73 protein-coding genes (2 of these 73 cut by a window edge) are annotated in these 55358 nt (G+C 35.5%); 39 read left to right on the top strand and 34 right to left on the bottom strand.

Going from position 1 to position 55358, the window contains the following annotated elements:
* The 6 genes from EPI11_RS08455 to EPI11_RS08430 all read left to right on the top strand — a co-directional run.
* Positions 1–385: the 3' portion of an ABC transporter substrate-binding protein gene (locus EPI11_RS08455; RefSeq protein WP_128389521.1), read on the top strand. 752 nt of this gene lie to the left of the window's left edge; only the last 385 of its 1137 coding nucleotides appear in the window; the start codon falls outside the window, past its left edge; its stop codon occupies positions 383–385.
* A gap of 66 nt (positions 386–451) precedes the next feature.
* Positions 452–1426 carry an iron ABC transporter permease gene (locus EPI11_RS08450; protein WP_128389546.1) on the top strand — a complete coding sequence of 325 codons (975 nt, stop codon included), beginning with the start codon at positions 452–454 and terminating at the stop codon, positions 1424–1426.
* 4 nt (positions 1427–1430) lie between these two features.
* Positions 1431–2216: an ABC transporter ATP-binding protein gene (locus EPI11_RS08445; protein WP_128389520.1), complete on the top strand. Its 786-nt coding sequence runs from the start codon at positions 1431–1433 to the stop codon at positions 2214–2216.
* A 77-nt stretch (positions 2217–2293) separates the two neighbouring features.
* The gene (locus EPI11_RS08440) at positions 2294–2554 is read left to right on the top strand and encodes a lipocalin/fatty acid-binding family protein (RefSeq protein ID WP_128389519.1); all 261 of its coding nucleotides are present in this window, start codon (positions 2294–2296) and stop codon (positions 2552–2554) included.
* Positions 2555–2556: 2 nt separating this feature from the next.
* A complete protein-coding gene (locus tag EPI11_RS08435) occupies positions 2557–3066 on the top strand; it encodes a hypothetical protein (RefSeq protein WP_128389518.1) in 510 nt (169 codons plus the stop codon).
* A gap of 63 nt (positions 3067–3129) precedes the next feature.
* On the top strand, positions 3130–3540 hold the full coding sequence (locus EPI11_RS08430; RefSeq protein ID WP_128389517.1) for a hypothetical protein: 411 nt from the start codon (positions 3130–3132) through the stop codon (positions 3538–3540).
* Between the two features lie 49 nt (positions 3541–3589).
* On the opposite strand, the gene EPI11_RS08425 is transcribed toward EPI11_RS08430, so the two are convergent.
* A complete protein-coding gene (locus EPI11_RS08425) occupies positions 3590–4135 on the bottom strand; it encodes a YceI family protein (RefSeq protein WP_128389516.1) in 546 nt (181 codons plus the stop codon).
* A gap of 321 nt (positions 4136–4456) precedes the next feature.
* On the opposite strand from EPI11_RS08425, the gene EPI11_RS18950 reads away from it, so the two are divergent.
* Complete coding sequence (locus EPI11_RS18950; protein ID WP_164879132.1) at positions 4457–4633, top strand: hypothetical protein; 177 nt, start codon at positions 4457–4459, stop codon at positions 4631–4633.
* Between the two features lie 36 nt (positions 4634–4669).
* Entirely contained in the window at positions 4670–5023 is a 354-nt protein-coding gene (locus tag EPI11_RS08420; RefSeq protein ID WP_128389515.1) for a hypothetical protein, read from the top strand.
* 65 nt (positions 5024–5088) lie between these two features.
* Here the strand turns inward: EPI11_RS08420 and EPI11_RS08415 are convergent, their stop codons facing one another.
* The 11 genes from EPI11_RS08415 to EPI11_RS08365 form a co-directional block, all read right to left on the bottom strand.
* On the bottom strand, positions 5089–5526 hold the full coding sequence (locus tag EPI11_RS08415; protein ID WP_128389514.1) for a DUF6526 family protein: 438 nt from the start codon (positions 5524–5526) through the stop codon (positions 5089–5091).
* A gap of 90 nt (positions 5527–5616) precedes the next feature.
* A complete protein-coding gene (locus EPI11_RS08410; protein WP_128389513.1) occupies positions 5617–6960 on the bottom strand; it encodes an ankyrin repeat domain-containing protein in 1344 nt (447 codons plus the stop codon).
* Positions 6961–6969: 9 nt separating this feature from the next.
* Positions 6970–8151, bottom strand: a complete 1182-nt coding sequence (locus EPI11_RS08405) for an ankyrin repeat domain-containing protein (protein ID WP_128389512.1) — start codon at positions 8149–8151, stop codon at positions 6970–6972.
* A gap of 314 nt (positions 8152–8465) precedes the next feature.
* On the bottom strand, positions 8466–9122 hold the full coding sequence (locus tag EPI11_RS08400; RefSeq protein WP_128389511.1) for a chloramphenicol acetyltransferase: 657 nt from the start codon (positions 9120–9122) through the stop codon (positions 8466–8468).
* Positions 9119–9808 carry an HAD family hydrolase gene (locus EPI11_RS08395; protein WP_128389510.1) on the bottom strand — a complete coding sequence of 230 codons (690 nt, stop codon included), beginning with the start codon at positions 9806–9808 and terminating at the stop codon, positions 9119–9121. Before EPI11_RS08395 ends, EPI11_RS08400 begins: the two co-directional genes overlap by 4 nt.
* A 44-nt stretch (positions 9809–9852) precedes the next feature.
* Positions 9853–10299 (bottom strand): GNAT family N-acetyltransferase, encoded by a 447-nt coding sequence (locus EPI11_RS08390; protein ID WP_128389509.1) that lies wholly within the window; start codon positions 10297–10299, stop codon positions 9853–9855.
* Positions 10300–10322: 23 nt separating this feature from the next.
* Positions 10323–11378: a winged helix DNA-binding domain-containing protein gene (locus EPI11_RS08385; RefSeq protein WP_128389508.1), complete on the bottom strand. Its 1056-nt coding sequence runs from the start codon at positions 11376–11378 to the stop codon at positions 10323–10325.
* A gap of 3 nt (positions 11379–11381) precedes the next feature.
* Complete coding sequence (locus tag EPI11_RS08380) at positions 11382–11750, bottom strand: nuclear transport factor 2 family protein (RefSeq protein WP_128389507.1); 369 nt, start codon at positions 11748–11750, stop codon at positions 11382–11384.
* Positions 11751–11757: 7 nt separating this feature from the next.
* Positions 11758–12318, bottom strand: a complete 561-nt coding sequence (locus tag EPI11_RS08375) for a putative glycolipid-binding domain-containing protein (RefSeq protein WP_128389506.1) — start codon at positions 12316–12318, stop codon at positions 11758–11760.
* A 134-nt stretch (positions 12319–12452) separates the two neighbouring features.
* The gene (locus EPI11_RS08370; protein WP_128389505.1) at positions 12453–13106 is read right to left on the bottom strand and encodes a hypothetical protein; all 654 of its coding nucleotides are present in this window, start codon (positions 13104–13106) and stop codon (positions 12453–12455) included.
* Positions 13107–13113: 7 nt separating this feature from the next.
* Positions 13114–13692 (bottom strand): hypothetical protein, encoded by a 579-nt coding sequence (locus EPI11_RS08365; protein ID WP_128389504.1) that lies wholly within the window; start codon positions 13690–13692, stop codon positions 13114–13116.
* A gap of 287 nt (positions 13693–13979) precedes the next feature.
* Between EPI11_RS08365 and rmuC the strand changes: the two genes are divergently transcribed.
* Together rmuC and EPI11_RS08355 are read left to right on the top strand one after the other, a co-directional pair.
* A complete protein-coding gene (gene rmuC, locus EPI11_RS08360) occupies positions 13980–15389 on the top strand; it encodes a DNA recombination protein RmuC (protein ID WP_128389503.1) in 1410 nt (469 codons plus the stop codon).
* A 3-nt stretch (positions 15390–15392) separates the two neighbouring features.
* Positions 15393–15938 (top strand): acyl-CoA thioesterase, encoded by a 546-nt coding sequence (locus EPI11_RS08355; RefSeq protein WP_128389502.1) that lies wholly within the window; start codon positions 15393–15395, stop codon positions 15936–15938.
* 370 nt (positions 15939–16308) lie between these two features.
* Here EPI11_RS08355 and EPI11_RS08350 read toward each other — a convergent pair whose 3' ends face one another.
* The 5 genes from EPI11_RS08350 to EPI11_RS08330 form a co-directional block, all read right to left on the bottom strand.
* A complete protein-coding gene (locus tag EPI11_RS08350) occupies positions 16309–16884 on the bottom strand; it encodes a T9SS type A sorting domain-containing protein (RefSeq protein WP_128389501.1) in 576 nt (191 codons plus the stop codon).
* 168 nt (positions 16885–17052) lie between these two features.
* A complete protein-coding gene (locus EPI11_RS08345; protein WP_128389500.1) occupies positions 17053–19113 on the bottom strand; it encodes a CotH kinase family protein in 2061 nt (686 codons plus the stop codon).
* 99 nt (positions 19114–19212) lie between these two features.
* Positions 19213–20448, bottom strand: a complete 1236-nt coding sequence (locus EPI11_RS08340; protein WP_128389499.1) for an MFS transporter — start codon at positions 20446–20448, stop codon at positions 19213–19215.
* Positions 20449–20484: 36 nt separating this feature from the next.
* Entirely contained in the window at positions 20485–20709 is a 225-nt protein-coding gene (locus EPI11_RS08335) for a hypothetical protein (RefSeq protein WP_128389498.1), read from the bottom strand.
* Positions 20710–20719: 10 nt separating this feature from the next.
* Entirely contained in the window at positions 20720–21313 is a 594-nt protein-coding gene (locus tag EPI11_RS08330; RefSeq protein ID WP_128389497.1) for a TetR/AcrR family transcriptional regulator, read from the bottom strand.
* A 264-nt stretch (positions 21314–21577) separates the two neighbouring features.
* Between EPI11_RS08330 and EPI11_RS08325 the strand changes: the two genes are divergently transcribed.
* The 5 genes from EPI11_RS08325 to EPI11_RS08305 all read left to right on the top strand — a co-directional run bounded on the left by EPI11_RS08325 (position 21578) and on the right by EPI11_RS08305 (position 24683).
* Positions 21578–22984: a hypothetical protein gene (locus EPI11_RS08325; protein WP_128389496.1), complete on the top strand. Its 1407-nt coding sequence runs from the start codon at positions 21578–21580 to the stop codon at positions 22982–22984.
* Complete coding sequence (locus EPI11_RS08320; RefSeq protein ID WP_394343634.1) at positions 22981–23265, top strand: DUF6973 domain-containing protein; 285 nt, start codon at positions 22981–22983, stop codon at positions 23263–23265. The genes EPI11_RS08325 and EPI11_RS08320 overlap by 4 nt, the downstream gene beginning before the upstream one ends.
* Before the next feature lie 2 nt (positions 23266–23267).
* Complete coding sequence (locus EPI11_RS08315) at positions 23268–23696, top strand: hypothetical protein (protein WP_128389494.1); 429 nt, start codon at positions 23268–23270, stop codon at positions 23694–23696.
* A gap of 136 nt (positions 23697–23832) precedes the next feature.
* Positions 23833–24084 (top strand): hypothetical protein, encoded by a 252-nt coding sequence (locus tag EPI11_RS08310; RefSeq protein ID WP_128389493.1) that lies wholly within the window; start codon positions 23833–23835, stop codon positions 24082–24084.
* Positions 24085–24278: 194 nt separating this feature from the next.
* Entirely contained in the window at positions 24279–24683 is a 405-nt protein-coding gene (locus EPI11_RS08305) for a hypothetical protein (RefSeq protein ID WP_128389492.1), read from the top strand.
* A gap of 94 nt (positions 24684–24777) precedes the next feature.
* Here EPI11_RS08305 and carB read toward each other — a convergent pair whose 3' ends face one another.
* Together carB and rpmH are read right to left on the bottom strand one after the other, a co-directional pair.
* The gene (gene carB, locus EPI11_RS08300) at positions 24778–27630 is read right to left on the bottom strand and encodes a carbamoyl-phosphate synthase large subunit (RefSeq protein ID WP_128389491.1); all 2853 of its coding nucleotides are present in this window, start codon (positions 27628–27630) and stop codon (positions 24778–24780) included.
* Between the two features lie 178 nt (positions 27631–27808).
* On the bottom strand, positions 27809–27970 hold the full coding sequence (gene rpmH / locus EPI11_RS08295) for a 50S ribosomal protein L34 (protein ID WP_008464848.1): 162 nt from the start codon (positions 27968–27970) through the stop codon (positions 27809–27811).
* A gap of 327 nt (positions 27971–28297) precedes the next feature.
* Here rpmH and EPI11_RS08290 point away from each other — a divergent pair, with 327 nt between their 5' ends.
* The 4 genes from EPI11_RS08290 to EPI11_RS08275 all read left to right on the top strand — a co-directional run bounded on the left by EPI11_RS08290 (position 28298) and on the right by EPI11_RS08275 (position 30802).
* Positions 28298–28837 (top strand): DUF2892 domain-containing protein, encoded by a 540-nt coding sequence (locus EPI11_RS08290; RefSeq protein WP_128389490.1) that lies wholly within the window; start codon positions 28298–28300, stop codon positions 28835–28837.
* 79 nt (positions 28838–28916) lie between these two features.
* Positions 28917–29459: a Crp/Fnr family transcriptional regulator gene (locus tag EPI11_RS08285; protein ID WP_206619104.1), complete on the top strand. Its 543-nt coding sequence runs from the start codon at positions 28917–28919 to the stop codon at positions 29457–29459.
* A gap of 65 nt (positions 29460–29524) precedes the next feature.
* The gene (locus EPI11_RS08280; protein WP_128389489.1) at positions 29525–30481 is read left to right on the top strand and encodes a quinone oxidoreductase family protein; all 957 of its coding nucleotides are present in this window, start codon (positions 29525–29527) and stop codon (positions 30479–30481) included.
* Between the two features lie 3 nt (positions 30482–30484).
* Positions 30485–30802 carry a DUF7709 family protein gene (locus EPI11_RS08275; protein WP_128389488.1) on the top strand — a complete coding sequence of 106 codons (318 nt, stop codon included), beginning with the start codon at positions 30485–30487 and terminating at the stop codon, positions 30800–30802.
* Between the two features lie 49 nt (positions 30803–30851).
* On the opposite strand, the gene EPI11_RS08270 is transcribed toward EPI11_RS08275, so the two are convergent.
* From EPI11_RS08270 to EPI11_RS08255, 4 genes are read right to left on the bottom strand one after another with little or no spacing between them, the layout of a single operon-like run.
* Positions 30852–31622, bottom strand: coding sequence for a metallophosphoesterase family protein (locus EPI11_RS08270; RefSeq protein WP_128389487.1), 771 nt, complete (start codon positions 31620–31622; stop codon positions 30852–30854).
* 4 nt (positions 31623–31626) lie between these two features.
* Positions 31627–32724, bottom strand: coding sequence for an ACR3 family arsenite efflux transporter (gene arsB / locus EPI11_RS08265; RefSeq protein WP_128389486.1), 1098 nt, complete (start codon positions 32722–32724; stop codon positions 31627–31629).
* A gap of 27 nt (positions 32725–32751) precedes the next feature.
* Positions 32752–33219, bottom strand: coding sequence for a DUF6428 family protein (locus tag EPI11_RS08260; protein WP_128389485.1), 468 nt, complete (start codon positions 33217–33219; stop codon positions 32752–32754).
* 16 nt (positions 33220–33235) lie between these two features.
* On the bottom strand, positions 33236–33568 hold the full coding sequence (locus tag EPI11_RS08255) for an ArsR/SmtB family transcription factor (RefSeq protein WP_128389484.1): 333 nt from the start codon (positions 33566–33568) through the stop codon (positions 33236–33238).
* Between the two features lie 151 nt (positions 33569–33719).
* Here EPI11_RS08255 and EPI11_RS08250 point away from each other — a divergent pair, with 151 nt between their 5' ends.
* Positions 33720–34139, top strand: coding sequence for a hypothetical protein (locus EPI11_RS08250; RefSeq protein WP_128389483.1), 420 nt, complete (start codon positions 33720–33722; stop codon positions 34137–34139).
* A gap of 136 nt (positions 34140–34275) precedes the next feature.
* A complete protein-coding gene (locus EPI11_RS08245) occupies positions 34276–34980 on the top strand; it encodes a TlpA family protein disulfide reductase (RefSeq protein ID WP_128389482.1) in 705 nt (234 codons plus the stop codon).
* 95 nt (positions 34981–35075) lie between these two features.
* On the opposite strand, the gene EPI11_RS08240 is transcribed toward EPI11_RS08245, so the two are convergent.
* The gene (locus EPI11_RS08240; RefSeq protein ID WP_128389481.1) at positions 35076–35966 is read right to left on the bottom strand and encodes a lytic transglycosylase domain-containing protein; all 891 of its coding nucleotides are present in this window, start codon (positions 35964–35966) and stop codon (positions 35076–35078) included.
* 58 nt (positions 35967–36024) lie between these two features.
* Entirely contained in the window at positions 36025–36687 is a 663-nt protein-coding gene (locus tag EPI11_RS08235; protein ID WP_128389480.1) for an alpha/beta fold hydrolase, read from the bottom strand.
* Positions 36688–36804: 117 nt separating this feature from the next.
* On the opposite strand from EPI11_RS08235, the gene EPI11_RS08230 reads away from it, so the two are divergent.
* The 5 genes from EPI11_RS08230 (at position 36805) to EPI11_RS08210 (ending at position 41904) form a co-directional block, all read left to right on the top strand.
* The gene (locus EPI11_RS08230; RefSeq protein ID WP_128389479.1) at positions 36805–37542 is read left to right on the top strand and encodes a pirin family protein; all 738 of its coding nucleotides are present in this window, start codon (positions 36805–36807) and stop codon (positions 37540–37542) included.
* Positions 37532–37816 carry a GNAT family N-acetyltransferase gene (locus tag EPI11_RS08225; RefSeq protein ID WP_128389478.1) on the top strand — a complete coding sequence of 95 codons (285 nt, stop codon included), beginning with the start codon at positions 37532–37534 and terminating at the stop codon, positions 37814–37816. The genes EPI11_RS08230 and EPI11_RS08225 overlap by 11 nt, the downstream gene beginning before the upstream one ends.
* Before the next feature lie 24 nt (positions 37817–37840).
* Entirely contained in the window at positions 37841–38557 is a 717-nt protein-coding gene (locus EPI11_RS08220; protein WP_128389477.1) for a 3-ketoacyl-ACP reductase, read from the top strand.
* A gap of 302 nt (positions 38558–38859) precedes the next feature.
* The gene (locus tag EPI11_RS08215; RefSeq protein ID WP_128389476.1) at positions 38860–39651 is read left to right on the top strand and encodes a hypothetical protein; all 792 of its coding nucleotides are present in this window, start codon (positions 38860–38862) and stop codon (positions 39649–39651) included.
* A gap of 27 nt (positions 39652–39678) precedes the next feature.
* Positions 39679–41904 carry a 3-coathanger stack domain-containing protein gene (locus EPI11_RS08210; protein WP_128389475.1) on the top strand — a complete coding sequence of 742 codons (2226 nt, stop codon included), beginning with the start codon at positions 39679–39681 and terminating at the stop codon, positions 41902–41904.
* A 16-nt stretch (positions 41905–41920) separates the two neighbouring features.
* Here the strand turns inward: EPI11_RS08210 and EPI11_RS08205 are convergent, their stop codons facing one another.
* On the bottom strand, positions 41921–42166 hold the full coding sequence (locus EPI11_RS08205; protein ID WP_128389474.1) for a hypothetical protein: 246 nt from the start codon (positions 42164–42166) through the stop codon (positions 41921–41923).
* A 5-nt stretch (positions 42167–42171) separates the two neighbouring features.
* Between EPI11_RS08205 and EPI11_RS08200 the strand changes: the two genes are divergently transcribed.
* Entirely contained in the window at positions 42172–42420 is a 249-nt protein-coding gene (locus EPI11_RS08200; RefSeq protein ID WP_128389473.1) for a hypothetical protein, read from the top strand.
* Positions 42421–42474: 54 nt separating this feature from the next.
* Here EPI11_RS08200 and EPI11_RS08195 read toward each other — a convergent pair whose 3' ends face one another.
* The 3 genes from EPI11_RS08195 to EPI11_RS08185 form a co-directional block, all read right to left on the bottom strand.
* Positions 42475–42771: a hypothetical protein gene (locus tag EPI11_RS08195; protein WP_128389472.1), complete on the bottom strand. Its 297-nt coding sequence runs from the start codon at positions 42769–42771 to the stop codon at positions 42475–42477.
* Between the two features lie 67 nt (positions 42772–42838).
* Positions 42839–43096 (bottom strand): hypothetical protein, encoded by a 258-nt coding sequence (locus tag EPI11_RS08190; RefSeq protein WP_128389471.1) that lies wholly within the window; start codon positions 43094–43096, stop codon positions 42839–42841.
* Entirely contained in the window at positions 43089–44021 is a 933-nt protein-coding gene (locus EPI11_RS08185; RefSeq protein WP_128389544.1) for an IS1595 family transposase, read from the bottom strand. Before EPI11_RS08185 ends, EPI11_RS08190 begins: the two co-directional genes overlap by 8 nt.
* A 402-nt stretch (positions 44022–44423) precedes the next feature.
* Here EPI11_RS08185 and EPI11_RS08180 point away from each other — a divergent pair, with 402 nt between their 5' ends.
* From EPI11_RS08180 to EPI11_RS08165, 5 genes are read left to right on the top strand one after another with little or no spacing between them, the layout of a single operon-like run.
* Positions 44424–44804 carry a hypothetical protein gene (locus tag EPI11_RS08180; protein WP_128389470.1) on the top strand — a complete coding sequence of 127 codons (381 nt, stop codon included), beginning with the start codon at positions 44424–44426 and terminating at the stop codon, positions 44802–44804.
* Between the two features lie 2 nt (positions 44805–44806).
* Entirely contained in the window at positions 44807–44983 is a 177-nt protein-coding gene (locus EPI11_RS18945; protein ID WP_164879130.1) for a hypothetical protein, read from the top strand.
* Positions 44984–44987: 4 nt separating this feature from the next.
* Positions 44988–45278 carry a hypothetical protein gene (locus tag EPI11_RS08175; RefSeq protein ID WP_128389469.1) on the top strand — a complete coding sequence of 97 codons (291 nt, stop codon included), beginning with the start codon at positions 44988–44990 and terminating at the stop codon, positions 45276–45278.
* An 11-nt stretch (positions 45279–45289) separates the two neighbouring features.
* Positions 45290–45523, top strand: a complete 234-nt coding sequence (locus tag EPI11_RS08170) for a hypothetical protein (RefSeq protein ID WP_128389362.1) — start codon at positions 45290–45292, stop codon at positions 45521–45523.
* 21 nt (positions 45524–45544) lie between these two features.
* Entirely contained in the window at positions 45545–45901 is a 357-nt protein-coding gene (locus tag EPI11_RS08165) for a hypothetical protein (RefSeq protein ID WP_128389468.1), read from the top strand.
* Positions 45902–46080: 179 nt separating this feature from the next.
* Here the strand turns inward: EPI11_RS08165 and EPI11_RS08160 are convergent, their stop codons facing one another.
* Entirely contained in the window at positions 46081–46320 is a 240-nt protein-coding gene (locus tag EPI11_RS08160) for a hypothetical protein (RefSeq protein ID WP_128389467.1), read from the bottom strand.
* A gap of 13 nt (positions 46321–46333) precedes the next feature.
* Between EPI11_RS08160 and EPI11_RS08155 the strand changes: the two genes are divergently transcribed.
* Entirely contained in the window at positions 46334–46603 is a 270-nt protein-coding gene (locus EPI11_RS08155) for a hypothetical protein (protein ID WP_128389466.1), read from the top strand.
* A gap of 93 nt (positions 46604–46696) precedes the next feature.
* On the opposite strand, the gene mtaB is transcribed toward EPI11_RS08155, so the two are convergent.
* Positions 46697–48034 (bottom strand): tRNA (N(6)-L-threonylcarbamoyladenosine(37)-C(2))-methylthiotransferase MtaB, encoded by a 1338-nt coding sequence (gene mtaB / locus EPI11_RS08150; protein ID WP_128389465.1) that lies wholly within the window; start codon positions 48032–48034, stop codon positions 46697–46699.
* 87 nt (positions 48035–48121) lie between these two features.
* Between mtaB and EPI11_RS08145 the strand changes: the two genes are divergently transcribed.
* The 6 genes from EPI11_RS08145 (at position 48122) to EPI11_RS08120 (ending at position 53242) form a co-directional block, all read left to right on the top strand.
* Entirely contained in the window at positions 48122–49723 is a 1602-nt protein-coding gene (locus EPI11_RS08145) for an ABC transporter substrate-binding protein (RefSeq protein ID WP_128389464.1), read from the top strand.
* 81 nt (positions 49724–49804) lie between these two features.
* Positions 49805–50476 carry a response regulator transcription factor gene (locus tag EPI11_RS08140; RefSeq protein WP_128389463.1) on the top strand — a complete coding sequence of 224 codons (672 nt, stop codon included), beginning with the start codon at positions 49805–49807 and terminating at the stop codon, positions 50474–50476.
* Positions 50476–51756 carry a sensor histidine kinase gene (locus EPI11_RS08135; RefSeq protein WP_128389462.1) on the top strand — a complete coding sequence of 427 codons (1281 nt, stop codon included), beginning with the start codon at positions 50476–50478 and terminating at the stop codon, positions 51754–51756. Before EPI11_RS08140 ends, EPI11_RS08135 begins: the two co-directional genes overlap by 1 nt.
* A 100-nt stretch (positions 51757–51856) precedes the next feature.
* Positions 51857–52393: a DUF2975 domain-containing protein gene (locus tag EPI11_RS08130; RefSeq protein ID WP_128389461.1), complete on the top strand. Its 537-nt coding sequence runs from the start codon at positions 51857–51859 to the stop codon at positions 52391–52393.
* 3 nt (positions 52394–52396) lie between these two features.
* On the top strand, positions 52397–52609 hold the full coding sequence (locus EPI11_RS08125; RefSeq protein ID WP_128389460.1) for a helix-turn-helix domain-containing protein: 213 nt from the start codon (positions 52397–52399) through the stop codon (positions 52607–52609).
* Between the two features lie 177 nt (positions 52610–52786).
* Entirely contained in the window at positions 52787–53242 is a 456-nt protein-coding gene (locus EPI11_RS08120) for a PepSY-like domain-containing protein (RefSeq protein ID WP_128389459.1), read from the top strand.
* 62 nt (positions 53243–53304) lie between these two features.
* Here EPI11_RS08120 and EPI11_RS08115 read toward each other — a convergent pair whose 3' ends face one another.
* The 3 genes from EPI11_RS08115 to EPI11_RS08105 all read right to left on the bottom strand — a co-directional run.
* On the bottom strand, positions 53305–53922 hold the full coding sequence (locus EPI11_RS08115; protein WP_128389458.1) for a thermonuclease family protein: 618 nt from the start codon (positions 53920–53922) through the stop codon (positions 53305–53307).
* Between the two features lie 23 nt (positions 53923–53945).
* On the bottom strand, positions 53946–55124 hold the full coding sequence (locus EPI11_RS08110) for a GlmU family protein (RefSeq protein WP_128389457.1): 1179 nt from the start codon (positions 55122–55124) through the stop codon (positions 53946–53948).
* 176 nt (positions 55125–55300) lie between these two features.
* Positions 55301–55358: the final stretch of a type B 50S ribosomal protein L31 gene (locus EPI11_RS08105; protein ID WP_128389456.1), read on the bottom strand. The gene runs 215 nt beyond the window's last position; 58 of the gene's 273 nt are visible here — the last part of the coding sequence; its start codon lies beyond the right edge, outside the window; its stop codon occupies positions 55301–55303.

Below are 55358 nucleotides of genomic sequence, written 5' to 3'. Positions count from 1 at the left end.
ACCACAAGGTGGTAGTTGGCCGGCACTATTTTTAAAAGATGCAAAAGCAAAATATCTTTGGGCAGATTCTGAAGGGACAGGCAGTCTTAACCTTTCTTTTGAAACAGTTTTAGATAAAGCCCAAAACGCTGATTTCTGGATAGGTCCAAGCCAGTTTACCTCACTGAAGGAAATGACAGACTCCAACCCGCATTACGGAGAATTTAAAGCTTTTAAAACACATAATGTATATTCGTTCAGTACTAAGAAAGGTAAAAAAGGCGGACTTATCTATTACGAACTTGCGCCAAACCGTCCGGATCTGGTACTTAAAGATATGATAAGCATTTTACACCCTGACGTGTTACCTGATTACAAACTTCATTTCTTCGAAAAACTAAAATAGTTTCAACTCTTGCAGCACAAAAAAAACATACTGCTATTTACAATTTTAGGTATTACCCTTACAGTGCTGTTCCTTGTCAATATCTGCCTCGGATCAGTCAAAATACCTATGTATGATGTAATTCAAAGCCTTACTGGTGGCGAAGCAAGCAAAACAGCATGGGAATATATTGTACTACATTACCGCTTGCCTAAAGCAGTAACGGCTGTACTCGTAGGTATTGGTTTATCAATAAGCGGATTGCTTATGCAAACCCTTTTCCGTAATCCCTTAGCTGGCCCTGATGTATTAGGATTAAGCTCTGGCGCCAGCCTTGGTGTTGCCTTTGTTATCCTTGGCGCAGGTATGCTTTCCGGAGTATTCGCAGGATTTTTCCTTTCACCATATGGAATTGTGCTGGCAGCTATAGCAGGAAGTTTTATTGTACTGCTTGCTATACTGGTCGTAGCACAAAAACTACGCGATACTATGGCAATACTTATTATCGGGCTGATGTTTTCCAGCTTTACCGGTGCCATTGTAGGCGTATTGAGTTACTTTAGTACTGCAGAACAATTGCAGAAGTTTACGTTTTGGGCTTTAGGCAGCCTTGGAAACCTTCCTTGGTCTAATATTATAATCTTGGCCGTTGCCTGCTTTACTGGCTTATTAATGGCTGCCCTATGCATAAAACCACTGGATGCTTTACTTCTTGGTGAGCGTTATGCAAAAAGTATGGGAATTAATTTTAAAAGGACCAGAATACTAATTATAATCGCAACAAGTCTGCTTACAGGAGCAATCACTGCTTTTACAGGACCTATAGTATTCATAGGGCTTGTAGTGCCACATATTGCAAAATTGATCTTTAAAACCAGCAGCCACCTTGTATTGTTTTGGGCAACCATACTTATAGGTGCAGGTATACTGCTTTTTTGTGACACATTTACGCAGCTTCCGGGAAGTGAATATGTACTGCCTATTAATGCTATAGCTTCTATAATTGGTGCTCCAATAGTAATATGGCTGTTACTTCACAAACGAAAAGGAATTTTTAGCTAACCTTATGGAAAGAGATAACATCATATTATCCGCTGAGCAATTAAGCATAGGATATTCCAATAAAAAAGAATCGGCCGCTATAGCAGATAGTATAAATATTACCTTATCGCAAGGAAAACTAATTGCATTAATAGGTGCTAATGGTATAGGTAAATCTACCCTGCTAAGAACCCTCACAGGTATTCAGCAACCTTTAAAAGGCACTGTACTTTTAAAGGGTAAAAAAGTAAATGACTACAACGCTAAAGAACTGGCGCAAACATTAGGCATTGTACTTACCGAAAGCCTTCCGCCAAGTAACCTTACCGTTTTTGAACTTGTTGCACTGGGCAGGCAGCCCTATACCAACTGGCTGGGCACATTATCTCCCGAAGATATACAACAGGTTAACAAAGCCATACAGCTTACACAAATTGAATATCTTATCCATAAAAGGCATTTTGAAATCAGCGATGGCCAATTGCAAAAAGTACTTATTGCCAGAGCACTTGCTCAGGATACTCCGCTCATTATTCTGGATGAACCCACTACACACCTCGATTTACTACATAAAGTAAATTTGCTAAGACTTTTAAAACGATTAACTTCCGAAACCGGAAAATGTATCCTCTACTCTACTCACGACCTTGATCTCGCACTACAGCTAAGCGACGAAATGGTAGTAATGACTCCCGACAGTGTAACACAGGATACTCCTAAAAACCTCATTACAAACAAAGTATTCGACAAATTATTTAATGATGAGAATATTTCTTTTGACGTCCAAAAGGGCGGTTTTGTTATAAAGTAAGAATAGGTTTAACAAAAGCTAAACACTTATCGGTTTTGTATTGATTAAATTTACGTATTAACGTAAAATATAATGTTATGAGTCAGTTTACAGTAAATTACCCCGGAGACAAAACACAGCTTCTAAGCAAGATAAAAAGTACAGTAGGCGATAAAGGCAGCCTTGCCGGAAATGAACAGGAAGGAACATTTGAAGGAGATACAATGTTGGGAAAATTTGAAGGCAAGTACAGTATTAATGGTGATGATATTACGATTACCATAGATAAAAAGCCTTTTTTCTTATCTACAGATATGATACAGGACGAGTTTAAAAAGGCATTAAACAAAGCCGGATAGTCATGCAAAAACTCCTGCCTATACTATGTCTATTTATTGCAGGAATTGCAATAGCCCAACCACAAATGGTTTTAATGCCGTATGGTTTCGATCCTGTAGAAGTACAAATACCATCTATTTCACAGGAAAAATTCATCGAACTATCCAAATCGTGGGCAGCAGAGTTTAATAGAGGTCAAAAAGGATATGATGTGTCAGATGTGACATCAAACTCACTAACTATAACCGCATATAAAAGAAATGCCTTTTTTTACAGGAATCTTGGCGAAACTTTTCAATATACTATACGGTATAGCATGAAGCTTAACTCGTATGGCACTTATTACAAATTGGTCTTCACTATAACCGATATTTATGCTAACGATGATGTACTTATAAACTACAAGATACCTGATTACTTCTCATCATCAGGGCAGCTTAAAGATGGTTATAGTGACATTAAACCTTCCTTAGAAAAAACAGTGAATTATATTGCAGCATCACATTATAGTGCCATTGCAAGTTATAAGTAAACTATCAATTTCAAGTAAAAAATCTGATTCTAAAGATTCAAATAACAATCAAAATTATTTATTATGGCAGCAGATACAAATGATCCTAAAGATCTGGGAGCACAAAAGATAAACAATCAAGGCAAAGTGAGTGAAAAGAATGAAGGCTTTAGTGGTGATAATCTGCCTAGAAATTACGATCCTGCAGCTGCAAAACTAAAAACTGAACTGGATAAAAACAAAGACGGCAGTACAGAAGTTGTAAAAAGAGCCAGGGATGTTGACGAAAAGAAAGCATCTCCTGTAAGCCAAAACGAAAAAGCCGTTGAAGATAATGGTGAAGTAGTGAGTAAAAGCAGAGGAACAAAAAACGAAGCAGAAGATAAGAAAACAGCCGAAAACCGCGATTTTAATTCTGACATAAATGAAAAGCGCTACCCTTCCTCCCATGCTGATAATAAAAAACAAAGAGGAAATATAAACCCCGGAAAATAAAAAAAGAGCTTAAAGCTCTTTTTTTATGCATAAAGTCACAGTTGTGAACTTAATCGATATCATAAATAAACTGAATATTGGCTAATAATTTAATTTCTTCGCCTAGTACAAGCCCTCCGACCTCAGTAACGTCAGGTGCATGGATATCAAAATCATTCCTGTTAATAGTACCTGTTATCTCAAAGCCTGCTCTGTTAATACCAAAACCATCTTTAGCTTGTCCTCCAAAAAGCACATCAAAGGTTACCTCTCTGGTAATTCCTTTTATAGTTAATGGTCCTGTAAGTTTGTATTCATCTCCATGTATATGTTTAAATGACGTAGAATGAAATTTCATTTGCGGATATAGGTCAGCATTAAAAAAATCAGGAGATTTTAGATGTTTGTCTCTATCAAGATTATTGGTATCAATACTATACACATCAATAAGCATATCAAAAGCTGCATTGGCAAAATCATTATGATCTACAGTAACGGTTTTAAGCGAACCCGAGAAAATAGTAAACGAGCCCGTTATAGTAGAAATTACCAAATGTTTTATTTTAAAATGCACTTCAGAATGTGCTAAATCAAGTGTCCATATTTTTGTTGACATACTATTGTATTAAAAATTAGTTGATTGAGATATAAGAAAGGAATCGTCGTTTTCAAGATTCTTTAATCAGTAAACACGTACTAAGCCCTTACTAATTTAATTATTGTTACTCCTTTATTCACAATGTTTTACGTGAATTATTTGTTAAAACTTAAATTAACACACAATGGTTTAGCAAACGTTATCCCTTTCTATTACTTCAAACTACGGTCTTTGTTAAAGTTTTCTATAACATTTTCAATTAAAAAGAGTGTTAATTGGCTATTATCTCCTTCTTGATTTTTAGAACTTTATAATGTAACCATCTAAAAATCAATAATCATGGCATCAGGAAATCAAACCCCGGCACCTAAAGTATCAAGCGGCAAACCATTAGAAGAAAAAAAACCTTCTAATTTAAAAAAGACAATGGCAGAAGCAGAAAAAGGAGCTGCTAAAAAAACAACAGCCACCAAGACACCTCAAAAAATACAGGAGGGGAGGATGGATAAACATTGAATAATTGAATAGTAACATCTAATAAACTATACCATTATGCGAACGAATAGAAATGATGATCCGGGCCAGGACAGCTGGGAACATCAACATGAAAATGAATCTAAAAAAATGGATCGTTTTAATAAAGACAGGGATGATGACTGGAATACTATTTTATCTCCCGGTTCGAATGACGAATCGCAGGACATGAGAAGCGATAATGACGATTTTAATGATTCCGGCTGGGACATAGATAATAAACACAGTAACAGCGAAGATTCCCGTAATATGCAATCGGCCGGAACTTTTTATAAAGACGAAACCGAATCTTCTCATGGACGTTACAGTGATACCGACCTGAATCGTTACACTACCGACTATAACCGTAGAAACAGAGAAGAAATGGAATAATAATCTGACCTTTAAAGAAAAACGGCTCCTTTATGGAACCGTTTTTTTAATTATATGAATTGTATTTATACCCTTCGATTATCTGCTTTCCAATGTTTAATGGATTTTTTTATCTTGTCAGCAGAAAGGTTTTCATTTATTGCTTTTTGTGTTAGTGCCACCAGTTCTTCATCAGGAGCAAAACGCAGGGCAAACAGTTGACCTTCTGTCAATTTTTCTTCCAAGGATTCCAGTCGCTGTCCTGTAACTACAAAATAACGATAACGAAGTTCCATAAGCACGATCCTGTTTTGCAGTGTAAGTGCGTAATGCTGACGCATCATAAAACTTAACATCGTAATGGTAATAAATACGGCTGTTATAAACAACCACACTATAGTGTTTTTTTCATCTGTCCAGGCAAACCATGCCGAGGCAATAATGAATACCAGCATTACCGGATAAAACACAAAATGATGCGGTGTGTAAAAGCGTATGTGATTGAAATAACTTTGATCTGCCATTAGTATTATTTTATTTATTTAAGAAAATGCAGCACAACACCTGCGGTCTCATCCTAAACGTAGTTCCAATCCATTTGTGCTATACGAAATCTATTTACCCGATAAGATTTTTGCCTTTTCATTATCAAACTCAGATTGTGTCAAAATACCAAGATCCAACAGATCTTTAATATCCAAAAGTGCTTTTTTCTTATCTGTAGCGGCAACTGCATCACCTTGTTTTGTATCTTGTACATTTGGTTGTGCAACTTTTTGAGATTGAGGCTGACCGCCCAGCAAAAGCTCAACAATCTCATTATAGCCCTTTATGGAAGCATAGTCCACTGCGCGCTGCTCTTTAACATTTACTACAGCTGTATCGGCTTGCTGGTCAATTAGGTATTTAACTATATCTTTTTTACCATTTGAAGCCGCATAATGCAGGGGTGTATTGCCTGATTCATCCTGTATATTAATATCTGCGCCTCTTTCCAACAAAAGCTTAAGCATGCTTAAGTGTCCGTTCTTTGCTGCCACATGCAACAGGCTTTCCCCTGCATAGCTATATGTATGGTTTAATGTAAAAGAACTGCTCATAGACAGGCTGGAAGCACTTTCTACCCAATCCAGATAACTATACATGCTAACAGTATCGCCTGATGCCGGCATGCTGAAATTTACGTTCACACCATTATCTAAAAAGAGGCTTACAATTTCTTTTTGGTTGTTCGCACAGGCATACCATACAGGCGAGAGTCCGTCTTTGGACATAGCCATTACATCTGCTCCCTGTTCTACCAATAAACCGGTCAGAATCCTGTTAGTATCATAGCAGGCAATAAGAAGCGCCGATTCACCGGCATGGTTTGTATGATTAATATTTGCATTATTTTCAAGCAGGCAGGTTACCATGGGTGCATTTTTAGACCTTGCAGCAATAATAAGGGGGCTATCGCCGGCTTTGTTAGTTGTGTTTACATTGGCTCCTTTGTCAATAAGCATTTGCACAACCTCTTTGTTTCGGTATGCTGATGCGATAAACAAAGGCGTTTCTCCATTATTATTTTCCAAATCCACTCCAATATTGTGTTCAAGCAGACTTTCTATCACTTCTTTTTGGCCAGTTTTTGCTGTTAGATGCAGTAAACTGTTTCCTTGCAAATCATTGATTGTTACTTTGGCGTCTTTTTCCAACAGAAAAAGGGCTGTTTGTTTTTGTTTTTGAAGACAGGCAAAATAAAAAGGCGTCTCGCCATCATGATCTTCATAATCCAGGCTGGCCCCTTTATCAATAAGCAGCTTAACTAAATCCAGATAGCCATGATGAGCAGCATAATGAAGCGCTGTCCTTCCCTTTTCATCTGTATAGTTAACATCTACTTCGTTATTAACCAATAATAGCTCTGCAATTTTTCGTTTACCGCCTTCACAAGCAATGATGAATGATAAGGACATAATATAGTTTTAAGATTTTAATAATAGTTCTACTGTTTTTGCCTTTAAGTTGTCTTGTGCGGCAAGCATCATAGGTGTCTGGTCCAGGTCGTTTGTGCTATTTACGTCCGCTCCCTTTTCTATAAGCAGCTTTGCCTTCCTGTAAACTTGTCTGGCAACTTCCTGGTCATAGTTAACATTATAAGCACATACTTTATGTAATATAGAATTGCCTTTGTTATCTTTCCTGTCTATATCTATACTTCCGGTTTCAATAATAGCCTCTAACATTTGCCCGGGCATTTCTGCTATCCAGTCTAATGCTGATTTAGGTTCTCCATAATACGGTGATTCCTGATATATATCCGCTCCGTCGGCAATCATTGATTTTATTACATCTATATCAGCTTCAGAAGCACGACTGCGCATTCTTAAAGTACTAGCCAGCAAAGCTATACCTTCATTGTTAACCATATCAAAGTCCGGTTGTGCATATTTCGTTAATGTCCTGTACAGGTCATTGTTACATACCTGATATGCTAAAGCGCAGTAAAAAGGACTCTCGCCTCTCTTATCCTGCTGATTTGGATCGGCTCCATTAGCAAGCAATAATTCAATATATTTTTCTTTTGATTTATTAACGGCAAAATGAAGCGGAGTTTCATCAACTACATTTCCTTCATTGATGTCTATGCCTTCTGACAGGAACAGCTCGATATAAGCGGATCCAATATCTTCTTTGATATTAAATTCCTGTATTATCCTATGCAGGTAATTTGCTTGGGAATTGTCTCTATAATTTACATCACAACCCCCAACTATTAGTTTTTTAACAACCTCAACAGGAACATTATGGTAAAGGGCGAGGTCAAGCAGGGTTTTATCCTGAACAGCATCATTAACATTATCCAACGCTGCAATAAATGTTTCAATAAACTCCAGCTCTTCGGGACTTTCGCCCAGATTCCTAAATAAGGGAACAAAAATGCTGAAGTCATAACTCTCATATTCATACATGTCAGTTTCAACAAATCCGTCTTTTATTAAAATCTCAATAAGATCGTACGCTTTTTTTATTGTCAAAGCTAGGTAAACCTGGTTCTTTTCAGAATAAGGAAGATTTTTCTGCAATTTTTCGCCTTGTTTGAATAATTGCCTTGCTTCATCTATTTTTTGTCTTTTTATTACTTCTAAAAGCGTCCCTTCTTCCATAGCTACTATAAAATTTATTACAGATAATTTTACTACAATATAGGATCATTTTACATTTGATCTCATTTCATTTCATTAAAAATCTGTTAATTTTTCATAGGGATTAAGCTTATTGTCTTTGATTACTTTTTCTTCATCCTCTCTTATGCTGGCAAATATTTTTGGTTCACCATCTTTTTCCCGGAGCAGATAAAAACACATAGATATCAATTGACACCTTTATTTTATCTTTCTTCTCATAATCTGCTTGCCAATGCATTTTTACTATACTGTAAAAATCATATAAAAGAGTAATTTCTTTTGACTTTTAAAACCTACATTTTTAAAACCTCTTCTTGTTTTACCTCAGATTCATCCATCAATTGTTGGAAACGCTCAATAAACTGACCAACATGGTAACCATCCATTAATGCATGGTGCACGTGAACCGATACCGGCATTGTTTTAACACCATTTGTATCAGTCATTTTACCAAAAGATATTTTAGGAATACAATCGTTAAAGCTGAAACTACGGGCATGCGACAGAGAAGTAAAATTGATCCACGGAATTGATGAAAAATGAATTACATTTTCACCCGAAACCGCCGGAACAAGTCCTTTACTGTTTTGTACTCTTTCGGTTTCTTTTTGAGCTTCGTCATAAAATGTTTCAAAATCATTATGAAAATCCATATAGGCAAATCCAAAAGAACCGTCAGGGCGGTTTATGGTAGGCGATGCATGTAACTCATCATATACTAATACTTCATTCCCTTTTATACGATAACGGAAAGCTTCCACTGTATTGGCTGCAGCCAATGACTTATGGAGATAGTAAAGGAAAAAAGAAATACCGTCCTCTTTTGCTTTATTGTAAGCTTTAGTACAATCAATTGTTACTGTGACACCAAAGAAAGGTTCTTCAAATTGTTTGAAAAAATTAAAATGATCTTTTCTTGGCCAGTTATCTAAGTCTAATAAATATTTCATGATAGTAAAAGTGGCAATAATTGTGTTATAGTATCCATCTGCCTAAAATTTGGATGTTCTATCGTATGATCTATCTGCTCATGTGCCCAGGTAGTGTGAAAAGGAATATGGCAGGCATGTCCGCCAATTTCCAATACAGGGAGTACATCGGATTTTAATGAGTTTCCGATCATGTAAAACTCAGACGGATCAACTTCCAGCCTTTGCAGCATTTTAGAGTAATCGATCTTCTGCTTATCTGACATCACTTCAATATGGTGAAAATAATGCCCAAGCCCAGATTCATGTAACTTTTTGTGTTGGTCTTTAAGGTCACCTTTAGTCGCTACCACCAGTTTGTATTTGCCATGCAGTGCTTTAAGCGCATCTTCTACGCCATCCAGTAATTCTATAGGTTTGTCCAGCATTTCTTTACCGTACTGTAATATCCTTTCTATTGCTTCTACACTGATCGTTTTTTCAGAAATATGAAGTGCAGCCTCTATCATGCTTAGTATATACGCTTTGATTCCGTAACCGTACAAATCAAGATTGGCAATTTCTATCTTAAACAGCTCTTTTGCTACACTGTGCGCCGGAAGATAATCTTCCATAAGCTGATAGAATTTTTTTTCAGTTTCCTGAAAAAAAGGTTCATTTACCCAAAGTGTATCATCAGCATCAAAAGCAATAACTTTAATATTCATGGCAAAAGTATTTTTTCAAATTTAAGGAAAATTCTTGTTTTTTATTATCCTGCAAGTTCCATATGCAGTATAGGATACGGCTTGCCCATACCATCTAAATCCGATCTACCTGTAACGGCAAATCCCATTTTTGCATAAAAGCCGGTTGCCTGATCGTTCTGTTCATTCACATCTACTTTAGTAATCTTTTGGTCATTTACAGCAAATAATAATAAGGCTTTACCAATTCCGCTGCCTCGAAACGAAGGGTGTATAAACAGCATTTCTATACTGTCTTCGCCCAGTCCCATAAAACCGGCAATAGCGCCGTTATCAGTCTTAATACAATACAAATTGACAGCCTTAAGGTATTCATTTAAGATTAAAGGCTTATAAAACTGTATATCCTCTTCCTTAAGAAAATCATGTGTAGCTCTTACAGAGGCTTCCCAAACAGATACAAGTTCTGCAAAATCACTTGAAGCGGGAACTTCAATAATTATATTTTTCATAATCAGCATAAGTAGTCTGCAAATTAAACCAATTCTACTTTTCTTCCTAAAAATTTACTGTATTTTTCTATCGCGGATACTATCAATCTGTCTGTGGCTTTATGAGGTTTAAATAACTGTAGATCCAACAATACACTGTTTTTTTTCAAGGTACGCTTCCAGGAACCGGCAATCATTCCGTTTACAATAATAACCCTGTCAAACTGGTTTTTATTGCCTGCCGAACCCTGTTCAAGGAGTACGCTCCTGTCTTTATATCCCATACCGTATTCATCATAATCAGGCATCAGGAAATCAAATTGCTTTTTTACCATTGGCGGCATATCCGATAAATAATAATACTCCACACCTTCAATAGTCGTTTTTTCAAAATCCTGTGCGATCATGCCTAAACCATCTTTAGCATCTTTAACGGTTAAACTGCTCCAGGTAGTAAAGTCTTTAAGCGATGCCGGACCTCTGCTTTTAAAATACCGAAGGCACAATTCACGCAGGGCTTCTTCCCCGCTTAGTCGTTTTGCATTGGGAGCGCGTTCATCTATCAGGGCATAGGTAAATTGATTACCCTGTCTTGGGCCACTACAGATAAGACCTTCCAGTTCTGCCTGCATCATAATGAGACTAATTCTTAAACCATCACCTTCAATGCCTTTATTAGCAAGTTCTGTTTTTATTGAATCTCTGGAGAGGTAATTATTATCCCTAAGCAATTGCTCTAAAATCGTATTGCATTTATTGAAGAGAGCCGAATCTAATTCACATTTACGATACATAAAAGCATTAGTAGTAATAACACGTGGTGCGGTAATATCGAGCATCCATCGGATATCTTCCTGCGTTACAAAATGCCAGGTAGACCGTAGTAAGTGAGTACGCAATATCCTGCCGTCATTAAATGCTTTTTCAACTTCAGATTCTACAGTTTCCTGCATACGCAATGCTACAGCCCATTTTGCCATAGCATATTCCTGAGCCTGCATACCAGCCATATAAGAAACCACCTGTTCCGGGGTTGTAAAATCGGATTGTAATAATTTTTGATTGTACTGCCTGCGCAGCCTTATCTCTTCCGGCGACATCTTTTAAGAAACTACCTGTGTTGAATGCGCCGCAATAATCTGCCATTGTGCACCGTGGTCTTTCCACACTCTTGTAAAGCGGTAAAAACCAACTTCAGTATTCCCAAAAAAAGAACCGCTTATTTCCAATAGCACCGAAACAATAGCAACATTCCCTTCTATTCGTATCTTTTGTTCTGAAGGCTCGATACTAAAGATCTCAATATTGCCTGATGCATGAGAATCCAGGTCATCTTGTTTTGTAAACAATAGCCCTGTGTGTGCAGTAAATACAAGATCATCTGCCAATAGCACATCCAGTTCCTGAACATTACTGGTTTTCATGGCTTCAATTAGTCTGCTTTCGAGTGCTGCAATGTGTTGGGTATCCATATTACGGTTATTTAGGTTGTATCATATCAAACATTTTTGGATAATGGGTAACGAGCCCATCGGTATCCACATCTATATCAGCTGTAAAATTGGTGCTGTCATTCTCAAAACGATAGCTGTTGGTTCCAATTCTTGTATAGCGCTGATGGTCTTTTCGTATTGTATTTCTCATTACGTCGACATAAACCAAATTAAATTCATGGCTTTGACCTAGTGCAAGATTGAGTCCGTTTATTGGGAGTGTATTTGTAAATGGAGTGAGCGAAATATCGATATACTGGCATTCGTCAAATTCAGGATATTCATTATCCTTACCATCAATCCAGCCACCCAAAGCATTTCTTTTAAAATGATGTATATGCTCAATATCACTTATATGGAAAATCACTTCAAACTCCAGCACATTCCAATGGACATCCAGTTTAATGGTATAGTCAAGGTAAACGGGTTTTCCCTCTGCCCATCCTTCTACTTCAGATCGCACCATGATGCCTTTATCAAGATAATTTACAGCACAATGCTCTTCTGTATCATTTAGTAAACCGTTCCATAAAAAGCTCTTTTGCATAAGATGGTATTTTACTGCAATTTAATTAATATCCCTTAATTTGCGTTTCATTTTATGATTAAACCTTTGTGAATTAATATACCTAAAACAGAAAAGGCAGGGATATCCCTGCCTTTTCTATAAAGATATTCTGTTTATATCAATTTTAGAATTTTAACTAAAACCGATACCACTAATACAATTATCCCTAAAATAAGGATGTTTTTACCATGCATCCTGTCGGTTGCAGAATAGGTAGGAACCATATCGCCATTAGGCAGTGTTTTTTTAGACGACCATAATACATATCCTGTAATAACACCAAAAAACCCGCCAAGAAGTGATAAAATGTACCCTATAATAATCCAGCTTTTTTGATCGCCTTCCGGCTTGGCAAGATCAGCAATACGTTGTTCTCTTAAACTTTTAATGTGAGCTTCATCAATTGATTTACCTCTTTCGTCAAGCAGTTTGCGGGCAAGCATATAATCAAACTCACTCCATTCATCATGTTTTAAAACAACATCATGCAATTCTTCATCAGTGAACGTGAAAAGATAATAATCTTCTGGAACGTCTTTAAGAAAATTCTCAGCATGCTCTTCTAAAAGTGTATTGGCTTTTTCAAAATTATCCGGGTGCATCTGTATTTCATATTCTTTAAGCAGATCGCTCGAAAAGCTGCTGCCAAGACTCGGTGAATCATCAACAAAAAGGCATTCAATACCGTTTTCTATTAGAAATTGCTGTAATCCTTTAGCTTGTGTTGCATCAGGAAATTTTTTGAAGGTTACGTAACTATTACTCATTTATGTTTTACTTATTAAGGACTAAATTTGATTTTTGAGTTAAATTTGACAACGCAATAAGTCCTCCAATAGTAAGTATTGTTCCTCCTACAAAAGGGAATCCGGCACCTACCAAATCTTCTAATGACGATGAGAATAGATATGGAAGACAAAATAACATCCCGAAAACACCTGATATCATTGCTAAAAAAGCACTAAATCTAACAATTTTGGGTATCGAAAAATGACTCCTATTTATTTGATTATCAGTTATTATTTTTCGCATATCTATTAATTGTTTTTCTCCATATACTTCAATGGTCCATGAACTTATTGGATGAACTACACGCCCTCTCTTAAAATCTTCTGCAAATATGAGCCATTTATGTGGTAAAAGCAGCATTCCAAAAATAAGAATCGCAATACACGGAAAAGTATAATTGCCATTTCCCAGCATAAAAGCCTGCATTCTTATTTCATCTAAAGGAGTCATTTTATACCCCAGCACTATATGTTTAAGATCATGACTTTCATAACCGGCAACCAAATCAAGATTGTTTTCATCAAGACAATTTGCTATTTCTTTACCGAGGGTCCCAATTGGCAAACACCTTAATTCATTCAACTTTTTATCTAAGACCTTTTTATCATTAAATTGTCTTATTATCCATACTGATATATTGAAGGACTTTTCGATTATATTATTCGATACAAAATTTAAAAAATTCATACTTTTCAGTTTTTGATATTACTTCTATTCTTCCAATTTGTAACTCAATCAATTTATAAAAAATTAATAATCCAAATATAAACTTTTTACAATATGGCGTATCCAAAATCTTAATACCATCTCAATATTTTCCTTACTTTTACTTTCCAGCAAAAACAACTTAAATGCCCGATACAATCTCTCTTTTACTCGCCTTTATTATTGCCCTTGCCATAGGTATTTACATTGGCAAATTGGTGTTTTCATCTAAAGCAACTTCAGACAAAAAAGTGTTTGAAGAACGCAACAACAGCCTTCAGCTACACATTCAGCAATTAAAACAGCAAGCACAAAACGAGCTTTTGGGTCTGGAAAAGCAATTGGTACAATCGAATGCCGATCGCGACAGCCTTCGCCAGGCTAAGGAAGCATTGACTGTTCAGCTGACTAAAAAAGAAACTGACTTTGATAACCTCTTTGAACGCATGCGCGAACAAAGACAGGAAACCGATGAGTTAAGGGAAAAATTCACCAAAGAATTTGAAAACCTTGCCAACAAGATCCTGGAAGAGAAATCGACCAAATTCACTGAGCAGAATCGCGAGAATATGAAAAACATACTTTCTCCGTTACAGGAAAAAATCCATCTGTTTGAAAAGAAAGTAGAAGATACCCACAAGGAAAGCATTGACTATCATGCTGCACTGCGTCAGCAGATTATAGGCCTGCGTGATATGAATGAACAAATGAGCCGTGAAACCCTTAACCTTACGCGAGCCCTTAAAGGGGATACTAAAATGCAGGGGAACTGGGGCGAACTTATACTGGAACGCGTACTGGAAAAATCAGGGCTGGAGAAAGGCCGTGAATACTATGTACAGCAAAGCCACACTAACGATGAAGGCGCACGTGTATTACCGGATGTTGTTATAAACCTTCCGGATGGTAAAAAGATGATTGTCGATTCTAAAGTATCGCTTATTGCTTATGAGCGCTATATCAATGAAGAAGACGAACTACTAAAAACTGTTCACCTAAAAGAGCATATTGGTTCTATAAAACGCCACGTTGACCAACTTGGTGATAAAAACTACCATGACCTTTATAAAATAGAAAGCCCTGATTTTGTATTGCTGTTTATACCAATGGAGCCTGCTTTTGCCATTGCGCTTAATGAAGACACTTCGCTTTACAGTAAAGCTTTTGAACGTAATATTGTAATTGTAACGCCAAGTACATTACTTGCTACATTACGTACTATAGATAGTATGTGGACCAACCAGAAGCAACAGGAAAACGCTTATGAGATTGCCCGACAGGCAGGTGCGCTTTATGATAAATTTGAAGGTTTTGTAAACGACCTTACGAAGGTGGGTAATAAAATGAAAGATGCGCAAAGCGAATACCAAAACGCCATGGGTAAACTGGTAGATGGCCGTGGAAACATTATCACCAGCATAGAGAAGCTAAAGAAAATGGGAGCTAAAGCAAAGAAATCGCTGCCCGAAAACATACTCAGCCGCGCTCTTCAACAAGAAGAAGATGCAGAAGATAACGATTCAGAAAACACAACCGATACGCTGCTAAATCCTTAAATCATGGATATTACATACAAAAAAGTAAGCCAGTCTAAAATTACCATATCAGAGCTAATGCTCCCATCGCACACTAACTTTAGTGGTAAGATACATGGCGGTTATATACTTATGCTCATGGATCAGATTGCTTTTGCTGCTGCTTCAAAATATTCCGGTACTTATTGTGTCACAGCATCGGTAGATACGGTAGATTTTTTGAATCCAATAGAGGTTGGTGAACTAGTTACTATGAAAGCTTCTGTGAATTATGTGGGAAATACATCTATGGTGGTAGGCATCCGTGTAACTTCAGAGAATATACAAACAGGTAAGGTAAAACACTGTAACTCATCCTATTTTACAATGGTTGCCAAAGATGCCGATGGAAACAATATGAAAGTTCCCCATCTTATCCTTACCAGCAGTGAGGATGTACGTCGTTTTTGCAATTCATTGAAAAGGATCAATCAAAAGAGAGAACACGACAAACATGAAGAAACTTTTGATTATACTTCTCCCGAAGCTTTAGAAGGACTTTTAAAATACAACATCAGGCTCGATCTATAAATTTTATACCGGCTTACTTTTTATATAAAAATTTCAATATCCCTACCAGCGAAGACTGTATTAGGTGCCACGCAAACGGTAGAACACATATACCAATAGATCCTAAGCCGAAAATCTTTTTAAAAATTTCACTTATGTAACAGGTGTGTAAAACCAGCTCGTAAAGTGGAAAGAAGAAGGTTACTTTAATTCATTTTCGCAAAATATATTAGCAACAGTAAACTTGAAAAACATGATTGCGTTTCTTGATGCTGCTTACCAATTTACTCAGGAAAAAGTGCTTATTAAGAAAAGCTAATTACTTTTATGGAATAATAGATATCAAAAAGCCCCAACATAAATTATGCTGGGGCTTCTTTTTAAAAAACTATTATTTCTTTATTATCGTAATGTTTTCTGTTTTGTCTCCAATAAATACTTTTACGAAATAAGTACCCGCAGTATAATTTGCCATGTAGACTTTACTTGTAGCATTACCTGATTTTGAGTTCATAACCTGTCTGCCTGTGCTATCATAAATCTCAATGTTATCAATAATTTCTCCCGCATTAATCGTTAAAACATCTGTTGCTGGATTAGGGAAATATTCAAATTTCATTTTGTTATTTTCGATTACACCTGCAACAGCATTTGCGGTTATAGTTCCCTGCATCATTGCATGAACATTACATTTATAACTTGAAACTCCAGCATTAGCAAACGTATGCGAGAAAGTTTGTCCATTTCCAGAAATATTACCGCTATTAAAAGAATTTGCTGCTCCTGCATTACTTGTTATAGTATGAGGAAGATTATCCGTTACTGTCCATGTGACAATATCGCCCTGATTAATCGTTAAGCTGGCATCAGTACTGGTTACACCCATGAACCAGTCAATATGATGTGTTGTTTGTGCACTTAATCCTAAAGAGACCAATAGCATTCCTAAAAGTAATTTTATTTTCATAATGGTTAGATTTTAGAGTAAAGATCATTTTTTTAATCAAATTAAATAACTACTAATGAGTAAACAACACTTTTGAATTAGTATTTGCAGGATATTACCTAGTATCCGTATAATAAAAAAAATCCTGCTTTAGTAAAGCAGGATTTTTCTTATTACGGTTCAACTCGTTTATTGTTTAATGATTTTTTCTATTGTATAACCTTCACTATTAAACACTTTTATAAAATAAATTCCCGATGCGTAACTGCTAAAATCTATCGTTACAGTATCGGCATTTTGATTTTCGCTGTGAAGCTTTTTCCCTGACATATCATAAACTTCTGTTACTTTTATAAGATCTTTAGAACTAATAGAAAGCACTGTATTTACAGGATTAGGAAATACCTGCATCTGTGTTACAGCAAATAAATTGGTTGAAAGACTAACATCTGATACTGTCCAGCTCGCTGCAAGGCTATTGTCTAATGATGTATTTATAAGTTGAAGATAACTTCCGTTACCATCTGCATTAGGCCATGGTGCACTATCAAAATATTCTACTTTGTCAATTTGATTTCCAAATGCATCAGATAGAACAAGCTTTTGAGTACTATTAGGCATATAACGTAAAAACTGTCCAAAAGCGGCTATACCATATCTCGCCTGAAATACAGCAGGATTACTCGCTAAGTAAATTTTTTGTCCTCCGGAAACTGTAGCATTTGCCGGAAACTGATAGGATATCCCCAATTCACTTAAATAAACTCCGGAAAGGTTAACCGCAGTTGTTCCTGCATTTGTTATTTCGATAAACTCCTGATCATCTGATTCAGGGAACTCATTACTTTCTCCAGGGTTATAATTAATCCTGCTTATTACTAATAAAGGTAAAACCGGATTATTGCATGAAGCAAACGAGCCTAAATTAGTCGTAATCCAGGCCAACCTTGCCTGTATAAATGTTTTTATATCGGCTATTTCCATAGCATGATTAGGTACTGTCCCCCATCGCTCTTCTTCTCTTACGGCAGCTTCGCTAATTAGTGCGACAGTTTGATCTATAAATGCAGTAATACTGTTATAATTCAACGGACGACCTGTAGCTGTTACTTCATTCCATCTTTTAGAAAGATAGCATTTGTATGTCGGGTTATCAAATAAGTCAGTCCAAAACTTAGCGCCATCATTACTGCCATTGCTAAATTGCCAGGTATTCGTTTTACTACGGTCTCCAAAAACATCAAGACCTAAGGTAAGATTAAAATCCCAAACCGGTCCGGCCCTCAATTTTCCACCTCTGTCTTTATGAAAGAAAGTACTTATTTGATAGGCATCTACATTTGCAGAAAACTCATTCATTATCATGAAATCTATAAAAGTAGGAACATCTATTATAGAAGGATAACCCGTTATAATATCAGCATTATCATTTGCTGTAGTAGTAGCTAAACTTGTAAATTGAGAATGAATATAGTTGTTCTGTGCTGCTGTAACATCTTCCGGTTTAGGTAATTCATGGATAAAGTCAGTCCATTCTGCATACGATTCCATTGTCCAGGCAACTGGATCACCCCCGGTAGTTTTATCGGCCTTCGTGATATAACCTCCCGTAAGTTTTACACCTTCAGTATCCTGTTGGGTTATTTTCTCAATATTAACCCGGTTCGTATTATCCTTAATTTTTTCCTGAAGTATATATAGACCTCTATAGTCTCCATTAATAATAACTTCGCAAAACTGTGTTCTTGTTGCATACTGCCCTAACTGTCTCGCAAGGTTATAATTAAGATAGTCTCTTATTAAAGAAGGATCATAAGCTAAACCATTAAGTATCCAGTCATTTTCTTTTGGCATTCCCATGATACTGACTTTTAATTTAGTCGTACCATCATCTTCATAGGTTGTCCAGCCGTATTGCTTTTTCTCCAGCCATTGTGATGTAGAGCCTCTCAATTCTATCTTAATCTTACCATCATAATTAAGATACTCCTCATTACTTTGATCGGTAATATAATTACGACTCCCGTCCGGCCTGAAAATAATTTTCATATCTGCCAGTATTTTAGGATCATCTGGAATCTCTGTTGGTTCCCCTGTTTCAGGATCAATAACTGTATTAATAATCACAATAGGCAGGTTACTATCTGTAAAATCTACCTGAGCATAAGCGAATACCTGAGAGAGTAAAACTATACCCAGCACTTTTTTTCGCTGCAATAAAGAATCTGTAATAAATAAAAATAGCTTCATAATTAACCGATTAATAAATCAAATATAGTGTTAATAAATTAACACTATATAGTTATTTTAGCAACAACAAGCAGTTTTTATTTGAATTACCTTAATAATCTACCTCTCCTTCGGCTGTATTAATCGGTCTACTCTCCATATAAAGAATATAGAACATAATGTTACCGCTGCGATTACATATCCAAGAGTATCATAATGCTCCAACGGACTTGATTTTGTTTCCTGGTGCACTATATAACCTGCACAAACCGCTGCAATACCTCCCGCAATTTGCTGTAATGATGCTGTTATCGCCATATAGGCACCGCGATCTTTCATTTCGGGTACACTTGTATTTAGTGTTGTTGCCGGAATCATACGGCTCATAATACCCATAAAAAGAATCATATTGATTACCACAATTTCCCATAAAGGAATAGGATCTAAGTTTGTATAGATCACAACCATAATGATCGATATTATCGAGCCAGCTGTAAACAGCCTGAACTTACTCACCTTATCACTTAATTTCCCAATGAGCGGCATGATAAAAAACACCGACAATCCTGTAAAGAAAAATACCATTGGTAATTGTTCCTGACTTATGTTGATATTATTGATCAGGAAAGCGCTTCCAAACGGCTGCAGCATAAATCCTCCTACCGACAGGAATGCAATTGCCGCAAACCCTACCTGATAGCGTTTATTGCTTAGCGTATGCCAAAGGTGTAAGAAAGCATTTTTGTCTGATTGCAAAGCAAGGTGTTTGTTTATAGGCTGCATTTTTAGGATGATTGAAATAAGAATCAATACACCTAAACCTGCAATCATAAGAAAAGAAGAATGCCATCCCCAGTGGTTAGCAAAATAAAGCCCTACCGGGATACCCAGAATCTGGCTTGTTGCAAATGCCATTTGTATATATCCCATAACACGACCTCTTTGATGAACTACAAACAAATCGGTTACAATAGCTAAGGATACCGAGCCGATAACACCTCCAAAAAGACCTGTTACTATTCTTGCCGAAAGCAGCGTAAAATAACTTGTTGATAAAGCACAGAATACCGTACCTATAATAAATCCGGTATAAAAGAATATCAGCATTTTTTTGCGGTCAAACCTATCGGCAAAACCGGCGGCTAATAGTCCCGATATACCGGCACTAAAAGCATAGGCAGATACAGCAAACCCAAAGTTCGCCGTTGTCATATCCAGGGTTTTCATCAGGATATCTCCCAACGGGGAAATAACCATAAAGTCTAATATGATCGTAAATTGCAAAAGTGCCAGTAATGCAATGATAAATTTTTGATGCCCCGTAAAAGGCGGGATTTCTAATTTTGTTTTTTCCATTCGTTTAATTGATTGATGATTGATTGTATTTTTCGGTTAGGACAATTCGTGGCATTGGTGTCCTAATTGATTGATGATTTCAATAATCATTGTTGGTGTAAGCGTATCTGAAACAATACGAAGTACACAGTCTTTATCTTCGGCGTCTATAGACCATGACTGGATATCATTATGATTATCGAGCGCTTTATGTACCGCACAATTGGCACAAAGAGGGCCTATGTCGGTTCTAAAAATAAGAGGTTGGGTATTTGTCTTCATTGCAATAGTATTAAGGTCTTAATCCTTTGAGTGTAATTTTAAATGCTTCTTCCATGATCTCTTTGGTTAATGTAAATGGTTTTCCTCCCAGGCTTTTTCCTTCGCGGTGAAAACGAAGCAAGGCATATAAAGGTCCGTAAGCAACGCTCCAAAAAACATCCATAGGTAATGGTACCAGTTCATTATTACGAATAGCATTTTCAAAAAACTCGGTCATTTGAATTTTAAATTGTGATAACTGCCCTACCGCTAATATCGATTCCCCATGAGGCGAATGTTTAATAACCTCAAAGCAGGCAACTTCTGTTGGAAACTCTACAGCAAAAGCCGCACGGTTCTCCCATTGTTTCCAAAGTCCTTCAGCAAACGACATGGAAGGTGAAAAATCTTTTATTGTTCTCGAAAAGAAATTAGAACTAATTTCGCCTCCTATCTTTTTAATAAGATCGTCTTTATCCTGGTAATAGATATATAATGTAGCTACAGAAATATTGCAGGCTTTTGCGAGCTTGTTCATACTAAACCCCTGAAAGCCATCCTGAACAATCTGTTCTATGGCTTTTTCAATAACCAGCTTTTCTTTATCTGTATCTCTTGTACGCATCTATAATTTTTTTACAAATGTAATATAATAAATGAATGATCATTTATTTATAGTGAAATATTTTTATAAAGTACAGAGTAAGTAGTTGAAAGCACATTGCAGCTACAATAATTTCAATATCAAGTCTATACGCATCAAATCATACATTACGGTTTTACCGCAATTAACATACAATTAACACATTGCTGGTTATTTATAAGTTTAAAATAGAATTATATTTCACAATTGTTAATTTTTCACAAAACCCCCGAATACCCACCAAAAATGAAAATTAATTTTAAAAAACTAGCTGTCCTAGCATTTTTTAGCAGCTTTATGCTGCTTGTTGGATGCCAAGTCGAGGAAGGACTTCCTATTCAAACAGAAGAACAAAATACTAATAAATCTTTTGGAATTACAGAATCTTATATAAGCTTAAAAGACCTGGATCAACTTCCGGAAGCAAAAGCGATAATCTCCAGTATCATTGAACAAAATAAAATTGATCCTAACGGAAGAAGTGTATATAACCCAGAATATGATTTTTTTATTGATACAGATAGAATTTTAAGAATAGATAATGGAAATTACCATTCATTAACTTTCCCGATCTACCGATTAATAGACAATAAGAATATCATCGAAAATTTAGTATTAAGTTTAAAAGATGATGGTAAATATCTTGCCTCAATTTATAAATATGAAGTAACTGAGCAAGAGAAAACCGCTCTTCTTAATAATGAACCCACCAATATTCAGGGATTCGTTAGTAGAACAATTCTAAAAAATTTTAATCCAGATGATATAAATGCAAGAGTAATCCAGGTTTGGTTTACGCAAATAGTAGTAATTCCGTGCAGTGAAAACAGACATACCGTTAAAAACTTTGGAGCATGGCCCGAATGTATAGCAGCAGGCAAACCCCAGGTTTTGGCAATAACGCGATCTGTTTTAATAGATGTAGGTGATGATGGAATAAGCGGAGGTTCCGAAATAGGATCTGGCGGCGGCGGCGAGGTTGGAGGTAATGGCAGCTATACCCCACCGGCATTTGATCCTGGTAGAGATTTCGCTTTACTACAAGGCGGATTAACAAAACCTCTTGTAAATATTAAAACACAGGAACAAATATTTTACTACGATTTTTTAGGCGATAATGCACGTAGAGTAATGCAAAATGAAGCTTACAGAGTTCCTATACTAAGATATCTTAACGAAAAAAGTTGGAACAATGAGAGCAAAGCTCATGCAAAACAGTTATTAGATTATATATATGATGGATATGGAGATGAATCATTTATTAATTGGGCAATAGAATTACTCCAAAATTATTCTGAAATAACACCTACAGAATTTGGGAATTGGTTAAACGAATCTAAAACTGTCTCGGGAAGCAACGAAACTTTTAATGTAAATAATTATCCTGGTAAAAATAAAGGGATGCCATTTGAATGGTGGAATAATACGGACTATATGCTGGAAAATATAAAAATTCATTCTGAAATTCCTACAGAACCCGCTGGAGGCCCTAATTTAAAAGAAATATTTTGGTTCAGATTATTCCCAAGGCAGGCTCTTTTACATATTGAGAATGCTGTTACAGCATCCAGTAAGGCTTCAGAACTAGTTCAGAATTCAACATTGACTCAAATTCACAACGGAAAGGGTGACGCTTTTAGACATGCTTATTGAAATGCTTTAGATACTGCAGAATTTGGAGGGTCACTTACAAAATATTTACTGAGGCACATGAATGGAATTCTGGAAATCATCCGCTCGAAACACAAATGGATCTTTTTAATAATTTAATAGGAATAGAAATTGGTAAACTTTTTTCATTTTGGACAGGTGATGAGGCAATTTCAAATAAAGTACTTGAATATATGTCGACAGGAAAATTAAAGTATCTTGCACCATTAGATAAAGATGGAAATATAGTTTCAGTAACAACAATAAAATATACTAACCAATAACTATGAAATCATCACTCCTTTTATTAGGCATAGTAGTGCTATTCTCTTGCAACTATAAACAAGATTTTACTGTACAAGTAAAAATTGAGAATTTATCTAATATTGAATACGATTCAATAAGATTATATGTTTATCCTGATAGAGAAATTACATTTTATAATCTCAAACCTAACAAAAGCATTATTAAAAATTTTGAGTATACAAATTTTGAATACAAACGAGGTGAGGCATTAGCCTCTGGTATTTCAGTTTTTAAAGGAGATGAATTTTACATTACAGAAAATGGTTTAATTGACGTTCCTTTTTCACATTTAAAAAATAATTACGAATACTATATTTATGATAATTATGCTACTATAAAAAAAGGTTATAAGCCAGAAAATTTACCGAAGAAGCATGAAACATCCGAATTTCCTGTGGTATATGATTAATTAATATCAATAAACTTTGTAGTTGCTTATTCTATTCATATAGCCAATAACTTAAACTAAATAAATTGATAGAAAAATTGAAATATCTTGAATCACTAGGTTCAAGTGACACTATTATATCAAACACGACTCTGCGATGGACAAATCAATAAAATTTATTTATTTAGCGTTAATTGTTTTGGTAACAGCTTCATGCAAAAGCCAAGAATTTGAAACAGAATTGACCATTTATAATAAAACTGGAAAAGCGCTCGACTCAATTAAAATACATTCATTATTTGATAAAGAAATAACATATCATAAAGTTAAATCTGACACTATTATTAATCTAAAATATAATGATCATTACTCAAAACTTCCCCGTGGTGAACGGGAGTATTTTACTTAACAGTTTTTGATAGAGGGTTTTTTTATGGCAGTTCTACAGGTTTCATCGGTTTTCCAGGAACAAGATTAGAAAAAAAATATGAATTGTATGTATACCCTAACAACATAGTCCAACAAAAAGATTTCAAACCATCGTACCCAGCTGAAAAGAAAAAAGTATCCGAATATATTTCAGGAAATAAATAAATGAAGAATATGGGTACTAAACTAAAACTTTTATTTATTGCATCCTTTTTATTATTAATTTCTTGTAAGGCTAATAATTATAATAGCGAAAGAGCTTTTAACAAAAGGGTTAAAGAGGGGAATATTAAATACTTCAAAATGCAGGTGTATTGTTCTTGCTTAAATAATGCATACGAAAACAAAGACATTATTAAGAGTATTAGAACAGAGGATCTATTAGCTGTATTTGATGATTTAAGTAGTCCTGATATTCAAAAAACCGTTGATAGCTTAGGAAAGATTGTTGCACAAACAATCAAACCGGAAGAATATCCAGATTTTGAAGGAAAAAAAAGAATAACCGTAAAATGCCTTGAGTATTATACAAGCAAAGAACTCGACAATATAGCGCGCAAAAGATTTCGGAATTACTAGTTCTTTTATCTGGTTTTTCTTTAGATTTTACCACAAACTATTTATATAAAAAAAGCCCTGCAATTGCGGGGCTTTTTTTATATGTAAGCTATAATTATCTGCTTAAGTACATTTTTCTTCTTGAGTACAGCTCGTAGAACTGGTCGTCTTTAAGATCATCAATGAACAGGATGCTCTCCCCTGTCGACTTCATCTCCGGACCTAACTGTTTGTTTACGCCAGGGAATTTGTTGAAAGAGAATACCGGCTGCTTGATCGCGAAACCTTTAAGCTGTGGGTTAAAGGTAAAGTCGGTCACTTTATTGTGACCTAACATTACTTTAGTCGCATAGTTTACATAAGGCTCACCGTAAGCTTTAGCGATGAATGGTACTGTACGTGACGCCCTTGGGTTAGCCTCGATTATGTACACGATATCATCTTTAACTGCAAACTGTATGTTGATAAGACCTACCGTTTTAAGTGCTATAGCAATTTTCTTCGTATGGTCTTTTATCTGCTGCATTACAAACTCTCCTAAGTTGAAAGGTGGTAATGTTGCGTTACTGTCTCCTGAGTGTACACCACATGGCTCAATGTGTTCCATGATACCGATGATGTATACGTTCTCGCCATCACAGATTGCATCTGCTTCAGCTTCTATCGCTCCATCAAGATAGTGGTCAAGAAGCAGCTTGTTGCCCGGTATGCTCTTTAAAAGATCGATAACGTGCTCTTCAAGTTCTTGCTTGTTGATAACAATTTTCATACCCTGGCCTCCCAGTACATATGATGGACGTACCAGTAGCGGGAAGTCTAATGTATCAGCTAACTTAGAAGCCTCATCTGCGCTTTCTGCGATACCAAATTGAGGGAAAGGAATATGCAGACTTGAAAGCAGTTCAGAGAAACGTCCTCTGTCCTCAGCTAGATCCAGTGCATCAAAACTGGTTCCTAATATTTTTATGCCATACCTGTCCAGTTTCTCAGCAAGTTTAAGAGCCGTTTGGCCTCCTAACTGTACGATAACACCTTCAGGTTTCTCATGGCGGATAATGTCATAGATATGTTCCCAGAATACAGGCTCGAAGTATAGTTTATCTGCCGTATCAAAGTCGGTAGAAACCGTCTCCGGGTTACAGTTGATCATGATCGTTTCGTAGCCACATTCTGAAGCTGCAAGTACACCGTGTACACAAGAGTAGTCAAATTCGATACCCTGACCTATTCGGTTAGGACCCGATCCAAGTACTACTACTTTTTTCTTATCGCTTACAACACTTTCATTGTGTACGTAACGTGTTCCGTCAGGTCTTTCAATCTCCGCTTCAAAAGTAGAGTAGTAATATGGTGTTTTAGCTTCAAACTCTGCTGCGCAGGTATCAACCAATTTATATACACGTTTAACTCCCATTTCCTCACGCTTGTTGTATACCTGGCTTTCAAGGCATTTCATCATGTGAGCGATCTGCCTGTCGGCAAAACCTTTTTGTTTCGCCTCAAGTAAAAGCTCCTTTGGAAGGTTCTCAATAGTGAAGGTAGCTACTTCTTTTTCAAGAGAATAAAGCTCCTCATATTGCTTAAGGAACCACATATCGATCCTTGTAATCTCATGGATACGGCTTAATGGTATACCCATTTGTATTGCATCGTAGATTACAAATACCCTGTCCCAGCTTGCATTGGTTAGTTTTTCGATAACCTGTTCATAGTTCGTATATCCTTTACCATCTGCACCTAGCCCGTTTCTCTTGATCTCAAGAGACTGTGTTGCTTTGTGAAGTGCTTCCTGGAAAGAACGTCCGATACCCATTACCTCACCTACCGATTTCATCTGTAGTCCAAGAGTTCTGTCGGCACCTTCAAATTTATCGAAGTTCCAACGTGGTATTTTCACGATAACATAATCCAGTGTAGGTTCGAAAAGAGCCGATGTAGATTTTGTTATCTGGTTTTGCAGTTCGTTAAGGTTGTATCCTAAAGCCAGCTTAGAAGCTATTTTAGCAATAGGGTAACCTGTAGCTTTAGATGCCAGTGCTGATGAACGTGATACCCTAGGGTTGATCTCGATCGCCACTATATCTTCTTTATCATCCGGGCTTACAGCAAACTGAACGTTACAGCCTCCGGCAAAGTTACCGATGCTGCGCATCATCAGGATAGCCATATCCCTCATTTTTTGAAAAGTAGTATCAGATAATGTCATGGCAGGTGCCACCGTGATACTATCTCCTGTATGGATACCCATTGGATCCATATTTTCAATAGAACAGATGATTACTACGTTATCATTTTGATCACGAAGTAACTCTAATTCGTATTCTTTCCATCCCAAAAGTGCCTTATCAATAAGTACTTCATGAATTGGCGAAGCTTCAAGACCGCGTGTAAGCAGTTCATCAAAATCTTCTTTATGGTGTACAAAAGCTGCCCCTGTACCACCCAGTGTAAATGACGGGCGAATAACAAGTGGGAAACCAAACTCCTGAGCGATCTCTTTTCCTTTAAGGAAAGAGTTAGCCGTTTTAGCAGGTGCTGCAGGTATCCCTATTCTCTCAAGAAGCTGTTTAAACTGCTCCCTGTCTTCGGTAATGTTTATAGCATTAACATCAACCCCTATAAGCCTCACATTAAAATCGGCCCAGATTCCTTTTTCCTCAGCCTCAAGGCAAAGGTTAAGTGCAGTCTGTCCACCCATTGTAGGTAGTACGGCATCGATATTTGGGTGTGCCTTCAATATCTCCACAATAGATTTTGTGGTAAGCGGTTTCAGGTACACGTGATCGGCCATCGATGGGTCGGTCATAATGGTTGCCGGGTTAGAGTTTATAAGTATAACCTCTATTCCTTCTTCCCTAATGGAACGTGCGGCCTGAGAGCCTGCATAGTCAAATTCGCAAGCCTGGCCAATAATGATTGGGCCGGAGCCGATAATTAAAACTGATTTGATAGAATTGTCTTTAGGCATTTTCTGTAGTGTAGTAGTATTAAGGTTATTCCGTGTGTAGCGTGTGCAAATTTACTATTTTTTTTTCAAAAAAATCCCCCTTGATGTTGTCTATCCTAAGGGGGGTGATTTTTCGATTAGGTATAAAAAAAGGCGTTACCATTAATAGTAACACCTTTATGTATGTTTTATTCAAACATTATTTTTTATGTCTTGGTTCAGAAGATACAGTAAGCTTATGTCTTCCTTTAGCTCTTCTACGAGCAAGTACTTTTCTTCCGTTGGCAGAAGCCATTCTGTCCATAAAACCGTGTTTGTTTCTTCTTTTTCTTTTCGATGGTTGAAATGTTCTCTTACTCATTGCTTGTATCTTTAAATCTTAATTGAATATCTTCTTTGTTGGTGCCGTTAAGAAATTGTTGTTATTCCAAAACCGCGTGCAAATATACAAAGACTTTTTATGTCTGCAAGTAGTTTTTTTAAAAATATTTTCTACTCCCTTTAATTTTTACACTTATACATTATTTTTAAACGAAATAAAGCTGCTTTAAGCCCCCTGCATTTCTTAAAAATCACTGTATAATTAGTACTAAAAACAATGACTCACAAATTATTGGATAAATATTAAGGAGTATCCTAATCATTTATTCCGTTTTGCTACCTTTGCAATCGCAAAAATAAAACAATTATGTTCAATAAAAACATTAAGCTGGCAATAGCTGCACTAATCATCATTACAGCCGTATGGCAGTTTACAGAAAGTAATATAGGAAACGGTATCTTTTTACTACTCCTTTCTTCTGTATTCATATTATTGTATTTTAAAAATGAGTTCATACTTCTTGCCTTCCTTAAATTAAGAAAACAGGATTTTGCAGGTGCTACAAAACTCCTTAATAATATAAAGAACCCTGAAACAGCACTTGTGCGTAAACAACAGGGATACTATAATTACCTTCACGGATTAATGATCTCTCAAACCAACTTAACTCTGGCTGAGAAATATCTTAAGAAAGCTGTAGAACTTGGCCTTAGCATGGATCAGGATCTTGCTATGGCAAAATTAAACCTTGCCGGAATTGCAATGAGTAAAAATCGTAAGATTGAAGCCGAAAAACTTCTTACAGAAGCGAAGAAGCTTGACAAACAGGGAATGCTGAAAGAACAAATCACAATGATGAAGAATCAGATAAAAAAAGGTCCTCAAACACAAATGAGAAGATATTAATATAAACCGCCCCTCGAGGGCGGTTTTGTTTTTATAGCTGATAATAGTATTTTGTATATTTGAATAAAAACAACCCACATTGTCATTACCCCCTAAAATAAACATCTTACAACTCATAGAGCCTTATCAGCTTGAAAAGTTAGCTGTCCCCGCACGCACGATACTATTGCATGAGGGTAATATAGCACAACATGTTTATTTCATAATATCCGGATGCCTCCGCATGTGGATAAACCATAATGGCAACGAAATAACCACGCAGTTCTTCTTTGAAGGCAAAGCTATTGCCTCTATGGAAAGCCTTTTATCCGGACAGCCAAGTGACTTTACGCTCGAGTCTATAGAGCCCAGTACATTATATGTAATGGATAAAGAACAGTTTTTACAACTGATAAAAGAGGATCAAAATTTTAAAGACTGGTTCAACTCACTCCTTCTCGATCGTTTTTTCTATTATTCCAAACACCTGCTTTCCTACCTAAAAAATAAACCGCAGGAACGTTATAACGAACTTTTAAAGAAACACCCGGAGATTCTGCTTCGAATTCCGCAGCATTATATAGCTTCTTATTTAGGAATCACTTCTGTATCCCTTAGCCGTATACGAAACCGTAAGTCTTGATTTCTTAACAATTGTTATCGTTTCACCCATTCACTGCTGTGTAGTTTTACTTAAAATTAAAACATATGAAAGCAGCCGTTTTACATCAACTGGGCACTAACCCTAAATTTGAAACCTTTAACGATCCGCAACCAAATACTGAACAAGCCATAGTAACTGTGAAAGCAGCTGCCATTAAGCAATTGGACAAGATAAAAGCAAGCGGAAAACATTATACAAAATACCCTCACCTCCCTATTGTTATAGGCACTGACGGCACTGGAATTCTGGAAGACGGCACACCCATTTATGCATGGGGAATTACTGGAATGCTGGCCGAAAAAGCTTTGGTACAAAAAAACAACTGGACCGTTTTACCTGATGGTATTAGTTTTGAAACAGCCGCCGCTTTACCAAATGCATTAATAGGATCGGATATGGCATTATTGTACCGAGCCAAAATGGAAGCAGGTCAAACCCTTCTTATAAATGGTGCTACAGGTGTTACAGGAAAAATTGCCGTACAAATAGCAAAATACAGAGGTGCGTCAAAAATTATAGTTACAGGACGTAATGAAGAAATACTAAACGAACTTAAAACATTAGGCGCTGACGAAGTGATCTCCCTTAAACAGGATGATGAATCTATTATAAAACAAATACAGCAAATCCATAATGATTCTCCTATTGATATTGTACTGGATTATTTATGGGGGCGTCCTGTAGAACTCATTCTTCAGGCATTTAAAAGTCTTCCTCCCCGAAAAATGAAACTGGTTACTGTTGGCGAAATGGCAGGCTCAACTATTTCGTTGACATCTGCAACTTTAAGAAGCACGCAAATAGAATTATTAGGATCCGGCATAGGAAGTATTACAACAGAGGAAATGGCGTCATACGTTAGAGAAATTTTGCCTGTTGTATTTAAACTCGCCGCTTCAGGAAAACTCGTTATTGATATAGAAACTGTTCCACTAAGTGATATTGAACAGGTTTGGAGTAAACAGGAAGCGCCGGGTAAACGTTTTGTAGCCATTATTTAAAGTATGAAAACAAAAAAAGTACCTTCTTTATCAGACATAAATAAAAAGATAATAGCCGAAGGTGAACAACTGCCATTAGTTCAATTAAAAGACGGTGCATTTGTACAAACCGGAACTGTAGCAACGATGCTTCATAATATAAAACTGTATAATTCAGGAGAAAGAGGTACGATAGAACAAGAGCTCATAACTTCAATACCCACGCTTATCAAAGTTGGCCTTTTTGATTTATTCAATACCGAAGAATGGATCAAAGGAGATAATCCGGGTAGAAAATTCATTGGAACTAAAGCAAAAGAATTCATAGCAAACAACTCATAAAACACTATATAAATTAACAACCACCCTTTTGGGTGGTTGTTCTTTGAAACTAATATCCTTTTCTAAGCATATCCGCATACTCATTTGGCAGCGGACTATCTTCAATGGCTTTTGCCGCTTGTTCTATATCATAATCAAAACGAATAAACTCGACTTCAATACTTTCTTTATCCAATACTGAGCTGCTCTCATTTAGAGTCAGTAAAACATAACATCCTCTGGCATCATTGTCTTTTGGTTTACCTACAGAACCTAAATTAACAGCATGCCTGTATCGGCTATTGTCTATACCTGAACTTAAAATCCTGTGATAAGGCTTATGTGTATGACCAAAACACATAATGTCAGCATCAGCCTGTTCCATGATCCTTAAAAGACTTTTTTCTTCTCTATCCTCAAACAGGTATTCGTTTACTTTTCTGGGACTTCCATGAACAAGTAACAGGTTTAGTTTATCTTCATTCAACTGAAACTCCACCCTGATATGAGCCGGTAATGTTCTGAGGTATTCTCTTTCTTCATCTTTCATGATCTGATTTGTAAAGGAAATAGAAACACTTCCGCTAGCCTTATCATGATCAGTCTTATAAGCACACCCGCAGTCACTACTTGTTCTTCCAATCCCAAAATCATAATTTCCTGCTATGGTTGGAATATGTCGTTTACGAATTTCGTTCACAACCTCATTAGGCCAGATATTGTACCCTACAAGATCACCAAGACAATATACTGAATCTGCATTTCTGGTGTCTAAATCTTTAAAAAAAGACTGCAATGCAGGCAGATTAGCATGAATATCACTGAATAATGCTATTTTCATTATCTTATTTTTTATTTATTAAACCCACACTATTTATAATAGCCGGCTTTGTATAATATTTTTTCCTAAGCCAAAAAGCCAGGTTTACTAATGCTATCAGTGCAGGTACCTCAACAAGAGGACCAATCACACCAACAAATGCCTGACCGCTATTAATTCCAAATACACCTATCGCCACAGCAATAGCCAACTCAAAATTATTACCCGTTGCCGTAAAGGCAATTGCTGTATTTTTAGAATAATCGGCACCCATTTTTTTTCCAATGAAAAAACTTACAACAAACATCAGGGCAAAATAAATAACCAAAGGAATCGCTATCCGAATAACATCTAATGGAATCTTAACTATCAATCCTCCTTTAAGGCTGAACATTACAATTATTGTAAACAATAAGGCGATTAAGGTTACGGGAGAAATAAAAGGGATGAATTTATTCTGAAACCAATCTTTACCTTTTAATCTTATTAATCCATAATGAGATACTATACCTGCCAGAAACGGGATTCCGAGATAAACACCTACACTCTTACTGATCTCAAGAATAGTAATATTAACTTCCAGACCGTTTATACCAAACAAAGGAGGCAAAACAGTAATAAATACATAAGCATACATACTATAAAGCAATACCTGAAAAATACTATTTAGCGCTATTAATCCTGCTGCATATTCCCGGTTGCCTTCTGCCAGATCATTCCAAACTACCACCATTGCAATGCAACGCGCTAATCCGATTAGGATTAAGCCTGTCATATATTCGGGATAATCAGAGAGAAACATAATAGCCAGAAGAAACATTAATACCGGCCCTATAATCCAGTTTAAAACTAAAGAGGAAGCCAGTATCTTTATATCCCTAAAAACTTCAGAAATTTTACTGTACTCTACTTTAGCCAAAGGCGGATACATCATTAGAATAAGACCAATTGCCAATGGAACATTTGTAGCACCAACCGAAAAAGAATTAATAAACACAGCTGATGCAGGCACTATACTGCCTATAGCAATACCTGCAATCATGGCAAGAAAGATCCACAAAGTGAGATACCTGTCAAGAAAGCCTAAGCGCTTTCTATTCAAGGCAGGAGCACAATTATTCATGCTGTTTATTGTTTAAGATATTAAAAATTAACAGCATTCGCCGCCTGGTGTACATGAAGCTCCTTCATCTCCTAACATAGATAAACTAACTTTTGGTTTAACAGGAATACCACATTGTTTCTGTGCCAAACAGGCTGTTTGTTTTGCCAGTAAAAGAAAATCTTTACCATCAAAATCCAGATCATATCTTCCAATCGTACCTGATTGATATTCAACCTCCACTTCAAAATCACCCATACCCAAAACTCTTTCTGAAAGAGCTATTATATCCAGCAACTTTTTAGGTTTTAACCTATGTTCAAAATCGTCTGCATCCCATAATTGAAAATTCGCGATTTCTTCCTTTCTCACTGTACCACCACAATCAATAAAGTTTCTGGTTACAAAGCCTACTTCGGTAACATGAAAATGTTCCGGCACATACGTCCCGTCCTGAAGTTTAAAATTCACTGATTGAGCATTTACCAGCAGGTTTTTAATTTCTGATAATTTCATAATTTAAAATTTTATATTAACAGCATTCGTTTTTCTTTATTTCAAGGGTATTCATCATAATCTCAAAATAATCTTTAAGTTTCCCTAAACCTTTTTCGTCTATACAATAGCAAATTGCATTGCCTTCCACATTTCCTTTTATCAATCCCGCATTCTTTAATTCTTTTAAATGTTGTGAGATCGTTGGCTGTGCTAATGGCAGCTCATTTACAATATCACCACAAATACAGGCATTGACTTTTAATAAATAATCCAGAATCGCAACCCTTGCAGGATGTCCCAATGCTTTTGCCAGTATTGCAATTTCATTTTGCCTTTCTGTAAAATGTTCTTTTTTTGTTGTTCCCATAATTACCGTAAAACTATATCGCAATATTACGATAAATAATACAGTGATTTTAGAATATATAAAAATTTAACATCTGAAAACATTTTTCATAATCATGTCACATATAATAATCTGTAGGATTTTTACGTTAGAGTTTTAAATCACCATTATTATGAAAAAAATCAAAAACATTGCATTAATCGCTTCATTTATTATCGCTGTTTCTTGCGGAAAAACAGAAAAAACAAAAAAAAAAGGTTATGATTTTGAAAATGAAGATCCTAAATCTGAAATCTATAAAGAAAATTTAGCCAACTATATCAAAACAGCTAATAAAGATGGACTGGCTTTTTACTTTGATGGCTATACAAATAAAGATGGACAGCATTATGTTGATGTTACTATAGAAGGGGATATTAATGCAAAAACGATAATGAAAGTTAACAAACCAGAAGGAGAACTGGCCGATATTATAAAAGTAGAGGGAAAAAGCTATCATGGAGCTGAATTTAAAAATCTTCAACTCGATTTTGTAAAAGATTCACTTAAATCTGAATTTATATACATCAGCTCAGATGATATTGTAGACTAAATCAGTTTGTAATTTAGAAAAAATCCGCTAATTAGCGGATTTTTTATTATAATGATTTCATAACGTAATTAACCTATATTTATTATTCAATTTGTCTAAATTTTAACTAATTTTACTCATAGTTTTAACTTTTTATATGAGAAAATTATTAGCCATCATAATTAGCTTAGCATTTACGGCAACATTTTTTGGACAGAACCTGCCCGATAGCCTGTATTTCTCTAATGCAATAAAAATAAATTTTCATAAATATAAAAAGGAGAGCACATTAGCTTTTATTTTAGGCAATACAGAAAGAGGACAATTCCTGTTTGATTCACTGGTGCAGCATCGATTAATAGGTACGACATTCGATAATTTAACCTTTAAAAAAAATTCAGGATCCAGGCTTAAATTGAGTTCTATTGAAAAGCCAATGCTCTTATTAACTTATGCTTCCTGGTGTGTCCCTGCACCGGGTGAAATACCTGCTCTTAACAAGCTGGCACGAAAATATGGTAAGGATGTTAAAATGGTAGTTCTTTTTTGGGATCGAAAGCAAAAAATGAAAAAACTGGCTCGCAAATTCAGTAGTAGAATTACAGTTTGCTATGCCCATGAATATTATAAAAATGATGCTATAATTGTTTCAGCCTTAAAGCACACTCTGGGCTTCCCAACAATGTATTATCTGGACGAAAACCGTAAAGTTGTAGACATAAGACGCTGTGGAGTTTATCAGCAGTCTTCAAGAGAAAACTACAGTAAATCCTATGCTTTAAATTACAATGCTTTTTTAGATGGACTAGCAACAATATTAGTTAACAAAGACGTTTCTAAAGAGCATTTGGAAACGAAATAATCCAATACACCTTGAATCCCCAAATACATTTTTTCTATAAAAAAACATCCGCCTTCATAAAGCGGATGTTTTGATTTTTATTTAACAGCCGGATATTAATATCCGTTAAGTGGAATATCTAATATATATCTTTTACCCGCAGCAACATCAAGTTTCCTGTCTCTTAGCCAAGGGTTGTGTATTTTAAGTATTTTATAATTAATTCCCTGTTCTTTAGAAAACACAGCAAGATCTGGAATAGAAGCGGTCACTTCTACCTTTTTAACAGGTAAAATTGGGTATAATTCACTTGGCTTAAGCACAAAATTATACTGTTCGGGGTGCTGCATTATCTCCTTAAGAGCTAGTATTCTAAACACATAACGAGCCGTTTCATCCGTTAGTAATAAGTCATAATAATTATCTACTCCCTGAAAAGTAATTTGCTTATTCACTCCGCCAAATCCACCATTATAAGATGCCGCCGCTAATGTCCATGAACCAAATTTAGCCTTAGCAGATAAAAGATAATTACAAGCCGCTTCAGTAGATTTTTCAAGGTGGTAGCGTTCATCAACAATATCATTAACTTCAAGTCCTCGTTCTTTACCTGTATCCGGCATAAACTGCCAAACACCTCTCGCTCCTGCCGGAGACACTACATTTACCAATCCACTTTCTATAACAGCCAGGTATTTAAAATCGTCCGGTACACCATAGCGTTTTAGTATCGGTTCTATAACCGGAAATGCCCTGTTAGCACGTTTAATGATTAATCTTGTAGATGCGTCTAGATTAGCGTTTACAAGGAGTTCGCGATCCAATCGTTCACGAACATCAGATATATTTAAAGGCGCTTTTTCACCTGCAAAATCAATTTCAGTTGGAAAATGCTGTTCTGTTTTTGTTATTTCTTTACCGATCTCTTTATCAGAAACAGCGTGAATAAACATTCCGCTCACCAATACTACCGATGCGATAATACCTGTTTTTTTAATCAATTCCATGATTTCTGTTTTTTAATTCTGTTATTCTAAATACCTGTTTCAATTATCAAGCCATAACCTAATCCTCTACTATAATACGAGGAAGGTTTTCATTAATCCATTTGAACTTATTAATGATCATAATATGAGTACCGCCATTTACCGGGATGTAACCTTTAAGGTACTTTGGCGGGAAAACCTCATCGTTATCACCATGTATATGCACTACTTTGGCATCCGGCACTGCCCTATCCCAAAGTAATATAGTTTTAAACGCCCAGTCCAGATATTTCTTATCTCTAACCGATAGAAATTTTTCATACAGCTGCAGCTTTCTGGTTATTACATTATTGCCTACAGCAATCTTAGCCAGCCAATCCACACGCTGCATCATCCGGGTTGGAAAAAGCCTGTAAATATGCGTTTTCTTTGCAAATCGCATACGTCTGGGAAATTCTGCATTGCATTTAACACTGGAGATGATAATTACTTTTCTAACCTTAATAATCTCAGCCATTTCCTGTACCAGTACACCTCCAAAAGAAACACCTATGAGCACCGGATTTTGGTGTGTAATATGCTGTACCATCCGTGCCGCATAATCTTTAATCGACTCGTCATCAAAAGGAAGGCACCATTCCAAAAAGATTACTTCGAACTGATCTTCTGGTAATTTAATATTTTCAAATATCTTAGGACTAGCTGCCATTCCTGGCATAAAATAAACCGGTATTCTGTCCATCTGTTATGTTTTATCGCTGATAAGCCGAAACAATCAATTTTTATTCCGAAATTTGTATAAAATTAAAATTTTTATCCTTCACAAGGTCAGCCTTTAATTTTAATTTATCAAGAAGTTATGAAGTCAAGATTATTTCCTAAAAATGAAAGGGGTACGGCAAATCATGGTTGGCTACAGGCCAATTTTTCGTTCTCCTTTGGCAGCTACTACAATCCTGACATGGCACAGTTTGGAATGCTTCGCGTACTAAATGACGACACCATTGCTGCCGGTATGGGTTTTGGCACACATCCTCACGATAACATGGAAATTATTACCATTCCACTTGAAGGAGGTCTTACACATCAGGACAGTATGGGTAATAAGGCAACTGTAAGGTTTGGAGAGGTACAGGTTATGAGTGCGGGTACAGGCGTAGAACATAGTGAAATGAATGCCAGTGGTACAGAACAGGCAAAAACACTTCAACTATGGATCTTTCCTGAAGAGCAGAATGTAATTCCACGTTATGATCAAAAATCATTTGACCTTGAAAAAAATAAAAATTCATTTATAACAATAGTATCTCCGGAAGATAAAAATGATGGCAACGCTTTATGGATTTACCAACAGGCATTTTTACAACTGGGTATTTTTGAGGAAGGACAGACCATACAATACAATGTGAATATCCCAAATAATGGAATCTATATTTTCCTAATAGAAGGAGAACTTGAAATTAATGGCCAGATCATACACGAACGTGATGCCTTTGGCGTAATCGAATTTGAAAATATTGAAATAAAAACCAAAGCACTTTCCAAAATATTATTAATAGAAGTGCCTATGAAGTATAACGATAACTATGGAAATTAAAGACAACGCGTTCTCAAGACAGTTTGAAATTACAGTAGATGGTAAATTACTGTCCATTGAATATTCCTTTCAGGAAAAAAAACTGTTCCTTACCAAGATCCATATTCCCGATGGTTTTGAATTTGAGGAAATCATTTCAGATTTTTTAAAAGCCATCATGGCATTCGCCATAGAAAAAAGATATAAAGTTATGCCCACACATCCAAAAGTGGTGGCTTTCTTTAAGAAAAATCCGGTGTATAAAGAATTACTGCCTCCCGGAATTAGATTATAATTAAATCCAAAAAACATCGCAATAATGCAAAGCTTAAAAAACAAAAATGCGCTTATTACCGGCACAGGTAAAGGTATTGGCAAAGCTGTAGCGCTAGCCCTAGCAGCCGAAGGAACAAATATAATTTTATTAGCACGTACAAAAGCTGATCTTGAAAAAACAGCTGTAGAAATAGAAGCTTTTGGTGTAAAAGCCTTTATTGTTACGGCAGACATATCTGATATTAAATCGGTTAATGAAGCTGTTGAGAAAGCACTAGCCGAATTCAAAACTATTGACATACTAATAAACAATGCGGGTATAGGGAAGTTTGGGAAATTCATGGATCTAACACCCGAAGAATTTGAACAGATCATTAAAGTAAACCTTATGGGGGTATATTATGCTACACGTGCGGTATTACCGGGAATGATAGAGCAGCAGAGCGGTGATATCGTTAACATATCGTCTACTGCAGGATTAAGAGGTGCAGCAACTACAAGTGCTTACAGTGCTTCTAAGTTTGCCGTTATAGGTCTTACAGAATCACTTATGCAGGAGGTTCGCAAACACAATATCAGAGTTACAGCTCTAACACCAAGTACAGTAGCTACAGATATGGCAAAAGATCTAAACCTTACTGATGGCAACCCTGACAAAGTAATGCAGCCTGAAGATGTTGCAGAACTAATTGTTGCTCAACTAAAGCTAAATAAAAGAGTATTCATTAAAGATAGCGGCATTTGGTCTACCAATCCTTAAGGATTTCTATTTTAAAACTTTAAAAGGCAAAAATGAGTATCATAAAACTCATTGTTGCCTTTTTTTATGCCATTTAATTACGGGAAAAGCACATATTTTTCGATATCACAAATAAAATAGATTTTGTGATAGCTACTTTTTAAATTAAGTAAAATCTTACGGTGTATGATTTTTTTTTTAGTTGATTTGAATTATGAATATCAAAATAATTAAATTATAAATAGTAAGAAAAAACCCTAATTAATTATTGCGATGTTATTTGTTTAGTTTTATGATAATTAATTAAAACAACCTTATTTATTATGAAAAAACAAATCCTTACGCTCGCTTTTGCTCTATGTGCAACCTATGGTTATTCTCAAAACACTTTCCCAACCTCAGGGAATGTAGGTGTTGGAACATCTGCTCCTATTAATAAACTTGATGTAGTTTTATTAGGTAATTTTATAATTGGCCCTAATTTATCAACCACTAATATGGCATATTTTGGCCAAAGAGACCTTGTATTGGGAGGTCAAACAGCAACGAATACTGGCATGTATATTCAACGTCTTCGATATCCACTTAGTAATCCCGGTGTGTCTACAAAATTATTAACCACAAGTGCTGATACCCCTACAGCTTATGCTGAGTTCAACGCTCCAAAAACTACTAATACTACCAGAGCTTCAGTATCTTTTGGCCATAATAATGTCGAATTAATGCGTATCAATACAGATGGTAAAGTAAGAATAGGTAACGGTTTAAATGACATAAAAACACCTGATGGATATACGCTTTTTGTTGAAGAAGGTATTCTTACCGAAAAAGTAAAGGTTGCTGTTAAAACAACTGCGAACTGGGCAGATTATGTTTTCGCTGAAGACTACAAGCTAATGCCACTTACCGAGGTTGAACAATTCACTAAAAACAATAAACATTTGCCTAATGTACCCTCTGCAAAACAAATGGTAGAAAACGGTCTTGATGTAGCTCAAATGGATGCCAAACTAATGGAAAAGGTAGAAGAATTAACTCTTTACTTGATTGAACAAAACAAACAAATAGAATTACTTAAAACAGAAATAAAAACGCTAAAAGAGCAAAAGCAATAATATAAGTTTAAATCTAAAACCATAATTATGAAAAACTTATATTTATTAATCTGTACAATACTATTGTGTTATGCAGATGGATATTCGCAAAACATCGAGTATATAAAACAGGAAAACACCAGACTCATTAAGGCCAGAGAAATTGAGAGCGATATTGAAAAATATATAACTCTCAATCTAAAAAGTTATACCCTTACATCTGATAAGGAATATAAAATTAAAGAGGCTATTATTACAGAAAGTCGTGCTCATGGAGAAATCTTAAACGATAAGAAAATACAGGATGCATTAATAGATGTCAAGAAAGCTGAACTAAGGAACCTTTATTTTAAAAACAATCCTGGTATAGAATCGGTAATGAAGGCAACTCCAATAGTATATACTGTACCCGCAGATTGTAACAATGGGAATTTTGAGCAAGGATTAGCAGGTTATACATTTACAAGGAGAACTGCCAAGCCTTTTGATATTTTAAATTGTGAGATAACTACTCGAAACGCTCCCTTTTTTAATCCTTTTGTCCCTTCTATAAATAATTTTACTACTGAAGGCGCTACATTAATAACACAACCTGGATTTGACCAAAGCCTATTACCTTTTAATATTCAAGTTCCTATGATACATTCAGGTAACAGTTCAATAAAACTAAACAGAAGTACCGGAGGGACTGATATAACCACTATGACGAGTACTATTAGGCCATCTACTAATGAAATTGGTTTTTCTTACTCTTTGATCGTTGAAAACCCTCATCCAGATATACCGGCAGATCAGCCTTTTTTTACTGTCAGAATATATCGTGATAATCAAATAGTCAACACAAACAACATTTGTTTGACTGCTGATGAAAACAATCCACTATTTTTTCCAAATGTTCCCAAACCTGCTAAACCAAGTATTTTATACACTGGCTGGCTATGTGACAGAATAAAAATACCCGATGAGATGGTTGGTTTAGATTTAATATTAGAGTTTGTAATTGCTGACTGTGGCCAGGGCGGACATTTTGGAACAGTATATATTGACGATATATGTGATACATGTGAACGTCCGGGATTTGGATCTATTCAAATTGATAATAAAGGATTTAATTGTCCTACAACTCCATTTAATGTATGTGGATTAATAACCATGCCTGTAGAAAATAATGGCAATCCTGTATCAGTAACGCTAAATGTTGTAGAGGAAAATACAGGACAGATCGTTAATACATATACTAATGTTGTAATTACTAATCCAACTGCATCTTTATTTGAAAGAAGATTCTGCTTCACAGTAGATCCTTCAATTTATTCTAACGGAGATTACACATTTGTAGCTATTGCTAACTTTGGTACACATGAAGTCTCGGATTTTGGCGCAACAAATTCTATTGATCTAAGTTTTAACAGCAATGCAGCTGTTTTAGATTCATTTGTTGTGCGAGGTGACCTATACTGGACAGATTCCGAAGAAAGTTATGACCTGGAGTTTTTAGTAGATTCTGTATGTTGTCCAAATAGTACGGTTATTGATCCAATACCTGCATATTATGCTACGACAGTAACTGAAAATCATATTAATTTATATTCTGTTGCTGCAAAGCTTAATTATGAATGTTTCAGATGGAGAATAAAGACAAGTTGTGGATGGTCTGAGTGGTGTTGCCTTACTACATATTTTGGTTATGATTTCCCTTCAAATGCCTATTGGGGAAATGCTTACGAGCCAGCATGTTATGATGGAAGTATAAATCTTTGTGAGCCTTTCTTATATGAAGCAGATCCAGTTGCAGCAAATAGTTCTCAGTTTGAACAGCGTGAACAATACATTACAGCCGTAAACATTATAAACAACAATGCTAACGTTATGTATCAAGCAGGAAATTATGTTGAACTGTTGCCAAACTTTAATGCCTTAAATAGTTCAGTATTTACAGCACAAATTGAAGATTGCGTAGCGCAAACTGTATTTACAATATCTGGTGATAGAACAAAAGATGATACAGAAAACAATATTTATCTTGTAAAGCAATCCGCTCAACCTGATAATGGATTTAATGTATATCCTAACCCAACTGAAGGTATGCTATCTGTTAGATCTGATATTAAAGTAAATCTATTTACACTTACAGATATGACTGGTAAAGAAATTAAGAGAATAAGTAACAATCAAACATCTGGTGAAGTAAGAATAAATATATCAGAGTTTCCAAGTGGTATTTATCTTTTAAGTGCCGATGGACAAGTAATCCAAAAAATTATTAAAAATTAAGGTAACTATACCTTATTTACATAAGATTTTCAAAATTAAATTTCCCTAACTGAATTGCAATTTTATTTTCTCGATATTCTTTAATTTTTAAGTTATCTACGATTTCTATTACCCTTTTTAAATTACTATATGTGTCTATTTCTTTTGCGGAAATTTCTATTATATGTAATTTGATTTTTTCATCTGTCCATGATTCATATGTAGGATTATACTCTGAGCAGATATTTTTTCTATCTTCGTAAGGAATGATTTTTATTTCCATAAATTATGAATGAAGTTAATAGTTATAAAAAGTTAAGAGGACGGGTTATCACTGTAACGTGTGTAGTTTTAACCAAGACTGGTGATAGATATACAGAATATATTCAAGGTGTTTTACACTCTGTGGATGATATAGGAATTGAAATAGAACAATATCTATCCTTGTTCGATTATTTAGACGGCTCAAATCCTCCGAGTAAGATAAGAAGATTTGGATTTAGAGATATTACTTTTTTAGGTAACTTACCAGCTTAGTTTTTAAACTGAAAATAAAAAAGCCACTCATTTCTGTAGTGGCTTTAGTTTATATTATGCTTTTCCTTTTGGTGCGGGAAATTTGTCTAGTAAATCTTGGTTCTCTTCATAGCGAGTATAATCGCCAATTTTTCTGATTTCTTCAAACATTTTGACCAACTTCTCATTTATACCTAGAAAGTTGTTATTAGATTTTCCATCAAGTTTGTCAACTTTATTGTTAACTTCTTGAAGACTGGAAGTTAGTAGTTCTAAACTTTGAGTAATTCTTTCATTTGCATCATGCATCTTTTTAGATATTAAATCAAGTTTAGTTGCTAGTTCTTCAACCTTTACATTCAGTTCTTCCATCTGTACGTTTTGTTTGTACAAAAGTAGATATTAAATCTAATATATCAAAATTAATAATATCAACATCTTATTTCTTATTTCTCATCTTCAATAAAGCTTTATTAAACTCTGACAGTTCTTCTTGTTTTCTTCCTTTTTCAATGTTTTCTAATGTTGCTGTTTTTATATATTCTCCACCAATAGGAAGAGTTATTGTTTCTACATTAGATAAATCTTCATTTATAGCTTTTGCAACATCTTCTACATTGAAGTACCAATCATTATCAAACTGTATCTTTTTTACAGCTTCATTATTGAGCAATTCTTCTTTCTTTAATTTAAGCATTAATTAAATCTTTATATTTTGTTCTTACATTAGAATTCAAAAGTAAGTAATTAAATCTTTCTCCGCTTTTTATTTGGCGGGTATTGTATCTGAATACAAATTCATTAACATAAGCTTGTAAATGCTTACGAGAAACGTGGTTATACATGTCTCTTAAGCTGTTCTTCATTATTTTCCAACTCCCTTCGATATTATTAGTATGTATAGTACTATCATAATCGCTTTTATAACCTTTATCAGCATGTTTTATACTGTAATGATGTACGTGGCTTTCTATACCGTGATAACCTTTCCAATCGTCTGAAATAAGTGTACTACCTTTTGCTACATACTTTCTAATAATTGGTTGTATAGAATCTTTCTGTGTATCTTTTGTTACTATAGCAGTCATCTTACCACCTCTTTGTATCAGGCCTACTATAGGGGTTTTATCTTTGAAAGATCTTCCTTGAGAGTTTTTAACCTTTTTATTTGCGTGTCTGTTTTTATTCTTTCCGCCGTAAAAGGATTCATCAGCTTCTACAATCCCCTCAAGCTCGTTATAGTTTTCAATACCTAAGGCTTTACGTATTCTCATTAAAAGGCACCAACATGTTTTCTGCGACCATTTACCACCTAAATCTCTTTGAAGTTGTAAACTTGATATTCCTTTCTTATGGTTTATGACTAAATAGATACTTGCAAACCAAGCAGTAAGAGGAATGCGAGTCCCATCAAACATAGTTCCTGTTTTAACTGTAAAATACTTGCCACTTTCTTTACAACGATATTTACCGTTCTTACAGGTGTAAACTTTTGATCCTTCAACAAATGGACTGGTAGGTACACCTTGCCAATACAATTCCTCTAAATGTTTTATACAAGCCTCTTCTGTTGAATACTGTTGTATTACTTCTATTAATGAGTTGAATTCTTTATTGAACATTTTCTTGCTGTTTTTCTTTCTCAAATATAGTCAAAATTTACACTTAATAAAAGTATTTGGTGTAATTATATTCTAACTATTACAGCTCGAACTACAAATGTAGCCTATGTTTTTGATGTTGGCAAAACCATAAATTTTGAGGTAATGAAAACAAATAATGTCTATATTGCATGCTGAAAATATTTGTAAAGCGTTAGCTTTCATTCTGTCAATTAGGAATCTGGTAAATTCAAAACAACGACTCAGAATGAATAGGTTAAACGCTCACGCCTTGGCGTGGGTGTACTTATTCTATGTCGTAAGGTTTACCAGAACCTCTAATGATAGTTTAATGTTACAACCCACGCTTTTTCGTATCTATAACTTTCATTCTGGGTTGGGATGATTAAAACCAACCTTATTATGAAAAAATTATTGTTTTTACTTCTTTCTGTTTCTTTATTCTCCTGTTCTGGATCTGATGACAATTCAACAAATTCACTACATCCCCCTACTTGGATTCAAGGAACTTGGGGGCAAGATTATGGAGACAACATCACTGTTAAAACTTTTAGGTTCAGTGCAAATGGAGCATATATTATTTCTTCAAATTCTGAAATGTCCATTAACCCCAACTCTCTTTTAAAAATAAAGGAAGAAATAACCAATACAAAGTATGATATTAATTTATCTGGAGGAGGGACTAATCTCTACTTTAGATTTGAAAAAATTGGCACTAATAAGATCAAATACTACAATCAACAAAGTTCAGCTTTAAATGTAACTCTTGTCAAACTTGACTAATTATGAAAACTTTTAAGATTATTTCAGGAGCTATCCTAGCTATTGTAGCTATCAATGTTATGATTACAATGGCAGGGGAAGAACAAGGGGCAGGATTAGCTGGAGCTGTAACTGGATTTATTATAATAGGTAGTATATCAGCGTATTTACTTTATAGTGGACTAAACTCAAAAAATTAATATTATGTTTGGATTATTTAAATCATCAACACCAGAAAGTAGGCTTTCTGCCGATGTTAAAAAAAGCTTACAGCAAGAAATTACCGTTATTCTTAGAGAAACTGGTAATAATGAATTTCTTGCTGGTTTTGCCATTGAGGCAGGAATAAGTAGTGTATATAAAGCTTATATAGATAACGCCGTATTATTATCAAAAGGTCATGGACTAACATTTGAAAAAACAATATCAATAATTAAAAAATCTACAAATGAGATAAGAAATAAATATTTGGTAAACCCTGAGCCAATTAAATAATAAACCCCATTATGAGTATAATATTCAGCATTATTGGATTTACTATCTTAGGCGCATTTATAAGAGCAATATTTAAAGATAAATCAATTAGAGATAAACCAAAAGATACATCAGAATGGGTAGTACAACTGATATTTTGTCTTATTGTAGGGGCGATAGTTTGGGCATTTATTCCTAAAAATTGTGGTGGGCATAAAAATGAAGATTATGATCCTTTTGAACATCGAAAACTTAGTAGAGATTAAACCTTAAAACCAATTATAATTATGGACTTATTGAAAGAATTAGAAATTCACAAAAATGATATTCAATCCCTGATTGATGAAAAATTAATAGATTACCGTTCAACTTTATTCAATGTATCTCCACAAGATCATAAAAATACATCACAAATGAGAGAATACTATAACACACAGTTTGAAAAAATAAGAGAAGGTATTTTTATTGATATTGATCGAAGATCTTTTAAATACGATTATATAGCTAAAACTCCTTTTAGTGATATCAATATTAAAGATTACATCAAGTTCATACTAATGTCAGAGTTTACTCAAAGGTATAATGAATTTTACAAGATAAATGAGGATTATCAGGATGAATTTTTCGATACTCAACAGTCTTAACCATTGATAAGATGGTTTCTAACTCTAAAGCTAAATCTTTAGTTTCAAATAGCTCTGGGTGTTTGATGCTTGCAAATCCAAATAATAGATCGTAGAATTCGCAAGTACTTATATTTATTGTTTTCATTTTTCTATAAATTAATAAAGCCACTTCAATTAAAGTGGCTTTTGTTTTTTAATTAAACTCTACTACTAACAGTTACTATAGTTTTTTCTGTTATTGTGTAGATAGTTTTTCCTGTTTTATTAAATTCTTTTTGCGCCGTTTTCGGCATATTTTTTAAATGTTTTACTTGTCCTATAGCCGACAAATTTTTAATATTTATCATTCCTGATTTTCCGTGTATTGGAATTTCTTTAGGAATTGATTCTTGTCCTAATTTTACTTTTGTATATTTAGTTGCAATAATTTCAATCATAATCTTATTTATTATGCCTTACAATCCTGCATTCTTCTCTTTAAAAAGTATTGAGACTTATATTAATCCTTTTACTATTAATGATATTAAATATCAAGAATACATACACTGTAAAGTTGTTGAGTATTTAGAAGTTGATAGGAGCAACCGCCCCGAAAAAATAAAAGTCCTGCAAATACATAATTTGGAAGACTTTTTAAAAGGTGATGAAACTAATACTTCAGAAAGAATTTTAGAGATATATAAAATACAACCTTTTATCAGTCATAAGAGTTCTGTGTAATTAAAGTATACTTACCAAAATTAAATACTCCTTTTAAATAAAAAAAAGGACCGTCTAGTTTTAGACGGTCCTTTTTTTTATTACAATTATCTTTTATAAAACATAAACAGGTTCATTAACAAATTCTAACCGTACAGAACCATCATCATCAATTTTTGTTAGCTTTATTTCGTGGAGCGTATTTACCAACTCTGGGTTCCAAGGTGTTTTTACTTTCACGTAGTTTTCTGTAAAACCATGAATGTATCCTTCTTTATTTTCACTTTCAAACAAAACCGTTCTTGTAGTTCCCAGCTGGCTTTCATAGAACGCTCGACGTTTTTTAACCGATAACCCTCTTAACATCTTGCTTCGCTTAGCACGTACATTAGCAGGTACTTCCCCAGACATGTTTGCTGCAGGCGTATTATCCCTTTCAGAATAGGTAAACACATGCAGATAAGAGATATCCATCTCGTTAAGGTAGTTATAGGTTTCAAGGAAAAGTTCATCTGTTTCTCCTGGAAAACCAACAATTACATCTACACCTATACAAGCATGAGGCATTACTTCTCTTATCTTATTTACACGCTCAGTATATACCTCACGAAGGTATCTTCTACGCATTAATTTTAGGATATCATTACTTCCAGATTGCAATGGGATATGGAAATGCGGTACAAACGTGCGACTTTTAGAAACAAATTCTATTGTTTCATTTTTAAGAAGGTTCGGCTCTATAGAAGATATTCTTAAACGCTCAATTCCTTCTACTTTGTCCAGCTCCTGAACCAGTTCGTAAAACGTATGCTCGTGTTTTTTATTACCAAATTCGCCCTTACCATAATCACCAATGTTAACCCCGGTAAGTACAATCTCTCTTATATTTTGTGCTGATATTTCTTTAGCATTCTTAAGCACATTCTCTAATGTATCGCTTCGGGAAATTCCCCTTGCCAGCGGAATGGTACAATAGGTACATTTATAGTCACAGCCGTCCTGTACTTTAAGGAAAGCACGGGTACGGTCGCCTATTGAGTAACTCCCTACATAAAAATCGGCTTCCGAAATTTCGCAGGAATGTACCTCTCCCATATCGTTTTTAGAAAGGTCATTGATATAATCAGTAATCTTAAATTTTTCTGTTGCCCCAAGTACAAGATCTACGCCATCAACAGCGGCAAGTTCTTCGGGTTTAAGCTGTGCATAGCAGCCAACGGCAGCTACAAAAGCCTTATCGTTATTCTTAAGTGCTTTTCTTACCACCTGTTTAAACTGCTTATCGGCATTTTCTGTTACCGAGCACGTATTGATAACATATATATCGGCCACGTCTTCAAATTCAACCCGGTCGAAACCTTCATCCTGAAAAGTACGGGCTATGGTAGATGTCTCTGAAAAGTTCAGTTTGCATCCTAATGTATAAAAAGCGACTTTTTTCCTGTTTTCCATTGTATAAGCTACTTGTAAAGTAGTAACTTTAGTTATATTTACCTCTGCAAAAAAGAGTTTGCAAATTTACACACAAAAATCGACTTGATGAAATCAATAATATACTATATATCAATTTGTTGCTTAATATTATTTTTCTCTTCATGCACAAAAACCAGTACCGAAAACCGTGACAACCTTGTTTTTCGTTATAACGAAAATGCTGCGGTTAACTCTTTAGATCCCGCATTTGCAAAAATCCGCCCGTCTATATGGGTTTGCAATCAGTTGTTTAACGGATTGGTACAGCTTGACGACAGCCTAAACATTAAACCGGATATTGCTAAATCATGGACTATTTCGCCAGACGGAAAGACCTATACTTTTGCATTGCGTAATGATGTGTACTTTCATAAAAATATCATTTTTGGAAAAGACAGCACCCGTACCGTTAAGGCATCTGACTTTGAATACAGCCTAAACCGCCTGCTTAATGAGGATATTGCTGCTCCAGGGCGCTGGATCTTACAGAATGTGGAGAAATTCCATGCGGTGAACGATACCGTCTTTGAGCTACAGCTTAATAAAACATTTCCTGCTTTTCTTGGACTGCTCACAATGAAATATGCATCGGTAGTACCTCGTGAAGCATTTGACAGAAAGGATTATGATTTCCGATCTAACCCTGTCGGTACAGGACCATTTCAATTTAAAATATGGGAGGAGAATGTAAAATTGGTATTGCGAAAAAATCCGCTTTACTATGAAAAGGATGAACAAGGCATACAACTACCTTATATGGAAGCGGTCGCAGTTACTTTTTTACCAGATAAACAAAGTGGTTTCCTTCAATTTGTACAGGGCAAACTGGATTTCGTTTCCGGTCTTGACCCTTCTTATAAAGATGAGATCCTTACGCCAAAAGGCGAATTACAACCTAAATACCGTAAAGATGTAAGGATGATTACCGGTCCGTATCTAAATACAGAGTATATGGGCTTCAGGCTTGATGGTGCTGATAAGGCCGTTAAAGACAAGCGTATCCGTCAGGCTTTGAATTATGGCTTTGATCGCGCTAAGATGATCCTGTTCTTACGCAATGGTATGGGGACAGCAGCTACAAGTGGTATGATCCCTACAGGACTGGGAGGTTTTGGTGCTAAAGGCTATATTTTTGACAGCGCCAAAGCAAAGGAACTGGTTGCCGATTATAAAAAACAAACCGGAGACTACAAACCTAAAATACAAATGAGCACCAGCGCATCATACCTTGACATTGCTGAATACCTGCAACGTGAATGGCAAAAAATAGGTCTTGATGTTCAGGTAGATGTTAACCCGCCTTCTACCCTTACCCAATCTATCTCTACAGGAAAGGTTTCTTTCTTTAAAGCCAGCTGGATTGCCGATTATCCTGATGCCGAAAATTACCTGTCGTTATTCTACAGTAAAAACTTTTCTCCGGGTGGTCCTAACTATACCCATTTTAAAAACGATAAATTCGACAAGCTTTATGAGCAGTCCTTTTTTGAAACAGATGATAAAAAAAGACAGGAACTCTACAAACAAATGGATGCTATAGTAATGGAAGAAGCACCTGTAATTCCTTTATTTTACGATAAAGCTTCCCGTTTTACACGCAGTAACATTAGCGGACTGGGCATAAACCCACTGAACTTACTCGTTTTAAAAAGAGTTAAAAAAGAATAAGCATTCCTAAATCTTTCCAGAATCTCATAGTTCCTTGCAGGCTTAATCAGTATATTTGATATACTAAAACGCATCGGCAGCATGAAAATCCTTATCATAGAAGATGAGCAGGGCCTTAGGGAAGTAATACAGGAATCTCTTGAAAAAGAAAAATACATTGTAGAAACCGCACATGATTTCATATCGGGCTTTGAAAAAATAGGCTCATATGATTATGACTGCGTGCTTATTGATATCATGCTTCCCAACGGCAGCGGACTTGATCTTGTACGTGAGCTTAAAGCACTACGAAAAAAAGAAGCCGTCATTATAATCTCTGCCAAAGATGCTGTAGATGATAAAGTAGCCGGGCTTGATCTTGGAGCCGACGATTACCTTGCCAAACCTTTTCACCTTGCCGAACTGCATGCCCGTATAAAATCGGCTATACGCCGTAAAAACCACGATGGTGATACGGCTATTGTTTGGAACAACCTAAAGGTATCTCCCGAACAGCGCACGGTTTTAGTGAATAATGAACCTCTGGTGCTTAATCGCAAGGAATTTGATCTGTTGTACTATTTTATCATCAACCCTAACCGACTGATCAATAAAACTGCCCTTGCTGAATCGGTTTGGGGTGATTATACCGATCAGGCCGACAGTTTGGATTTTGTGTATTCGCAGATCAAAAATCTCCGAAAAAAATTAAAAGAAGCCAATGCCGAAACCGATATACAGGCGGTTTATGGTATGGGCTATAAAATGAGCTAATGAAATTACAGGTTTATACATTACGCTACCTTGTTATTGCCTTGCTGGGAGTAGTCGCAGTATGGGCAGGGCTTTTCTATGCCGTAATACTCGAAGAAGTATATGACAATATTGATGACGGACTTAAAAATTCGAAAATACTTATTATAAGAGAAGCTGAGACCAATAAAAAAATACTGGACACTCCCGAATTTGGTATCAACCAATTTAAAATTGAGCCACTATCCAAAGAAAAAGAATATGACGATTCCAATAAATTCATCAGTACTACTGAGTTCATGGAATATGATGATGATGATGAGCCTGTGCGCCTACTGCAAACCGTTTTCTATGATGTTGATGGCAATCCCCATAAATTAACCATAAGAGCCTCAATGCTTGAGGAAGATGAACTATTGGAAGATTTGCTTACCGCGCTTATAGCATTGTATATTATGCTTGTAATAAGTGTTGCTGTTATCAATCATTTGATCCTTAGAAAAGTATGGAAGTCCTTTTATCAGTTGCTTGAACGATTAAAAAGTTTTAAACTGGGAGCAGATACGTCCTTTAAATCACCTCATTCTCCTATTGAAGAATTCAAGATATTAGGAAAAGAACTGGAAGATATGCTAAAACGTAATGAAGCTATTTATTCGAGCCAAAAACAGTTTATAGAAAATGCATCACACGAACTGCAAACTCCACTTGCTATAAGCCTAAATAAACTGGAACTTTTTGCCGACAACAACACGCTACCAGACGAGCAGATGATGGAACTCGGCAAAATAAGTGATACGTTAAACAGGCTGGTACGCCTTAACAAATCGCTGCTTATGCTCTCTAAAATTGAAAACAGACAATATGCCGAAGAAGAGTTTGTCGACTTTAATGAGCTGCTGCAACAGCTCGTTTTAGATTATGAAGACCTTGCCGAGTATAAAAATATTACAATAAATATAGAATCTAAATCTCCCCTGCTTTTTAAAATGAACAAGGGACTGGCGTTAACCTTAGTAAGCAACCTGCTCAAAAATGCAATACTGCACAATCATAAAGGAGGTGTAGTTAATATTTTTACTGACGACAACACTGTTACTATTAATAATACAGGGATTAATAAAGCTTTGAAAACAAATTCCATATTCAAACGTTTTTACAGGGATTCCAATAGCGAACAGTCTACCGGACTTGGGTTATCTATTGTAAACTCTATTATTACGAATTACCATCTTACTGTAACTTACTCTTTTAACGGCATGCACAGTTTTAAAATAGTTTTCCCTAAAAAACATCCGTAAAAGAAAACAACCACAAGTGGTTTTCTCATTTATCAATACTAATTTATTGTTTATCAATAAATATTTATTACTTTAGTGACATAATTTAAATCTTTATGTTATGTCTAAAAGAACTAATTTCATATTTAAAGTGCTGCATATTGTAGCGTGGATCATCTTTGTTGGCTTATGTATTGAAGCCGGAGGGTTAGTTGTTAATTTTATATTCAGTATCTACAAGCCTGAATTTATTCCGAACCTATATCAAAAATTGGACTTAATAGAAATGTACAAACACAGCCAATGGGCATTTTTTGGGATGTATGCATTTATCATCTCGATTGCTATTTTAAAAGCATATCTGTTTTACATAGTCATTATACTAATACACAAACTTGATTTATCCAACCCTTTTAACAGCTTTGTTTCTAAACAAATAACACGAATTAGTTCTTTCACTTTTTTAATTGGTATAGTAAGTTTCATTGGGCAGGAAACCGCAAAAAACTTACAACATTCCGGTTATAGGACTGATAACCTAAACCCATTTTGGGAAGAGAGCGAGGCATTTATCCTAATGGCAGCAATCATCTATATTATTGCAATTATTTTTAAAAGAGGTATTGAGATCCAAACTGAAAATGATTTAACGATATAACTTATGCCAATAATAGTAAACTTAGATGTAATGATGGCAAAGCGAAAAATGTCATTAAACGAGCTCTCTGAAAAAGTAGGCCTGACACTTTCTAATTTATCTATTTTGAAAACAGGAAAAGCAAAAGCTATTAGATTCAATACATTGGAAGCAATATGTGAAGTATTGAATTGTCAACCCGGAGATATTTTAGAATATGTACATACAAAAAAATGAATAACAAGCACCATTACAAAATGGTTCTAAATAGTAGTTTACAACTTTACACCTTCCTCACTGCAAAGTACTTTTGCGCCTAGTGAACTTTTCCCAAAAAATTATTAAAAAAATAAAATTCCTAATTGTTTCCAGATTCACGTTGTAACTTTACTATAGAATTTAAAACAATACATTATGCAAATTAAAAAGAAATCCGGTTTATTTACTGCAATTTTAGCGGTAGCATTATCTCTAAATTTATCTGCGAATGCTCAGGACAAGGTTGTGCCAGCATCAGAGTTACCTGCTCCTGCACACGCTTTTATTAAGCAGCATTTTAAAGGCCAGACCATAGATGTTGTACGCAAAGACAAAGGTTTGATAAGCACCGATTATGATGTAAGATTATCTAACGGTATCGAAGTGGAATTTGACGACAAAGGCAACTGGGAAGAAGTAGACGGGAACCATATTGCAGTACCTGCAACTATAATTCCAAAAACGATAGCAGCCTATACAGCTTCAAACTACAAAGGGCAGGCTATTGTAAAAATTGACAAAAAACGTTCAGGTGATTATAAGATAGAACTTGCTAATGATATTGAATTAGTATTTGATAAAACAGGTAAATTCTTAAGAATAGACGACTAATTTCATCTATAGTATATAGTAAAACAAATCCCGGAGTAATCTTATTACTCCGGGATTTGTTTTTAGTTTCGGTTATAAACAGTTCCCTTATTTTTTCTCCATTGCCATGGATCGATAGGATCTTCATCCGCCCAAAGTCCTTTCTTTTGTTCTCTGGCTTTATTTTCCAAGGTATAAAGGATTTTATTCTTTGAATACTTATACCTCCATGCCATCCCCGATCGGATAAGCTCTTCGTTTACATTAAGGCTGTCTTTTGTCATTACAATACCTAAAATACGGCCGTATTGATCCCTCCTTTTTTTCGGAATTACAATAACTGTTTTACCATAGCACAGATCGGAAGCAAACTTTTTTGCTGCTTTACCAAAAGGCTGAGAATTTTCAGGACAGTCGATGTCTGCAAGGCGTATTCTTTCAGATTGACCATCATATAGTACTTCGAAAGTATCGCCATCTTTAATGCCCACAACTTTACCTTCAAAAGTAGCAAGAACCTCAGAGTTGTTTCTATTATTCGACCTGCGGGATTTCTTTATCTCCGTTTCCCGTTTTTCATTGTGAGGTTTTACTTCTTTCTCCTCTTTGGTATTACAGGCTATATAAAATGAGAAAGCCAGCAAAATAAGCAGGCTTCCTATGGTATATTTTGGTTTGGTTTTACGTGTTCGTTTTGCCAACTATTCTAATTATTTAGCGATTACTATTCGTCTTTTCTCCATTTTTTACTTTCTTCAAACACATGTTCCATTATGGCAGCATCTTCTTCGGTAAATTCAATATTACGTCTTGACATTACAATTTTTGCCGTTTCGAATGCTTTTTTAGTAACATAGGTTGTAAAGCCCGATGCTCCACCCCATGAAAAGCTTGGCACAAAGTTTCTTGGAAACCCACTGCCAAATATATTAGCGCTAACCCCTACTACTGTCCCTGTATTGAACATAGTATTGATACCGCATTTACTATGGTCTCCCATCATTAATCCGCAAAACTGGAGTCCGGTTTTTACAAATCCTTCTTTCTCATAACTCCAAAGTTTTACTTCTTCATAGTTATTCTTCAGGTTCGAATTATTTGTATCGGCACCAAGATTACACCATTCCCCTAATACTGAATTTCCTAAAAAGCCATCATGTCCTTTGTTAGAATAACCAAACAGTACTGAGTTACTCACTTCTCCACCTATTCTACTGTGAGGCCCCACCGTTGTAGCGCCATATACTTTAGCACCCATTTTCACCTGGCCTTCTTCGCACAATGCAAAAGGCCCTCGTATAACAGAGTTTTCCATTATCTCGGAGTTCTTACCAATATAAATAGGCCCTGTTGAAGCGTTAAGGGTTACAAACTCAAGCTTGGCACCTTCTTCAATAAAAATATTTTCGGCTGCAATTACATTTACACTACTTGGAATTGGCTGTGAAGTACGACCTTCGGTAAGCAATTCAAAATCTTCACGTATTGCTGCGTCATTCTTTTGAAAAATATCCCAGGGATTTTCTATCCTTAGGCAGTCATCACTATATTCAATAATCTCATACGTATCAAAATCCACTTCTTCCTGCGAATCTTTAGAGTAGAATGCAATTACTTCGTCTCCGCAAAAAATCGCCTGATTCTCATCTAACGCCATTACCATTTCAGCCAGCACTTCTGTAGGAAGAAAAGAAGCATTTATCATTACATTCTCTTCCAGTTCTACCATTGGATATTTATCCATAAGGTATTCTTCGGTTAAGGTTGTAGTAGTATAGCCCAGGTGTTTTTCCCATTTTTCACGAATGGTAAGAATACCAACACGAATATCGGCAACAGGCCTTGTATAAGTAAAAGGAAGCAGGGCGTTGCGCACAGTTCCGTCAAATAGGATATAGTTCATTGTTGTGAGTCAAAAGTTATAAAGTCTCAAAGTTACAAAGTTTCGATGCAAAACAAAGAGTTGCACAAAGTTTTTACTACAGCTTTAAATAGCTTAGCAAGGAAGTAACTTAAAAACTATAAGCATAAAAAAAGCCCTCCGTTTCGGGAAGGCTTTGTATACTATAGAACTTAAAACTATTCTTCAGTTTTAGTTTCTGGCTTGCTGAATTTAGCATATTTGTTTTTGAACTTG

The sequence above is a fragment of the Flavobacterium cerinum genome, assembly GCF_004028155.1.
GTDB classification, from domain to species: domain Bacteria; phylum Bacteroidota; class Bacteroidia; order Flavobacteriales; family Flavobacteriaceae; genus Flavobacterium; species Flavobacterium cerinum.
Note: the sequence above shows the minus strand (reverse complement) of the source record. Positions and strands in the feature narration are given on the sequence as shown.

Coding starts and splice junctions, on each gene's coding strand:
- EPI11_RS08155 (WP_128389466.1), top strand. CDS start 46,334: ATGCCTTACAATCCTGCATTCTTCTCTTTAAAAAGTATTGAGACTTAT.
- EPI11_RS08185 (WP_128389544.1), bottom strand. CDS start 44,021: ATGTTCAATAAAGAATTCAACTCATTAATAGAAGTAATACAACAGTAT.
- EPI11_RS08325 (WP_128389496.1), top strand. CDS start 21,578: ATGAAAATTAATTTTAAAAAACTAGCTGTCCTAGCATTTTTTAGCAGC.
- EPI11_RS08125 (WP_128389460.1), top strand. CDS start 52,397: ATGCCAATAATAGTAAACTTAGATGTAATGATGGCAAAGCGAAAAATG.
- EPI11_RS08390 (WP_128389509.1), bottom strand. CDS start 10,299: ATGAAAAATATAATTATTGAAGTTCCCGCTTCAAGTGATTTTGCAGAA.
- EPI11_RS08345 (WP_128389500.1), bottom strand. CDS start 19,113: ATGAAGCTATTTTTATTTATTACAGATTCTTTATTGCAGCGAAAAAAA.
- EPI11_RS08235 (WP_128389480.1), bottom strand. CDS start 36,687: ATGGACAGAATACCGGTTTATTTTATGCCAGGAATGGCAGCTAGTCCT.
- EPI11_RS08330 (WP_128389497.1), bottom strand. CDS start 21,313: ATGCGTACAAGAGATACAGATAAAGAAAAGCTGGTTATTGAAAAAGCC.
- EPI11_RS08245 (WP_128389482.1), top strand. CDS start 34,276: ATGAGAAAATTATTAGCCATCATAATTAGCTTAGCATTTACGGCAACA.
- EPI11_RS08400 (WP_128389511.1), bottom strand. CDS start 9,122: ATGAAATATTTATTAGACTTAGATAACTGGCCAAGAAAAGATCATTTT.
- EPI11_RS18950 (WP_164879132.1), top strand. CDS start 4,457: ATGGCATCAGGAAATCAAACCCCGGCACCTAAAGTATCAAGCGGCAAA.
- EPI11_RS08370 (WP_128389505.1), bottom strand. CDS start 13,106: ATGAGTAATAGTTACGTAACCTTCAAAAAATTTCCTGATGCAACACAA.
- EPI11_RS08380 (WP_128389507.1), bottom strand. CDS start 11,750: ATGGATACCCAACACATTGCAGCACTCGAAAGCAGACTAATTGAAGCC.
- EPI11_RS08395 (WP_128389510.1), bottom strand. CDS start 9,808: ATGAATATTAAAGTTATTGCTTTTGATGCTGATGATACACTTTGGGTA.
- EPI11_RS08240 (WP_128389481.1), bottom strand. CDS start 35,966: ATGGAATTGATTAAAAAAACAGGTATTATCGCATCGGTAGTATTGGTG.
- EPI11_RS08220 (WP_128389477.1), top strand. CDS start 37,841: ATGCAAAGCTTAAAAAACAAAAATGCGCTTATTACCGGCACAGGTAAA.
- EPI11_RS08190 (WP_128389471.1), bottom strand. CDS start 43,096: ATGCTTAAATTAAAGAAAGAAGAATTGCTCAATAATGAAGCTGTAAAA.
- EPI11_RS08405 (WP_128389512.1), bottom strand. CDS start 8,151: ATGGAAGAAGGGACGCTTTTAGAAGTAATAAAAAGACAAAAAATAGAT.
- EPI11_RS08260 (WP_128389485.1), bottom strand. CDS start 33,219: ATGAAATTATCAGAAATTAAAAACCTGCTGGTAAATGCTCAATCAGTG.
- EPI11_RS08385 (WP_128389508.1), bottom strand. CDS start 11,378: ATGTCGCCGGAAGAGATAAGGCTGCGCAGGCAGTACAATCAAAAATTA.
- EPI11_RS08355 (WP_128389502.1), top strand. CDS start 15,393: ATGGATATTACATACAAAAAAGTAAGCCAGTCTAAAATTACCATATCA.
- EPI11_RS08310 (WP_128389493.1), top strand. CDS start 23,833: ATGGACAAATCAATAAAATTTATTTATTTAGCGTTAATTGTTTTGGTA.
- EPI11_RS08430 (WP_128389517.1), top strand. CDS start 3,130: ATGGCAGCAGATACAAATGATCCTAAAGATCTGGGAGCACAAAAGATA.
- arsB (WP_128389486.1), bottom strand. CDS start 32,724: ATGAATAATTGTGCTCCTGCCTTGAATAGAAAGCGCTTAGGCTTTCTT.
- EPI11_RS08305 (WP_128389492.1), top strand. CDS start 24,279: ATGGGTACTAAACTAAAACTTTTATTTATTGCATCCTTTTTATTATTA.
- EPI11_RS08340 (WP_128389499.1), bottom strand. CDS start 20,448: ATGGAAAAAACAAAATTAGAAATCCCGCCTTTTACGGGGCATCAAAAA.
- EPI11_RS08175 (WP_128389469.1), top strand. CDS start 44,988: ATGTTTGGATTATTTAAATCATCAACACCAGAAAGTAGGCTTTCTGCC.
- EPI11_RS08415 (WP_128389514.1), bottom strand. CDS start 5,526: ATGGCAGATCAAAGTTATTTCAATCACATACGCTTTTACACACCGCAT.
- EPI11_RS08290 (WP_128389490.1), top strand. CDS start 28,298: ATGTTCAATAAAAACATTAAGCTGGCAATAGCTGCACTAATCATCATT.
- EPI11_RS08270 (WP_128389487.1), bottom strand. CDS start 31,622: ATGAAAATAGCATTATTCAGTGATATTCATGCTAATCTGCCTGCATTG.
- EPI11_RS08315 (WP_128389494.1), top strand. CDS start 23,268: ATGAAATCATCACTCCTTTTATTAGGCATAGTAGTGCTATTCTCTTGC.
- EPI11_RS08130 (WP_128389461.1), top strand. CDS start 51,857: ATGTCTAAAAGAACTAATTTCATATTTAAAGTGCTGCATATTGTAGCG.
- EPI11_RS18945 (WP_164879130.1), top strand. CDS start 44,807: ATGAAAACTTTTAAGATTATTTCAGGAGCTATCCTAGCTATTGTAGCT.
- EPI11_RS08110 (WP_128389457.1), bottom strand. CDS start 55,124: ATGAACTATATCCTATTTGACGGAACTGTGCGCAACGCCCTGCTTCCT.
- EPI11_RS08140 (WP_128389463.1), top strand. CDS start 49,805: ATGAAAATCCTTATCATAGAAGATGAGCAGGGCCTTAGGGAAGTAATA.
- EPI11_RS08375 (WP_128389506.1), bottom strand. CDS start 12,318: ATGCAAAAGAGCTTTTTATGGAACGGTTTACTAAATGATACAGAAGAG.
- EPI11_RS08215 (WP_128389476.1), top strand. CDS start 38,860: ATGAAAAAACAAATCCTTACGCTCGCTTTTGCTCTATGTGCAACCTAT.
- EPI11_RS08420 (WP_128389515.1), top strand. CDS start 4,670: ATGCGAACGAATAGAAATGATGATCCGGGCCAGGACAGCTGGGAACAT.
- EPI11_RS08160 (WP_128389467.1), bottom strand. CDS start 46,320: ATGATTGAAATTATTGCAACTAAATATACAAAAGTAAAATTAGGACAA.
- EPI11_RS08120 (WP_128389459.1), top strand. CDS start 52,787: ATGCAAATTAAAAAGAAATCCGGTTTATTTACTGCAATTTTAGCGGTA.
- EPI11_RS08165 (WP_128389468.1), top strand. CDS start 45,545: ATGGACTTATTGAAAGAATTAGAAATTCACAAAAATGATATTCAATCC.
- EPI11_RS08145 (WP_128389464.1), top strand. CDS start 48,122: ATGAAATCAATAATATACTATATATCAATTTGTTGCTTAATATTATTT.
- EPI11_RS08250 (WP_128389483.1), top strand. CDS start 33,720: ATGAAAAAAATCAAAAACATTGCATTAATCGCTTCATTTATTATCGCT.
- EPI11_RS08350 (WP_128389501.1), bottom strand. CDS start 16,884: ATGAAAATAAAATTACTTTTAGGAATGCTATTGGTCTCTTTAGGATTA.
- EPI11_RS08210 (WP_128389475.1), top strand. CDS start 39,679: ATGAAAAACTTATATTTATTAATCTGTACAATACTATTGTGTTATGCA.
- EPI11_RS08410 (WP_128389513.1), bottom strand. CDS start 6,960: ATGTCCTTATCATTCATCATTGCTTGTGAAGGCGGTAAACGAAAAATT.
- EPI11_RS08280 (WP_128389489.1), top strand. CDS start 29,525: ATGAAAGCAGCCGTTTTACATCAACTGGGCACTAACCCTAAATTTGAA.
- EPI11_RS08180 (WP_128389470.1), top strand. CDS start 44,424: ATGAAAAAATTATTGTTTTTACTTCTTTCTGTTTCTTTATTCTCCTGT.
- EPI11_RS08195 (WP_128389472.1), bottom strand. CDS start 42,771: ATGGAAGAACTGAATGTAAAGGTTGAAGAACTAGCAACTAAACTTGAT.
- EPI11_RS08425 (WP_128389516.1), bottom strand. CDS start 4,135: ATGTCAACAAAAATATGGACACTTGATTTAGCACATTCTGAAGTGCAT.
- EPI11_RS08255 (WP_128389484.1), bottom strand. CDS start 33,568: ATGGGAACAACAAAAAAAGAACATTTTACAGAAAGGCAAAATGAAATT.
- EPI11_RS08435 (WP_128389518.1), top strand. CDS start 2,557: ATGCAAAAACTCCTGCCTATACTATGTCTATTTATTGCAGGAATTGCA.
- EPI11_RS08335 (WP_128389498.1), bottom strand. CDS start 20,709: ATGAAGACAAATACCCAACCTCTTATTTTTAGAACCGACATAGGCCCT.
- EPI11_RS08170 (WP_128389362.1), top strand. CDS start 45,290: ATGAGTATAATATTCAGCATTATTGGATTTACTATCTTAGGCGCATTT.
- EPI11_RS08445 (WP_128389520.1), top strand. CDS start 1,431: ATGGAAAGAGATAACATCATATTATCCGCTGAGCAATTAAGCATAGGA.
- EPI11_RS08225 (WP_128389478.1), top strand. CDS start 37,532: ATGGAAATTAAAGACAACGCGTTCTCAAGACAGTTTGAAATTACAGTA.
- EPI11_RS08440 (WP_128389519.1), top strand. CDS start 2,294: ATGAGTCAGTTTACAGTAAATTACCCCGGAGACAAAACACAGCTTCTA.
- EPI11_RS08135 (WP_128389462.1), top strand. CDS start 50,476: ATGAAATTACAGGTTTATACATTACGCTACCTTGTTATTGCCTTGCTG.
- rmuC (WP_128389503.1), top strand. CDS start 13,980: ATGCCCGATACAATCTCTCTTTTACTCGCCTTTATTATTGCCCTTGCC.
- carB (WP_128389491.1), bottom strand. CDS start 27,630: ATGCCTAAAGACAATTCTATCAAATCAGTTTTAATTATCGGCTCCGGC.
- EPI11_RS08200 (WP_128389473.1), top strand. CDS start 42,172: ATGAATGAAGTTAATAGTTATAAAAAGTTAAGAGGACGGGTTATCACT.
- EPI11_RS08275 (WP_128389488.1), top strand. CDS start 30,485: ATGAAAACAAAAAAAGTACCTTCTTTATCAGACATAAATAAAAAGATA.
- rpmH (WP_008464848.1), bottom strand. CDS start 27,970: ATGAGTAAGAGAACATTTCAACCATCGAAAAGAAAAAGAAGAAACAAA.
- EPI11_RS08205 (WP_128389474.1), bottom strand. CDS start 42,166: ATGGAAATAAAAATCATTCCTTACGAAGATAGAAAAAATATCTGCTCA.
- EPI11_RS08230 (WP_128389479.1), top strand. CDS start 36,805: ATGAAGTCAAGATTATTTCCTAAAAATGAAAGGGGTACGGCAAATCAT.
- mtaB (WP_128389465.1), bottom strand. CDS start 48,034: ATGGAAAACAGGAAAAAAGTCGCTTTTTATACATTAGGATGCAAACTG.